The organism is Cellulomonas sp. Root137, assembly GCF_001426725.1.
Taxonomy (GTDB): Bacteria; Actinomycetota; Actinomycetes; order Actinomycetales; family Cellulomonadaceae; genus Cellulomonas.
In genome coordinates this window covers 2,259,211-2,314,907 of sequence record NZ_LMFG01000001.1, presented here as the reverse complement: position 1 = coordinate 2,314,907, position 55,697 = coordinate 2,259,211, and the positions used below count along the sequence as shown (strand labels likewise).

Below are 55,697 nucleotides of genomic sequence, written 5' to 3'. Positions count from 1 at the left end.
CTGGCGGCGTTCGACCGCATCGTGCCGTGCGGGATCGACGACGCCGACGTCACCTCCCTGTCCCTCGAGACGGGTCGGCGGGTGACCATCGCCGAGGTCGTCCCCGTGGTCCGCGGCCATCTGGTCGACGTGCTGACCCCGATCCTCGAGGCGAGCCCGGCCGCCGCCGCGGTGTGACGCGCGCCTCCCCCGCAGCCGTCGCCCGCACCGCGGGTTAGTCTGACCGGCGTGACGATCGCAGCCGATGGCCGACGCATGCTCCGTATCGAGGCGCGCAACGCCGAGACCCCCATCGAGCGCAAGCCGGAGTGGATCCGCACGCGCGCGACGATGGGCCCCGAGTACACCGAGCTCAAGGGCCTGGTGAAGCGCGAGGGCCTCAACACGGTGTGCGAGGAGGCCGGCTGCCCCAACATCTTCGAGTGCTGGGAAGACCGCGAGGCCACGTTCCTCATCGGCGGCGACCAGTGCACGCGCCGCTGCGACTTCTGCCAGATCGACACCGGCAAGCCCGCCGCGTTCGACGCCGACGAGCCCCGCCGCGTGGCCGCGTCCGTGCAGGCCATGGGCCTGAAGTACTCCACCGTCACCGGCGTGGCCCGCGACGACCTGCCGGACGGCGGCGCGTGGCTCTACGCGGAGACCGTCCGCCAGATCCACGCGGTCAACCCCGGCACCGGCGTCGAGCTGCTGATCCCCGACTTCAACGCGACCCCGGAGCTGCTCGACGAGGTCTTCTCCTCGCAGCCCGAGGTGCTCGCGCACAACCTGGAGACGGTCCCCCGCATCTTCAAGACGATCCGTCCCGGCTTCCGGTACGACCGGTCGCTCTCGGTGATCACCCGCGCGCACGAGCAGGGGCTCGTCACCAAGTCGAACCTCATCCTCGGCATGGGCGAGACGATCGAGGAGGTCGTCGAGGCGCTCGCCGAGCTGCACGAGGCCGGCTGCGACCTCATCACGATCACGCAGTACCTGCGTCCGTCGGTGCGGCACCACCCGGTGTCCCGGTGGGTGCGCCCGGAGGAGTTCGTCGAGCTGTCGGCCGAGGCCGAGCGCCTCGGGTTCCTCGGCGTGATGTCCGGCCCACTGGTGCGCTCGTCGTACCGTGCCGGCCGCCTCTGGGGCCAGGCCATGCGTCGCTACGGCCGGCCGATCCCGGAGGCTCTCGCGCACCTGTCGGAGCCGACGACGTCCCGCCAGGAGGCGGCCAGCCTGCTCGCTCGCTGACACCCGTCAGAAGGGCGTCGATCGGTCGGTAGACTTCGGGCCCATGGCCCGCGACAACACTCCCGACGCAACGACGCCCAAGGTGAAGAAGACCCGCTGGTACCACCAGGTGTGGCAGGCGTACCAGATGACGCGGAAGAACGACCCCGCGATCACGTGGATCCTCCTGGCGGTCTTCGTCGGGATCATCGCGCTCGGGCTCGTGATCGGGCTCCTGGTCAACGCGTGGCTGTACGTCCTGCTGCTGAGCATCCCGTTCGCCCTGCTCGGTGCGATGTTCATCCTCGCCCGCCGCGCGGAGACGGCCGCGTACACGCAGATCGAGGGCCAGCCGGGCGCCGCCTACGCCGCCCTGGGGACCATCCGCCGTGGCTGGACCTTCACGCAGGAGCCCGTCGCGGTCGATCCCCGCACCCAGGACCTGGTGTTCCGCGGTGTCGGCCGGCCGGGCGTCGTGCTCGTCGGCGAGGGCCCTGCCCCGCGGATCGGCAAGCTGCTGGAGTCGGAGCGCAAGCGCACCGCCCGCGTCATCTCGGGCGCACCGATCACGCTCATCCAGGTGGGCGACGGCGACGGCCAGGTGGCGCTGCGCAAGCTCCCGCGCGCGGTCCAGAGGCTCCGCCCGAAGCTGAGCAAGCAGGAGGTCGCCGAGGTGAACAAGCGCCTCACCGCGCTCGGCGGCGTCCGGCTCCCCGTGCCCAAGGGCGTCGACCCGATGCGCGCGCGCCCCGACCGCAAGGGCATGCGCGGCCGCTGACCGGCTCGTCCGTCAGCGGCGGACGATGGCCGTGCCGGCCACGCGGTCGTGCAGGCCGCGACCGTCGGAGTCCCACACCACGGCGGGGACGACCAGGCACAGGAGGGCGGTGCGCACGAGGGCGCTGAGGAAGCCCGGGGCCATCGTCGCCCACGCCGCGTCGTCCCGCGTCTGGCCGGGGAACACCCGACGCACCCGCAGCCCGAGCAGCCGGTGCCCGAGGGTGTGCCCGATCGAGCCCACCAGCAGCACGTTCTCCAGGGCGAAGATGCCCAGGGTCGCCATCGGGTTGCCCCGGCTCAGCAGGAACGCGTCAGGGTCGCCGGCGAAGAACGCGCCGGAGATCAGCAGGCAGGCCGTCCAGTCGATGACCAGCGCGCCAACCCGCCGCCCGAGCGGTGCGAGCGAGCCGGAGCCCGATGCCGGCAGCCCGAGCCGCCGACCGCGGTCGGTCGTCGCAGCGGCACCGGCCGGGTCGGACTCGTCGAACCCGCCACCGAGCCACGAGCTGATGTCCCGACGATTCGCCACCCGAGCAGGGTAGGCGACCGACGGAGCGAGACGGCAACGCGGCGGAAACACCCTCGGCACGACGCCCTCGTACCGTGGCGGCAGATGTGGTGAGACACCGCGACCCGTCCCCTCCCCCAGAGGACTATGGTCAACATTCGTTACACGAGGGGCGGGCCCGTAACGCCGTCGAAACACTTGGTACACGACGGAGAAATCACGCGCTCGTAGCCTCGCCTTGCCCGACCCCACGGGTACCACCGACCGAGGAGCAGCGGATGTTCAGCAAGCCAGAGGAAGTCCTGGCGTTCATCAAGAGCGAGGACGTGAAGTTCGTCGACGTCCGGTTCTGTGACCTGCCCGGCACGATGCAGCACTTCAACGTCCCCGCCTACTCCCTGGAGCTGGACTTCTTCACGGACGGCCAGATGTTCGACGGGTCCTCGATCCGCGGCTTCCAGGCCATCCACGAGTCGGACATGAAGCTGATCCCGGACATCAGCACGGCGTACATCGACCCGTTCCGGGTCGAGAAGACGCTGAACATCAACTTCCACATCGTGGACCCGTACACCGACGAGCCCTACAGCCGCGACCCGCGTCAGGTCGCCGCGAAGGCCGAGGCGTACCTGAAGTCGACCGGTATCGCGGACACGGCGTTCTTCGCCCCCGAGGCCGAGTTCTACATCTTCGACGACGTCCGCTTCCACACGAAGCAGAACGAGTCGTTCTACTCGATCGACTCCTTCGAGGCCGCGTGGAACACCGGCCGCGAGGAGGCCGGGGGCAACCTCGGCCACAAGATCCCCTACAAGGGCGGCTACTTCCCCGTCCCGCCGGTCGACGGCTTCTCGGACATCCGCGACCAGATCAGCCTGCAGCTGGACGCCCTCGGCCTCGGTGTCGAGCGCGCCCACCACGAGGTCGGCACCGCCGGCCAGCAGGAGATCAACTACCGCTTCGACAAGCTCGCCATCTCCGGCGACAAGGTCATGCTCTTCAAGTACGTCGTGAAGAACGTGGCCCACGAGAACGGCAAGACGGCGACCTTCATGCCGAAGCCGCTCTTCGGCGACAACGGCTCGGGCATGCACGTCCACCAGTCCCTCTGGAAGGACGGCGAGCCGCTGTTCTTCGACGAGAAGGGCTACGGCGGCCTGTCCGACATGGCGCGCTGGTACATCGGCGGCCTGCTCAAGCACGCGCCCTCGCTGCTGGCGTTCACCAACCCGACGGTGAACTCCTACCACCGCCTGGTCCCCGGCTTCGAGGCCCCGGTGAACCTGGTCTACTCGGCCCGCAACCGCTCCGCGTGCATCCGCATCCCGGTCACCGGTTCGAACCCGAAGGCCAAGCGCATCGAGTTCCGCGTGCCGGACCCGTCGTCCAACCCGTACCTGGCGTTCGCGGCCATGCTCATGGCCGGCATCGACGGCATCCAGAACCGGATCGAGCCGCCGGACCCGATCGACAAGGACCTGTACGAGCTGCCCCCCGAGGAGCACGCGCAGATCCAGCAGGTCCCGGGCTCGCTCGGCGAGGTCCTCGACCACCTCGAGGCCGACCACGACTTCCTCACGGCGGGCAACGTCTTCACGCCTGACCTGATCGCGACGTGGATCGACTACAAGCGCAACGCCGAGGTGGACCCGATCCGTCTGCGCCCGCACCCGCACGAGTTCGAGCTCTACTACGACGTGTGATCGTCCCGCCTCGCGGCTGCTCCCGTGAGGCGGTGACCTGCAGTGACGGCACCCCCGTCGCCCTCGTGGCGGCGGGGGTGCCGCACGTCCGGACCCGGAACGCTTGCCGGTGATCTCCTGCAGAGGTCTTGACTGCTGGATTGCACGCAATATATTGCATACCACCGATGTTGCACGAAGCGACCGCAGCACCACAAGCAGACACGAAAGGGCCAGACCCATGACCACCCTCCCCGTGAAGCAGACGATCGTGCTCGTCCACGGCGCCTACGCCGACTCCTCGAGCTGGAACGGCTCGATCCCTGCCCTGAGAGAAGCCGGACACCGCGTCATCGCGGCCGCGAACCCGCTGCGCGGGCTCGAGAGCGACGGCGAGTACCTCCGGAGCGTCCTCGACAGCATCGACGGCCCGATCGTCATCGCGGGCCACTCCTACGGCGGCGCCGTGATGAGCCACGCGGCCGACAGCAACCCGAACGTCACCGCGCTGGTCTACGTCGCGAGCTTCCTCGCCGAGCCGGGCGAGAGCCTGGTCGACCTCGTCGAGAAGTTCCCGGGCGCGCAGCTGGGCGGCGCGGCCCAGCCGGTCCCGTACTCCACCCCCGACGGAGGGACCGCCACCGAGCTCTACATCGACCAGGAGCAGTTCCCGGCGCTGTTCGCCGGCGACGTCGACCGGGCCGTCGCGCAGCAGATGGCGGTGACCCAGCGCCCGCTCGCCCTCGCGGCGTTCGAGGCACCGGCGACGCGTGCGGCGTGGAAGACGATCGAGTCGTGGGTGCTGCTCGCGGCGCAGGACCTCGCGGTGCCCGCCGAGCTGGTGCGGTTCATGTCGGAGCGGGCGGACGCCCACCTCGTCGAGGTCGACGCGTCGCACGCCGTCACCGTCTCGCAGCCCGGTGTCGTCGCCGACCTCATCCTCGAGGCAGCCGCGAAGACCGCGCGCTGACACAGCACGAGGAACAACCCGGTCGCCCCCTGTCGCGACCGGGTTGTCCTGCTGCCGCGGCGGCTCAGTACCAGCACCAGCCCGGGCCCCTGCACCACGGCGCCTGCGCGGCCGAAGGCGTCTGTGTCATGTCGGCGCGCGACGCCTGACTCGCGGCCGCACCGCCGGCGGTGAGCCCTGCGGCGATGGTCATGGCAGCCAGCAGGCTGAGGACGGTGTCGGCACCGTGGGGGCGCGTGCCGTCGAGCGACCACGCGGATGACGGGAGAGGGCGACCGGCTGACGATCGGCCAGCCGTCGACGTTGGACGTCGCACCGCCGCGCGAGGAGACTCGAGGAGAGCCCGGGACTCTCGACACCACCTGGGGAAGGGCGGCCGGCGATGGCCGAGCGCAGCGCGGCGATCCACGAGGCAGAACTCGAACGCCTGCGACGCGCGCGCGACGACGCCTCGGACCAGTTCACCGCAGCGAACGCCGTCCTCACAGCCCTCGGCCGGTCGGCCGTCGACCCCGATGCCGTCCTCAACACGATCGTCGACTCAGCCCGGCGCCTCTGCCGTGCGGACGCGGCGCAGGTGTACCTCATCGACGGTGACAGCTTCACGCTCGCGTCGTCGGTGGGGGTGACCGACGAGCTCCGGCGCTACCTCGCGACGCACCCGATCCGGGTGGACCGGGACACGATGGTCGGACGAGCGGCGACCGACCACAGCGTCCAGCAGATCGCCGACGCCCAGGAGGACCCCACCTACCGCCGACGAGACATCCAGGAGATCGCCGGGTTCCGCACCGTGATCGCGGCGCCGATGCTCCTGGACGACGAGGTGGTCGGCGCGCTGTCCTTGCTCCGGAGCGACGTCGAGCCGTTCGACGCGAGCGGATCCGCCCTCCTAGAGACGTTCGCCGCGCAGGCCGCGGTCGTCGTGCGTCACGTCCACCTGCTCAGGGCCCTCGACGCGCGGGGAGCCGAGCTCGGGCGCCGGGTCGACCAGCTCGAGGCGCTCAGCCAGGTCGGCGGGCTGGTGAGCTCGAGCCTGGTGCTGGACGAGGTGCTCGCCACGATCATCAAGAACGCCGTCCGGTTCTCGGGGTGCGACGGCGGCTCGGTGATGGAGTACGTCGAGGACGAGCACGCGTTCTCGGTCCGCAGCGCCTATGCCAGCAGCCCGGACCTTCTCACCCGGCTCCGTGACGTCCGGATCGAGCTGGAGCACACCCTCGTGGGCCGCGCGGCGCTCGAGCGGCACCCGCTCGCGGTCCCGGACCTCGACGAGGTCGACCTGGACCCCCACCTCCAGGTGCTGCACGACGACGGCTGGCGCTCCGTGCTCGCCGTCCCGGTCCTGCGGGGTGCGCGGATCATCGGCGCCCTCGTCGTGCGACGACGGACACCCGGGCCGTTCGCACCCGAGACCGTCGACTTCCTGGAGACCTTCGCGAGCCAGTCCGCACTGGCGGTGACGAACGCCCGGCTGTTCCGGGAGCTCGAGATCAAGACCGCCGAGCTGGAGGTGGCGAGCCAGCACAAGTCCGACTTCCTGGCGAGCATGTCGCACGAGCTGCGGACCCCGCTCAACGCCGTGATCGGCTTCTCCGAGGTCCTGCTCGAAAGACTCTTCGGCGACCTGAACGAGCGGCAGGAAGAGTACCTGCGAGACATCCTCAGCTCGGGTCAGCACCTCCTCGAGCTGCTCAACGAGATCCTCGACCTCTCGAAGGTCGAAGCCGGTCGCATGGAGCTCGAGCCGTCCACGTTCTCCGTGCCGGCCGCGCTGGACTACGGGATCGCGATGGTCCGAGGACGCGCGACCGTCCATGCCATCACGATCAGGCTCGAGGTCGATCCCGCGCTCGATCTGGTCGAGTCCGACGAGCTGAAGTTCAAGCAGGTGCTGGTGAACCTGCTCAGCAACGCCGTGAAGTTCACGCCGGACGGCGGGAACGTCTCCGTCGGCGCACAGCTGGTGGGCCGGGACGTGGAGGTCACCGTGCGCGACGACGGCCCGGGCATCGCGCCCGAGGACCGGGAACGCATCTTCGAGGCGTTCCAGCAAGGTCGACGCGGAGCACCGAAGGAGGAGGGGACGGGCCTCGGCCTGACCCTGTGCCGCCGCCTCGTCGCACTGCTGGGGGGTCGGATGTGGCTGGAGACCCAGGTCGGTGCCGGGAGCACGTTCGGCTTCGCCGTCCCCGCCGGTCGGGCGGCGGTCGACAAGGACGGCGCCCCTCCGCGCGTCGGGGCACCGGTGGTCGTCGTCGTCGACGACGACCGCGCCTCCCTCGACCTGCTCTCCGCGTACCTGGACGGTCTGGGCGTGCGCGTGGTGCGGGCACGTGACGGCCGGGCGGGGCTCGACGCCGTCCGAGCGACGAGCCCCGTCGCGGTGGTGCTCGACATCCGCCTGCCCGGCATGGACGGCTGGGAGGTGCTCGAGAGCCTGAAGAGCGACGCCACGACGCGGGACATCCCCGTCGTCGTCGCCTCGATCTTCGACGAACGCCCGCGCGGCCTCGCGCTGGGCGCCTCGGAGTACCTGGTCAAGCCGGTCGGCCGCGACGAGCTCGTGAACGCGCTGCGACGCGCCGACGCTCTGCCGGCCGACGCCGAGGCCGCGCCGAGGGACGGAGCGAGACGATGACCGGTGGCCGGATCCTCGTGGTCGAGGACAACGCGCTCAACCTCAAGCTGATCCGTGACGTGCTCCAGGTGGGCGGCTACGACGTCGTCGAGGCACGGTCGGGCGAGGAAGGGGTGGACCTCGCGCACGACTGCTCCCCCGACCTCGTCCTGATGGACCTCCAGCTCCCCGGCATCGACGGGGTCGAGGCGCTGCACCGGATCCGCCAGGACCCTGCCGTCGGCGACGTGCCGGTGGTCGCCGTCACCGCCTTCGCCATGGAGGAGGACCGCGAGCGCGCGTACGCGGACGGCTTCGACGGCTACCTGTCCAAGCCGATCAGCGTGCGGGCGCTCCCGTTCCAGGTCGACGCGTTCCTGGTCCGCGGTCACCCCCATGCCTGACCAGGTGACGATCCTCGCCGTCGACGACCTGCCGCAGAACCTGCGGCTGCTCCAGGCCGTCCTCGAGCCGCGCGGCTACCGGCTCGAGCTCGCGACGTCCGGTGAGGAGGCGCTGGCCTTCCTGGCCCGACCCGACCAGACGGTCGACCTCGTGCTCCTCGACATCGTGATGGCCGGCATCGACGGGTACGAGGTCTGCCGCCGGCTCAGGGCCGACCCGCGCACCGCGTACCTTCCCGTGGTGATGATCACCGCGAGCGGGGATCAGGAGAAGCTCCACGCCATCGAGGCCGGGGCGGACGACTTCGTCGCGAAGCCCTTCCACCACGGCGAGCTCGTCGCGCGGGTGGCGTCGCTGGCGCGGGTGAAGCGCTACCAGGACACCATCGCCCGGCAGGCCGCGGAGCTCGCGGAGTGGAACCGGGAGCTCGAGTCGCGCGTCCGCACGCAGGTGGACGAGCTGCAGCGCCTCCAGAGGCTCAGACGGTTCCTGCCGCCTCAGCTCGCGGACCTCGTGCTCGACTCCGGGGACGAGTCCCTCCTCGACAGCCACCGCCGCGAGATCGTCGTCGTGTTCTGCGACCTGCGCGGGTTCACGCCGTTCGCCGAGCGGTCCGAGCCGGAGGAGGTGATGTGGGTCCTGAACGAGTACCACCGGGAGCTCGGAGAGCTGATCGTCGAGTTCGAGGGGACGCTCGAGCGCTTCACCGGGGACGGCCTCATGGTCTTCTTCAACGACCCGATCCCGTGCGACGACCCGGCATGGCGCGCTGTCGCGATGGCGATGGCGATGCGTGACCGGGTGGCCCGGCTCGCGCAGGGCTGGGCGCGCCGGGGGCACGAGCTCGGCTTCGGCGTCGGCGTCGCGCAGGGGTTCGCCACGCTGGGGCGGATCGGCTTCGAGGGTCGCTCCGACTACGCCGCGATCGGCAGCGTGACCAACCTCGCCGCGCGGCTCTGCGCCGCAGCGGGCGCGGGGCAGGTCCTGGTGAGCGAACGCGTGTTCGCAGCCGTCGAGGAGCGCGCCGCGGGGCAGCCGGTCGGCGCCCTCGAGCTGCGCGGTTTCAGCCGACCGGTGAGCACCTACGTCATCGAGAGTGCCGGGGTGAGTCAGTCGTGACCACGCTGGACGAGCTCGACTCGGCGGCCCGCTGGGAGCGGTTCACGGCGCTCCAGCAGCGGATGAGGGCGGTCTGGGACGTGATGCGCCACGACCACGACGACGAGTCGGTCGTGATCGTCCCCTCGGTGGCGGTGGACCCCCTGGTGGCCAGCGCGGGACTCGTCCAGGCCTTCGAGGAACGGTTCCTCTTCCTCCTGCTCCTCCTGCGCCAGCCCGCGCTGCGGATGACGTATGTGACGTCGACGCCGATCAAGGACGGCATCATCGAGTACTACCTCGCGCTCCTGCCGGGGGTGATCCCGAGTCACGCGCGCGCCCGCCTCACGCTCGTGTCGGTCGACGACTCGACGCTGCGGCCGCTCAGCGAGAAGCTCCTCGACCGGCCGAGGCTGATCTCGACCATCGGCGCGGGCATCCCCAACCGCGACCGCTGCCACCTGATCGCCTACAGCACGACGGACCGCGAGCGGGACCTCGCCCTGACCCTCGGCATCCCGATGTACGGCTCGGACCCCCGGTTGTCCGATCTCGGCACCAAGTCCGGATGCCGTCGGCTCTTCGCCGAGGAGGGCGTCCGGCACCCGCTCGGCGCCGAGGGGCTCCGCGACCAGGAGGCGGTCGTCGACGCCATCACGTCGGTGCTGGCCCGGCGCCCGGGCACGGAGTCGATGATCGTCAAGCTGAACGACGGGGTGGCCGGCAACGGCAATGCCACGGTCGACCTGCGTGGTGTCGGCGTGGGACGTAAAGAGCTCGTCACCGCGCGTGTGTCCGAGCTCGAGCTCGAGTCGCCGACCCTCACGAGGGACGAGTACTGGGACCGCTTCGCCCGCGACGGCGGCATCGTCGAGGAACGCGTCACGGGAACCGCGCTGCGCAGCCCGAGCGTGCAGCTCCGGGTCCTGCCCGACGGGCGCGTCGAGCTCCTGTCCACCCACGACCAGCTGCTCGGCGGTCCCAGTGGCCAGCGCTACATCGGCTGCACGTTCCCGGCGGACCCCGCCTACTCGCGACTGATCAGTGAGCCGGCCGAGGTCATCGGCCGGCGGCTGGCCGCCGAGGGGGTCCTCGGCCGTTTCGCCGTCGACTTCGTCGTCGTGCGGGACGACGCCGGGTCGTGGGAGGCGCACGCGATCGAGCTGAACCTGCGCAAGGGCGGGACCACGCATCCCTTCCTGACCCTGCAGTTCCTCACCGACGGTCGCTACGACGGACCGTCGGGGCGCTTCCTCACGTCGGACGGCGTCGAGAAGCACCTCGTCGCCACGGACCACCTCGAGAGCCCTGCCCTGCGCGGCTTGCGGGTCGGCGACCTCTTCGACATCGTCGCCCGGCACGGGTTGCACTTCGACCAGTCGCGCGAGTCGGGCGTGGTGTTCCACATGATCAGCTGCTTGACCGAGCTGGGCCGCGTCGGCCTGACCGCGGTCGGGAACACGGCGGACGAGGCGATGGACCTCTACCGGCGCGCCGAGGACGTCCTGATGGACGAGGCGGCGGCCGCCGCTCGCGCACCGGAGCTCCCGGGATGACGTCGGTACCCGTCGAACGGCTCTGGTACGTCGCGTACGGCTCGAACCTGAGCGCCAGCCGATTCCGTCACTACCTGCGGGGTGGTCGCCCGCCGGGCAGCCGTCGCACCTACCCGGGGTGCCGGGACCGTCGGGAGCCTGAACGCATCGCGGCTCTCGTGATCCCCGGGCGCCTGTACTTCACCGGCTCCTCGTCGACCTGGGGCGGCGGCACCGCGGTCCTCGATCCGTCGGGGCCGGGACGGGTCCCCGCGATGGCCTACCTGATCCGACCGGGGCAGCTGGCCGACGTGCTCGCCCAGGAGATGAGGCGGGAACCGGGCACCGATCTCGACCTTCCTGAGCTGGCCCGTGCCGGACACCTGCGGCTGGGACCTGGTCGCTACGAGACGGTCGTCCGTCTCGGGAGCCTCGCCGGGATCCCGCTCCTGACGCTCACGACCCAGCGGTGCGACGAGGCGCCCCTGAACCGCCCGAGCGCGGCGTACCTGTCCACCATGGCCGCCGGGCTCCGGCAGGGCCACGGCTGGGATCCCGGACGCATCCGGTCCTACCTGGCGACGATCCCCGGGGGCGGCGGGACCGGACCTGCGTGACCCCTGGGCCGGCTCCCCTCCGGGGTGCGGAGGGGACCAAGGACCCCTCCGCAGAGAGCCCACGCGAGGGACGATGGTCGTGCCGGTCACCCCGGTCCTCGTCCGCGTGCACCCACAAGGAGCGCCTCATGTCCGCCATCCGTCCCGCAGTCCACCCCGCCGCCACGATCGACCAGCGTCTGCGGCAGCTGGGCACCACGATCCGGTGGGCGCCTGCGCCCCTGTGGGGCAGTTCGACGCGCGAGCACGCGCGGTACGCGGCCTACCTCGCGGGCAGCATCATCGGCTGGACCCTCGCGGGTCTGGCGATGGCCGCGATCGTCGGGCGCGCGCTCGGCCTCCTCGGCTGACAGCAGGTCCGCTCAGCGGACCCGGCCCAGGGCGATCGCGGCGTACATCAGCGCCGCGACGGTCTCGCCGTCCGAGATCGTCCCGTCGCCGACCAGCTCCAGCACGCGGGTCCACGCCACGGTGCGCACGGCCGAGATCCCCTCGACCGCCTGCTCGGTCGGCTCGCCCGACGGGCGCAGGTCGCGAGCGAGGAACACGTGCTCCGGCGCGTGGCAGATCCCGTTGAGCGCGAACATCGAGCCGACGAGCTCCCACGTGTCCGCCTCGAGACCGGTCTCCTCACGCAGCTCCCTGCGGGCGGCCAGCACCAGGTCCTCACCGTCGGAGCCGCCGGCGGGAACCTCGAGCGAGATGCCGGTCGTGTGCCGGTCGACCTCCACGAGCACCACCTCGTCGTCAGCGGTGAGGGGGACGACGAACACCGCGGGCTGGCGGACCTCGACCACGCCGTAGATGCCAGGCGTGCCGTCGGGGCGGTCGACGGCGTCCTCCCGGACGCGGATCCAGGAGTTCTCGTAGACGGTCGTCGAGTCGCGGGTGTGCCAGGGGCTCATGGCCGCAGCCTCTCAGACCGCCGGCAGGGATTGCGCTTACCGGACATTCTGTGACACGGTACGGAAACCGGTTTCTCACCCACCTGTCGGAGACAAGGACGTCTCATGAGAGCTCGTCGTACCCTCGTCGTCACCCTCGCCGCAGGAGCGCTCCTCCTCCCGCCGACGACCGCTCACGCCGCTCCCCCGCCACCCGCCGTCGACCTCGGCCGCGACGTCCTCCCGCCCGGGGACGGCTGGGCCTCCTACGAGGGACCGACCGTGCCCGACGGCAAGCCGGCCGTGGCCACCGGGACCACGGGCGGGGCCGACGCCTCCCCGTCGGAGGTCTACGTCGTCGACACCTGGCAGGAGCTGCGCGACGCCCTCGCCGGCAAGCCCGGCGGCAGCCAGACCGACGCCCGCCGCAACGTCGTCCCGCGCATCGTCTACGTCACCGGGACGATCACCGCCTTCGACCCCGCCACGTGCGACGCCTTCGCCGCGCAGGTGACCGTGTCGGACACCGGCCGGCCGTTCCGGATGGCCGACTACGTCGCCCACTTCGACCCCACCGGCCCGTGGGGACGCGCGAAGCCCAGCGGGCCGCTCGAGGACGCGCGCATCGCCGCAGCCGCCGTCCAGGCCGCAGCGACGCTCCAGCACGTCGGGTCGAACGTCACCCTGGTCGGCGTCGGCACGGACGCGAAGATCGTGGGCGCGAGCATGCGGATCCGCGACGCGCACAACGTCATCGTGCGGAACCTCACCCTCGCCGACGCCTACGACTGCTTCCCGGTCTGGGACCCCACGGACACGGCGGTCGGCAACTGGAACTCCGCCTACGACAACGTGTCGGTGTGGACCTCGACGAGCGTCTGGGTGGACCACAACACGTTCGACGACGGCGACCACCCCCACAGCGCGCTGCCGACCGTCTACGGTCGGCCGTTCGAGGTGCACGACGGGCTGCTCGACATCACGCACGGGTCCGACCTGGTGACGGTCTCCTGGAACCGGCTCGACGACCACGACAAGACCGAGCTCATCGGGTCGTCGGACTCCCGGCTCCAGGACCGCGGCCAGCACCGGGTCACGCTCCACCACAACCACTGGGTCGACATCGGCCAGCGCGCACCGCGCGTGCGGTTCGGCGACGTGCACCTCTACGACAACCTCTACACGCAGACGACCGAAGGGCTGTTCCAGTACTACTGGGGCGCCGGCATCGAGTCGAGCATCGTCGCGGAGAACAACGCGTTCGAGCTGGCGCCCGGCGTGGACCCCGCACGGATCATCACCCGGTGGGGCGGGACGCAGCTGCTCGAGACCGGCTCCACCGTGAACGGACAGGTGACGGACCTCGTCGCGGCGTTCAACGCCACGGCACCCGTGCCGCTCGCCCCGACGGCCCGGTGGAACCCGGCCGACGTGTACGACTACGCGCTCGACCCGGTGCAGGACGTGCCCAGGATCGTGCGCGCCGGGGCCGGCGCCGGGGTGCTCGCCTCCGGCACACCCGTGGCCACCGCGACGCCGGGCGTCGCCGTGCTCTCCGACGACAACGGCTGGGACACCGGCCTGCACGACGGCTCCTACACCGTGACGGCCACCCTGTGGTGGGGCCAGAACGCCACCGTCGCCCGGCTCTACGAGAACGGGGTGCTCGTGGGCGCCCAGTGGCTCACCGGGACGACCCCGCACCGGCAGACCGTCGCCTTCCCGGTCACCGGCAAGGTCGACGGGAGCTACACCTACGTGGTCGAGCTGCTCAACCCGTACGGGACGAGCACGTCGCGCCCTCGCACGGTCGTCGTCACCGACGCGGCCCCGGGTCGCGCGGTCCTGAGCGACGACAACCGCGACGGCGACGGGTCGTTCGCCGTCACCAGCACCCTGTGGTGGGGCACCAACGCGACGCACTACGCGCTCTACCGCGACGGGGTCCTCGTCGACGAGCAGTCGCTCACGGCAGCCTCGCCGCAGCGACAGACCGCCCGCACCGCCGTGACCGGGCTCGCCCCCGGCTCCTACGCGTTCGTCGCCGTGCTCAGCAACGCGGCAGGCAGCACGTCGACGGCCGAACGGGTGGTCACCGTGCGCCGCTGAGCCCCACCTGTGCGTCAGTTGTGCAGGCACGCCGATCCACTGCACACAACGTGCACGGGACCCCCGCGCAACTCTGTGACGTGCGCAGACGCCGGTGTCTAGCGTGTCGCTCATGACCGACTCCGGAGCCCCGACCCCGCCCGCACTGCCCGGCCCGCCGCCCTCCTGGGTGGCGGGCCGTGCTGTTCCCGTCCCGCGCGTGCCCGGACGGGTGGCGCAGGTGCTGGTGCCGTTCTGGGCGGAGCGACGACGACCGATCGAGACGCGCACCCTGGTCCTGTGCGGCGTGGTCGGCGTCATCGGCGCCGTGCTGCTGGTGGGCCACCGGCCCGGCCTCGGCGCCGCGCTGGTCGGGCTGCTCGTCTGGGCCGCGGCCGTGCCGGCCATGGTCCGGCGCCGCAACGCGAACGACATCATCACCGCGGTGCTGTCCGTCGCGCTGGTCGCGGTCGTGGCGGTGCGCGACGCGGGCTGGGTGGTCGTGCTCTGCGGGCTCGTGGCGGCCTGGGCCGGCGTCGTCGCGGTGACGTCGTCCCGGTCGGCGCCGGCCGCGGTGCTCGCCCCGCTGACGTGGGCGGCGGGCTCCGTCCGGGCGCTGCCGTGGGTGGCCAAGGGCCTCGAGACCCTGGCGGGTGCCCGCCGAGGTCAGCTGACGGTCGCACTGCGCAGCGGGGCGATCACCGTCGGGCTGCTGCTCGTGTTCGGTCTGCTGTTCGCGAGCGCCGACCGCGTCTTCGCCAGCCTGATGCCCCGCGTCGAGGCGGACCTGCTGCCGGGTCAGGTCGTCGTCGGCACCCTCGTGGCCCTCGTCGCGGCCGCGCTGGCGCATCTCGCCCTGGCACCGCCCAGCTGGTCCGACGCCCGCCTTGCGCCCCGTGCGTCGGCGGCGCGCGGTGAGTGGCTCGTGCCGGTGCTCGCGCTGGACGCGATGGTGCTGCTGTTCGTGATGGTGCAGGTCGGCGCGCTGCTCGGGGGGCACCGGCACGTGCTGGAGACCGCCGGCCTGTCCTACGCGCAGTACGCCCGGGAGGGGTTCGCACAGCTGGTGGTCGTCACTGCCCTCACGCTCGTCGTCGTGGCCGTCGCCGCGCGCCGGGCACCGCGGGCGACCCCGCGCGACCGGCTGCTGTCCCGGATCGCGCTCGGGGTCCTGTGCCTCGGCACGCTCGGGGTCGTCGCGTCCGCGCTACGCCGCATGGACCTGTACGTCGAGGCGTTCGGGCTCACGCGGCTGCGGGTGTTCGTCACCGTGGTCGAGATCGCCCTTGCCGCCGTCTTCGTGCTCGTCCTGGTCGCGGGGGTCCGGTGGCGCGGCCGGTGGCTGCCCCGGGCTGTCGTCCAGGTGGTCGCGGTCGCGATGCTCGGGCTCGCCCTGGTGAACCCCGACGCGCAGATCGTCCGCCACAACACGACGGCGGACCTCACGGGCACGCTCGACGCCGACTACCTCGCGGGGCTGTCCGCCGACGCGGTCCCCGCGTACGCCGAGGTCGACGACCCGGACCTGCGCGCGTGCCTGCTCGCCTCGGCAGCCGTGCCGCCGACGGTCGGTGTCGCGGACTGGAACCTCGGCCGCGAGCGCGCCACACGGGTCCTCGCGAGCGCGTCCGCCGACGAGAGCTGCGACCGCTGACCCCTAGACCAGGAGCGCGTCCGGCTCGGCGTCCTCACGCCGGGGCCGTGCTGCCAGGGTCGCGAGACCGAGCACCACCAGCGCGACCACGAACACCGTGACCACGTACGCGGGCGTGAGCCGGTCGGCCAGGACGAGCGCAAGAGCGGCGAGCGCGACGACCACGACCCGCACGAGGGTGCGCTGCTGGTCCAGCCAGACGCCGACCGGTCCGGTGCTGACGCCTCGGCGGTCGCCGGCGTCCCGCAGCCACGCGGCAGCCTGCGACGAGGAGGCGCGCAGCTGTCGAGCGGCCGTCGTCCCGCCGGCGACGAACGCGATGATCGCCAGCAGCAGCCCGAGCACGAGGCCGACGCGCAGCCCGACGCGCAGCAGCGAGACGAACTGGTCGTAGATCGAGACTGCGGTGTCGACCCGTTGCACCGTGGGTGGGAGCGAGCTCGCATAGAGCGACCTGCCGATCAGGAGCGCGAACCCCAGCAGCAGCATCGCGCCGGCGAGCGAGAGACCGGCGACGACGAGGGCGCGCGACCTGTGCTGTGCGGCGAGCACCCCGGCCGCGAGCAGGCCCAGCGACAGGTAGGGCAGCAGACCGCCGACGATGTCGATCAGCCGGTACGCGCTCTGCAGCCGCACCAGGTCGGCGCTGGAGGCGATCGGGAAGCTGACGTTGATCGTCGGGATACGGCTCACGATCGTGAACCCGGCCTGCTCGAGCGACGTCTTGACCTGCTCGATGATCGGCGTGATGTCCAGCGTCAGGGCGCCGCTCTCACTGATCTGTGCGAGGGCGTCCGGATCACCGCGCAGGGTGGCGACGATCTGCTCGTGCGCGGCCCGGTTCGCCTCCGCCCAGATGTTCTCGAACGCGTCGGAGCTGACGATCTTGGTGACGTTCTTGCGGATGAACCCGGTGATCGCCTCCTGCAGCGGGGCCTGGAGCGACTGCACCGCACCGGACACGACCGGCGGGAGGTCCAGGTTGGCCACCGCGTCCGTGGCCTGCGTGGTCAGCTCTTCCACGTTCAGCGCGTCGACGACGGCCACGGTGATCCGGTTCGACACGGCCGACTGGACCAGGGGGTCCTGCGCGATGGGTGCGACCGTGTCGACGTAGCGCTCCGTGTCCACCATCAGCCCGCGTGCCCAGCTGCCGACGACCGCCACGGGGGCCAGCAGAGCACCGATGAGGATGAGGATCACGGCTGCCGTCGAGCGACCGACCTTGCGCCGCTGGCGTGGCACCGCCTCGCTCGGCGCACCGGCTCGCAGGCGCGCGTTCTCGGTCTCCAGCAGCTGCAGCCGCGCGAGCAGGACCGCCCGGTCCTCCGTCGGCGACGACGCCGGCACGACCACCTCGATGCCGGCCGGGATCTCGAGGGTGTCCTGCTGCGAGCCGGCGGGCTCGTTCGGCTCGACCACCGCGTCGGCGGGGCCGGTGTCGAGCGGAGCCGTGTCGCCCCCCACCGACTCGCCGTCGGACGTGTCGGGTGTGTCGTCGGCGGGCGGCGTGCCCGGTGACGTCCCGGCGCTCCGTGCTCGCGGCGTCCGGCGTGACGACTTGTCCTCGGCCACGGTGCCCTCCCCGACATGTCCGACATGCGACGACGTGTCGAGCATGGCAGGTGCGCTGGTCAGCGCGCGAGAGCCACGGACCACGGGAACAGTGGGAGCGGGCGCGGGAGCGCAGCGTCACGCCGCGGAACCGGTACGGTGCGACGCGAGAGCAACGCCGCCCGCGAGCCCGCTCGCCTGCCCTCCGGGATGCCCGATGCCGAACCGACCCGCCAGCGGACCCGTGGTCCTGGCCCCCTCGGACCCGCGCAAGCCGCCACTCTGGTTGCCCCGCGCACTCGTCATGACCGCCGTGGCGGTGTTCATCGCCGTGGCGGTCTGGAAGGCGCTCGGCCTGCTCGGCAACGTGATCTTCATCGTCGTCATCTCGTGGTTCCTGTCGCTGGCGATGGAGCCCCTGATCCGCTGGCTCGTCGCGCACGGCGTCAGGCGCACGCGCGCCACCGGCCTGGTCATGGTCGGGGCACTCGTCGCGACCGGCGTGGTGATCGCCCTGTTCGGCGGCCTGTTCATCACCCAGGTCGTCGAGCTCGTCCAGTCGCTGCCCGAGTACTACGCCCGGCTGGCCATCTGGGTGGACGAGTCGTTCGGCTTCGACCTCCCGGAGGTGGACGAGCTCCTCATCAACCTCGGGAGCCACTGGCAGGAGCTCGCACCCGGGCTGCTCGGCATCGGCTCCTCCATCATCGGCGGCCTGTTCACGTTCACGTCCGTGCTCCTGGTCGTCTACTACATGGCCAGCGCTGGACCGCGGTTCCGCGCCGCCATCTGCCAGCTGCTGGCCCCCGCCAGGCAGCGCGAGATCCTGCGCATCTGGGAGGTCTCGCAGGAGAAGGTCGCCGACTTCATCAACTCGCGCATCGTGCTGGCGGCACTCTCGACGGCGTTCACCTTCATCTTCCTGAGCATCCTCGACATCCCGTACGCGCTGCCCCTCGCCGCCTTCACCGGGATCGTCTCGCAGTTCGTGCCCACGATCGGCACCTACATCGGTGGCGCGCTCCCGATCGCGGTCGCGCTCGCCGTCGACCCCGTCAAGGGTCTGCTGACGCTGGCGTTCATCGTCGGGTACCAGCAGGTCGAGAACCTGCTCTTCTCGCCCAAGGTCTCGGCCCACTCGCTCGAGATCAACCCCGCCGTGTCGTTCCTCGGGGTCATCGGCTTCGGCGCGGTGTTCGGCCCGATCGGAGCGTTCCTGGCCCTGCCGGTCGTCGCGACGATCCAGGCCGTCTCGTTCACCTACCTGCGGCGCCACGAGCTGGTGGACGACGAGCTGCTCAAGGAGGACGAGCGGGCGCTCCGGCGGCAGCGCGGCTGGGTCGACGTGCCCGACACCGAGAACGACGAGCCGGCGGACCGGCCGGCCGATCAGCCGTAGAAGACGCGCTCCACGACCGCTCGCGCCCGCCGGGCGGTGCGCAGGTAGTCCTGCTCCAGCTCGCCGCCGGAGCCTGCCGGGTAGCCGACGACCCGCGCCAGCCCCGCGAGCGCCTGCCGGTCGTGCGGCAGCACGTCGGCGTGCGCTCCCCCGCGACCGCTCCAGAGCACGTTGGCGTCCCGGAGACGGGAGGCCAGCAGCCACGCCTCGGCGAGCACGCGCCCGTCCTCGGCGTCGAGCAGGCCTGCGGCGGTCGCGGCGTCGAGCGCCTCGAGGGTGGCCGTGGTGCGCAGGGTCGGCACCTCGTGCGCGTGCTGGAGCTGGAGCAGCTGGGCGGTCCACTCGACGTCCGAGATGCCCCCGCGCCCCAGCTTCAGGTGCCGGGCAGGCTCCACCCCGCGCGGGAGCCGTTCGGCCTCGACGCGCGCCTTGATGCGGCGCACCTCGCGCTCGGCCGCGGGATCGATCCCGCCCGCCGGGTAGCGCATCGGGTCGATCAGCTGCACGAAGCGGTCACCCAGCTCGGGGTCGCCGGCCACCGGGCGTGCCCGGAGCAGCGCCTGGCTCTCCCAGGTGGCGGACCAGCGGCCGTAGTACTCGGCGTACGCGTCGAACGACCGGACCAGGGGCCCGTTGCGGCCCTCCGGCCGCAGGTCGGCGTCGACCTCCAGAGTCGGCTCCGGCCCGACCGTGCCGAGCAGGGTGCGCAGCCGCGTCGCCACCTGGAGCGCGAACTCCTGCGCCCGGACCGGGTCAGTACCCTCGAGCGGGTCGTGCACGAAGAGGACGTCGGCATCCGACGAGTACCCCATCTCCCCGCCACCCCAGCGACCCATGGCGACCACCAGCAGCCGGGTCGGGCTCGCGTCGAGGCCGCGCTCGGCGCGCACCACGGACTCGGCCACCCGCAACGCCCCGACCAGCACGACGTCGGCCGCGACGCTCAGGCTCTGCGACGCGCGCTGCCCGGTGACCACGCCCAGCACGTCGGCGGCGGCGGTGCGGGCCAGCTCGCGCCGACGCAGCCCGCGCAGGGCGGTCACCGCGGGCACCGCCTCGTCGGAGCGCGTGAGGATCGCGTCGGCCTCGGCGGTCAGCCGCGTGTGCGTCCGCGGCACCAGGTCGGCGTCGTCGGCGAGCCAGGTGACCGACTCGGGGCTCTTGGTCAGGGCGTCGGCGACGTACCGGGATGTGGACAGCACCGTCGCGAGCCGGCGGGCCGCCGTGCCCGAGTCCCGCAGCAGCTTGAGGTACCAGTGGGTGGCGCCCAGCTCGTCGGAGAGGCGGCGGAACGCCAGCAGGCCGCCGTCGGGGTCGGCGCCGTCCGCGAACCAGCCGAGCATGACCGGGAGCAGCTGCCGCTGGATCGACGCGCGCCGGGATACGCCCTCGGTGAGCGCGGCGATGTGCCGCATGGCGCCCGCCGGGTCGGTGTAGCCGATGGCGGCCAACCGGGCCTTGGCCGCCTCCGGGGCCAGGCTGGCCTCCGCGGTCGACAGCTGCGCGGTGGCAGGCAGGAGCGGCCGGTAGAACAGCTCCTCGTGCAGCCCGCGGACCTCGCGGCGTGTCGAGCGCCACCGCTCGAGCAGGCCGTCGGCGCCCTCCGCGCGCATCCCGACCGAGCGCGCCAGCCGGCGCAGGTCTGGCTCCGAGGTCGGCATGAGGTGCGTGCGGCGCAGCCGGTAGAGCTGGATCCGGTGCTCCAGGACGCGCAGCAGTCGGTAGCAGACGGCCAGCTGCGCGGCGTGCGACCGGCCGACGTACCCGCCCGCGGCCAGCGCGGCGAGCGCGGTCAGGGTGCTGGGGCTGCGGATCGAGTCGTCCGCGCGGCCGTGGACGAGCTGCAGGAGCTGGACCGTGAACTCGACGTCACGCAGTCCGCCGACCCCGAGCTTGAGCTGGCGGTCGGCCTCCGCGGCCGGCACGTGGCTCTCCACCCGTCGCCGCATCGCCTGCGAGTCCTCGACGAAGTGCTCGCGCGTCACCGCACCCCAGACGAACGGCTGCGTCATCTCCACGTACTCGCGCCCGAGCGCCTCGTCGCCGGCCAGCGGCCGCGCCTTGAGCAGCGCCTGGAACTCCCACGTCTTGGCCCAGCGCTCGTAGTACGCCTTGTGGCTGGCGATCGTGCGGACCAGCGGCCCGTCCTTGCCCTCCGGGCGCAGGGCGGCGTCGACGGGCCAGAGCGCGGGCTCGGCGGACGGCGTCGAGCACGCGCGAGCGAGCCCGGCGGCCAGCCGGGAGCCCGCGGCCAGCGCCTCGGCCTCGTCGACCCCGTCGACGGGCTCCGCCACGTAGATGACGTCGACGTCGCTCACGTAGTTGAGCTCGCGCCCGCCGCCCTTGCCCATGCCGATGACCGCGAGGCGGACGCCGCGACCCTGGTCGTCCAGGTCGGCCCGGGCCAGCGCGAGCGCCGCCTCCAGAGCGGCTCCGGCCAGGTCGGCCAGCGCGGCGGCCACCCCGGGCAGCCGGCTCAGCGGGTCCGGGCTGGTGAGGTCGGTCGCCGCGATGCGCAGCAGCCGCGTCCGGTAGGCGAGCCGCATCGCGTCCGTCCCCGCCGCACCCGCCACGGTGGCCACGGGGACGTCCGCGTCGGCATCGGCGCCCACTGCCTCGAGCAGCTCGGCACGCACCTCCGCGACGGGCACCCCCGTGCCCGGCGACTCGTCGACGAGCACGCGCAGGTTCTCCGGGTGAGCCACCAGCGAGTCCCCGAGCGCGACCGACGCGCCCGCGACCGCGAGCAGCCGCGCGCGAGCCGGTCCGTCGTCCTCGAGGACAGCGCGCAGCACCCCCAGGAGGTCCGGGTCGCCCACGACCGCGCCGGCGAGCTTGGCGAGCGTCAGCAGCGCCTGGTCGGGGTCGGCCACGTCCGCCAGCGGAGCGATGAGCACGTCCGCGGGGACGTCGAGGACGCGCAGCAGTGCCGCGTCACCCAGGAGCCGCTCCGCCCGTGCGGCATCGGACACCCCCGCCCGCGTGAGGCGGCCGGCGAGGGTCGACCCGCGTCCGTCCGGCGAGCTCACAGGACCGGCAGGAACCGCCGCAGCTCGTACGGCGTCACCTGGGAGCGGTACTCCTCCCACTCCTGGCGCTTGTTGCGCAGGAAGTAGTCGAAGACGTGCTCGCCCAGCGTCTCCGCGACGAGCTCGGACTTCTCCATGATCGAGATCGCCGCGTCGAGCGAGGTCGGCAACGGCTCGATGCCCAGCGCACGACGCTCGGCGTCGGTGAGCTCCCAGACGTCGTCCTCGGCGCCCTCGGGAAGCTCGTAGCCCTCCTCGACACCCTTGAGGCCGGCGGTGAGGAGCAGCGCGTACGCGAGGTACGGGTTGGTGGCGGAGTCGACCGCGCGGTACTCGATGCGGCTCGAGTTGCCCTTGCCGGGCTTGTACATGGGCACCCGCACCAGCGCGGACCGGTTGTTGTGGCCCCAGCAGATGTAGCTCGGCGCCTCGGCGCCGCCCCAGAGCCGCTTGTAGGAGTTCACGAACTGGTTGGTCACCGCGGTGATCTCAGCGGCGTGCTTGAGCAGGCCGGCGATGAACGAGCGTGCCGTCTTGGACAGCTCCAGGTGGCCGCCGGCCTCGTGGAACGCGTTGCGGTCGCCCTGGAACAGGGAGAGGTGGGTGTGCATGCCGGAGCCGGGCTGGTCGGCCAGCGGCTTGGGCATGAAGCTGGCGAAGACGCCCTGCTCGAGCGCCACCTCCTTGACCACGGTGCGGAACGTCATGATGTTGTCCGCGGTGGTGAGGGCGTCGGCGTAGCGCAGGTCGATCTCGTTCTGACCCGGCCCGGCCTCGTGGTGGGAGAACTCCACCGAGATGCCCATCGACTCGAGCATCGTGATCGCGGCGCGCCGGAAGTCGTGGGCGGTGCCGCGCGGCACGTGGTCGAAGTAGCCGCCCTGGTCCACCGGGACCAGCGGCAGGGCCGGGTCCGCGGGGGCGTCGAACAGGTAGAACTCGACCTCGGGGTGCGTGTAGAAGGTGAACCCCTGGTCGGCCGCCTTGGACAGCGCGCGCTTGAGCACCGTGCGGGAGTCCGCCAGCGACGGCTCGCCGTCGGGCGTCAGCAGGTCGCAGAACATCCGGGCAGTGCCGTGCCGCTCGCCCCGCCAGGGCAGGATCTGGAACGTGGACGGGTCCGGCTTGGCGATCATGTCCGCCTCGTAGACCCGGGTCAGGCCCTCGATGGCGCTGCCGTCGAAGCCGATCCCCTCCGAGAAGGCGGCCTCGAGCTCGGCGGGGGCTACCGCCACCGACTTCAGGATCCCGAGCACGTCGGTGAACCAGAGACGGATGAAGCGGATGTCCCGCTCCTCGACCGTGCGGAGCACGAACTCCTGCTGCCTGTCCATGCGGTACATCCTGCCTGATGAACGGCCCTGCGCAGCGTCAGTGTCCGGGGTGGGTCGGCGCCCGCGTGCCGGAACACGTGGTTAGGCTCGGCCCATGCCTCATCCCCGCATCGCCCTCGCGCAGATCGACACGCGCGTGGGGGACGTCGACGCCAACGCCCGGACCGTCCTCGACTGGTCCCGGACGGCCGCGCAGGCCGGCGCCCACCTGGTCGTCTTCCCCGAGATGACGCTCACCGGGTACCCCATCGAGGACCTGGCGCTGCGCGCCTCGTTCCGCCGCGGGGCCGAGGCGGCGCTGCAGCGCACGGCGACCGCGCTGGCGGACGAGGGACTCGGTGACCTGGCGGTCCTCGTCGGCACCGTCGGGGAGAAGCTGGTGACGCCGGTGCACGAGCCCGGTGCGCCCGAGGGGCCCCGGCGCCCCACCAACCAGGCCGTCCTGCTGCAGCACGGCAAGGTCCAGGTCCGGTACGACAAGCACCACCTGCCCAACTACGGCGTGTTCGACGAGTACCGGATCTTCGCGTCCGGCGACGACGTGTGCGTCATCGACGTGCTGGGCCGCCGGGTCGGGGTCGTCATCTGCGAGGACATCTGGCAGGACGGCGGACCCGTCTCGCAGATGGACGAGAACGAGGTCTCCCTCCTGGTCGTGCTCAACGCGTCCCCGTACGAGGAGGGCAAGGGGTACCAGCGCGTCGAGCTGGCCGCGCGACGGGCCCACGAGGTCGAGGCGCCGGTCGCGTACGTGAACCTCGTCGGCGCGCAGGACGACCTCGTGTTCGACGGCGGCTCGTTCGTCATCGCGACCGACGGCACCGTGCTGGCGCGCGCCCCGCAGTTCGTGGAGAACCTGCTGGTGTGGGACCTGCTCGGGGACGACGACGCCCCGTCGCGAGGCACGGTCGCACCGCCGCTGTCGCCCGACGAGGAGGTCTACCGCGCGCTGGTCACCGGTCTGCGCGGCTACGTCACCAAGAACGGGTTCCGCTCGGTCGTCTTCGGGATGTCCGGCGGCATCGACTCCGCCCTGGTCGCGGCGATCTCCGCCGACGCGATCGGCGGCGAGAACGTGGTCGGCGTCTCCATGCCGTCGGTGTACTCCTCCGAGCACAGCAAGGACGACGCGGCGGACCTGGCCAAGCGGATCGGCGCCGACTACCGCGTGCAGCCGATCTCCCCGATGGTCGACGCCTTCGAGAACGAGCTGTCCCTGGACGGCCTCGCCGCCGAGAACCTGCAGGCCCGCGTCCGGGGCGTGATCCTCATGGCGCTCTCGAACTCCGAGGGCCACCTGGTGCTCGCGCCCGGCAACAAGACGGAGCTCGCGGTCGGGTACTCGACGATCTACGGCGACGCCGTCGGCGGTTTCGCCCCCATCAAGGACATCGACAAGTCGCGCGTCTGGGCACTCGCGCGCTGGCGCAACAACGCCGCCCGCGACGGCGTCTTCGGCCCCGACGAGCTGCCGCCGATCCCCGAGTCGTCGATCACCAAGCCGCCGTCGGCCGAGCTGCGTCCGGGCCAGGTGGACCAGGACTCGCTCCCGCCCTACGAGATCCTCGACGAGGTCCTCGACGCGTACGTGGAGAACGCCGAGGGCCGTGCGGAGCTCCTCGCCCGCGGGTTCGACCCCGCCGTCGTCGACAAGGTCCTCGCCCTGGTGGACCGCGCGGAGTGGAAGCGTCGGCAGTACCCGCCGGGCACCAAGGTGACCGCGCTGGCGTTCGGCCGCGACCGTCGCCTCCCGATCACCACCCGCTGGCGCGAGCCGTGACCACCCCGACAGGAGCACCACGAATGACTCAGACCCCGAAGCGCGTCCGCGTGCACCACCTGCGCGAGGCCAAGGAGCGCGGCGAGCGGCTGACGATGCTCACGGCGTACGACGCCGTGACCGCGCACATCTTCGACGAGGCCGGCATCGACATGCTGCTGGTCGGCGACTCGATCGGGAACACCATGCACGGCCACACGACGACCCTGCCGGTGACCGTCGACGACCTGATCCCCCCGGCGCGCGCCGTCGCGCGGGCAGCCAAGCGCGCGTTCGTCGTCGCCGACCTGCCCTTCGGCTCGTACGAGGCCGGACCCGCACAGGCGCTGGAGACCGCCGTGCGGATGATGAAGGAGACTGGCGTCGCCGCCGTGAAGTTCGAGGGTGGCAAGCGGGTCGTCCCGCAGGTCAAGGCCCTCACGGACGCCGGCATCCCGGTGGTCGCGCACCTCGGCTACACGCCGCAGTCGGAGAACCTGCTGGGCGGACCGCGCGTGCAGGGCCGGGGCGACCTCGCCGCCGAGCTGCTGTGCGAGGACGCGGTGGCGATCGCCGAGGCCGGCGCCGTCGCGGTGGTCCTGGAGATGGTGCCGGCACCGGTGGCCGCGCGGGTCACCGAGATCCTGCAGATCCCGACCATCGGCATCGGCGCCGGCACGGAGTGCGACGGGCAGGTGCTCGTGTGGGTCGACATGGCCGGCATGACGGACTGGTCCCCGCGCTTCGCCAAGCGGTTCGGTGAGGTCGGGGCGGCCCTCAAGGCCGCGGCGGTCGCGTACGCCGACGAGGTGCGCGGCGGAACCTTCCCGGACGCGGACCACCAGTTCGACGCGTGACGACGGCGGCCCGGGCCGTCGTCTGGGCCTTCGCAGCCGCGGTGCTCGGCGTGCTCGTGGCGCTCGCGGTGCCCGTGGCGTCCGGCGCGTACGTCGTCGCACAGCTGGTCTCGTTCCGGGCACTGCTCTGCCTCGGGGCCCTCGTGGTCGCCGTCGTCCTGCTCGCCGTGCCGTGGACCCGGCGACGGCTCCTCCCCGTGGCGCTGGCGTTCCTGGTCGGTGCGGCCGCGCAGGGGGCCGTGCTCCTCGCGCGATCGGTCCCGCCCCCGGCCACCGCGACGGGCTCGGCCGAGCAGGTGGTCGTGCTCGCGTTCAACACCCTGGACACGGTGGGGCCGACCTGCTCGCCGACCTCGCGCTCGCGCACGGTGCGGACGTGCTCGTGCTGCCCGAGACCTCCCTCGATACCGCCCGGGCGACCGCCACGCAGCTGGCCGCCGCCGGCCGACCGATGCAGGTGCTCACCGCCGAGGGGCACCACCCGGCGATCGCCGGCACCGCCCTGCTGGTCTCGGACCGCGTCGGCACCTACCCGACCTCCGAGCCGCTCGCGACGCAACTCGGCTCCCTGCGCGCCGACCCACGGGAGCCCGCCGGGTCACCGGTGATCGTCGCGGCTCACCCGCTCGCGCCGATCAGCCGGGGCTCGATGGCGACGTGGCGCACGGAGACGCGCCTGATCGCGGGCACCTGCGCCGGCACACCGGGCGCGATCGTCGCGGGTGACCTCAACTCGACGCTCGACCATCCGGGGCTGCGGGACCTCGGTCCGTGCGTCGACGCCGCGCGAGCGTCCGGCGCCGCGGCGCTCGGCACCTGGCCCGCGTCGGTCCCGGCACTGCTGGCCGCCCCGATCGACCACGTGCTCGTCGACGGCCGCGCCTGGCGGGTGGTCGGCTTCGACGTCCTCCCGCGGACCGGCGGCAGCGATCACCGACCGGTCCTGGCCACCCTCGAGCCGCGCTGACCGCTCAGGACTGCTGCTCCTCGTCCTCATGGTCCCAGTCCTCGGTGCGCGTCCGCGCCTTCTCCAGCGCGTGAGTGGCTTCGTCCCGCGTGGCGTACGGACCCATCAGCTTGGTCCAGTCGCTCTGCCGGCCCTCCTCGACCTCGTGGGTGTCGATGTTGAACCAGAAGTTGCCCGCCATGCCGTTCTCCCTTCGCCCGGGGGCGGGACCGGCCGCTGACCGGCCCCGATGCCCTCCTGTCCGTAGACTGCCAGGTATGTCGCCCGTGCACGCGCCAAGATCCGCCCTGGTCCCGGGCACGGTGAGCCCACGTCGAGCCGTCCCGTCGTCCATCGCGCGGCCCGAGTACGTCGGCAGGCCCGGACCTGCGCACTGGACCGGCAGCAACGTCCTGGAGCCGGAGATGATCGAGCGCGTCCGGGTGGCCGCACGCCTCGCGGCGCAGGCTCTGGAGCTCGTCGGCCGCCACGTGGCACCGGGAGTCACCACCGACGAGCTGGACGCGATCGGGCACGAGTTCCTCGTCGACCACGGCGCCTACCCGTCGACGCTGGGCTACCGCGGCTTTCCCAAGTCGCTGTGCACCTCGGTCAACGAGGTCATCTGCCACGGCATCCCCGACTCGACGGTCGTCGAGGACGGCGACATCGTGAACATCGACGTCACGGCGTTCATCGGCGGAGTCCACGGCGACAACAACGCGACGTTCCTCGCGGGCGGCGTCGACGAGGAGTCGCGGCTCCTCGTCGAGCGCACCCAGGAGGCGCTGGCGCGGGCGATCAAGGCCGTGGTGCCGGGCCGGGAGATCAACGTCGTCGGCCGGGTGATCGAGAAGTACGCGGCACGCTTCGGGTACGGGGTGGTCCGTGACTACACGGGCCACGGCGTCGGTCCCGCGTTCCACACCGGTCTGGTGGTCCCGCACTACGACGCCGCACCGGCCTACGACACGCTCATCGAGCCGGGCATGGTGTTCACCATCGAGCCGATGCTCAACCTCGGCACTCCCGACTGGGTCATGTGGGACGACGACTGGACCGTCCTCACGGCCGACGGACGGCGCAGCGCGCAGTTCGAGCACACCCTGCTGGTCACCGACACCGGAGCGGAGATCCTGACCCTGCCATGAGCGACCACAAGCACAAGAAGTCCCCCGAGACCGCGTTCGGCGTCGACATCGGCGGGAGCGGGATCAAGGGCGCCCCCGTCTCACTGTCGGACGGCGAGTTCGCCGCCGACCGCAAGCGCATCCCGACGCCGCAGCCCTCGACCCCCGACGCGGTCGCCGCGACGGTGGCCAAGGTCGTCGACTCCTTCGACCTGGCCAAGGACGTGCCGATCGGCGTGACGTTCCCGGCCGTGATCCTGCACGGCGTCGCGCAGTCCGCGGCGAACGTCGACAAGTCGTGGATCGGCACCAACGTCGAGAAGGCGGTGCAGCACGCCACCGGGCGCAAGGTGCTGGCGGTCAACGACGCGGACGCCGCCGGCTACGCGGAGGTCCTCTACGGCGCCGCGAAGAACGTCGACGGGGTCGTCCTCGTCGTCACCCTCGGCACCGGCATCGGGTCCGCGCTGATCGTCGACGGCCACCTCGTGCCGAACACCGAGCTCGGGCACCTGGAGATCGACGGGTTCGACGCCGAGTCCCGCGCGGCCGAGAGCGTGCGCGACCGCGAGGACCTCGACTGGGAGCAGTGGGCGGAGCGCCTGCAGCGGTACTTCACCGTGGTGGAGAACTTGTTCTGGCCCGACCTCATCGTGGTCGGCGGCGGCGTGAGCAAGCACCACTCCGACTTCCTGCCGCTGCTCGACCTGCGCACCAAGATCGTGCCCGCCCAGCTGCGCAACGCGGCCGGGATCGTCGGCGCGGCGGCGCTGGCGGCCGAGTCGCGCGGCTGACCGTGCGCGACCTCGTCGAGGTCGCACCGGGCGTCCACGTGGCGACGAGCGCCGTCTACACGACGACCTCGACGCTCGTCGTCGGTGACGACGGCACGTGCCTCGTGGTCGATCCCGCGGTCACCGCGCCCGAGGTCGACGGGCTCGCGGCCGCGATCCACGCCCGCGGCTGGACACCGGTCGCCGTGTGGTCGACGCACCCGCACTGGGACCACGTCCTGGACGGTCAGGGCCTCGCGCACCTGCCCCGCTGGGCGGACGGGGCGGGAGCCACGGACCGCGAGACGCTCGCCGCGGAGCGCGACGCCGACGACGAGCTGGCGCGCGTCGGCGAGGCGCCGGCACCGATCGCCGCGCCGGCCGCCGCCTACCCCCGTCGGTCACCGGGAGTGCTCGACTGGTCGGGCCGGACGGTCCACGTCATCACTCACTGTGCGCACGCCCGCGGGCACACCGCCCTGTTCGTCCCCGACGTCGGCGTGCTGGTGGCCGGTGACCTGCTCTCGGACGTCGAGATCCCGCTCCTGGACCTGTCCGCGGACGATCCGGTCGGCGACTACCTCGCCGCCCTCGACCTGCTGGGGTCTCTCGGTGCGCAGGCCGTCGTCCCGGGGCACGGCAGGGTCGGAGGTGCCGACGAGCTCCGACGACGGCTCGCGGCCGATCGTGCCTACCTGTCGGCCCTGGTGGACGGCAACGAGACCGACGACGACCGGCGCGCGCTCCCCTGGGCGGCCGCCGCCCACACCGCACAGCGGTCGGCGGTGGGACGATGAGCACCATGGAGTGGCTGATCGCCGGGGGCGTCATCGCCCTCGTCCTCGTGCTCGTGGCGGTCGACCGGATGGTGGCCCGCGGCTGGTTCGACCGGCGCCGACCTCGAGAGCGCCGGACCACGGGCGGGGTCGCGGGCAGCGGCGCCTTCGGGGCGCTGGTCGACGTGTTCCAGCCGAACCGCGAGCACCTCACGGCCGAGCAGGACCGTCAGCAGCTCGACATCAAGCAGACCGGTGACGCCGCCGGACGGCTCGACCTCGACTCCGGCGTGGTGCGCCTCGACCCGGATCTGCGGCGCGACTAGGTCTCGCGGGATGTCCGTGGCGCCCTCTACTCTCCCGGGCATGGCACCTGTGGTCTCCCAGCTCACGATCGACTCCGCCGACCCGCACGCCCTGGCCCGTTGGTGGCTCGAGGTGCTCGACTGGTCGTACGCCTGGCAGCCGGCGGACGACGACGACGAGATCGAGATCGCCCCGCCCGACGGCGGCGCGACCAACTGGCTGTTCCTCAAGGTCTCCGAGGTGAAGACGGGCAAGAACCGTCTGCACGTGGACCTGCGCCCGCCGAACGGGTCGGACCAGTCCGCCGAGCTCGACCGGTTGCTCGGTCTGGGCGCCACCCGCGTCGACATCGGCCAGGGTGACGTGCCGTGGCACGTGCTCGCCGACCCGGAGGGCAACGAGTTCTGCCTCCTGCGCGGTACCCCGGACCAGGCGGCCGCCGCGCTCGCTGCGGAGGCGTCCGGTACCTGATCGCTCCCCCGCACGGGTGACAGTTGCGTGTCAGGGTCGAAATCGGACGAATCGGTCGGTACCTTCCGGGGATGATCAGTGCCGTACTTCCGGTCCTGGGCGATGTCGCATGGGCGGACTGGGAGCAGTGGGCCCCCCTCGCTCTCTCCGCCCTGACGCTCGTCGCCGCTCTCGGCGCCTGGATCGTGGCGGGCCGAGCCGCCCGCAGGTCCAAGCGGCTGACTGAGGCGACGCACAAGCAGACGAAGGTGTTCGACGAGCAGGTCTCGATCGCGCGGGAGGCGCTCGAGCTCGCCCGGCAGGAGGCGCAGAACGCGCGCGCCGACGCCGACCGGCAGCGCGTGGACGCCGACCGCATGCGCCGGATGCTCGAGGAGGCGCGGCTCGACGAGCTCGCCCCGACGATCGTGGCGCGGGCCTTCCCCGAGGGTCCCGGCACCCCCGGCCGGCCCGCCCTCGAGTTCTGCCAGCTCACCGCGGGCGGTCAGGACCGGTGGCGCCTGCTCACCGAACAGCTCCAGGTGGGGCGCGACGAGACCTACGCGTTCCGCACCGCCCTGACCATCTGGTTCGAGAACGTGTCCGACGGCGTCGCCCAGGTCAACATCGTCGAACCCGCGGGCGGTGAGCTGGACCTGCTGCCCGGGCACCCCTTGGTGGTCCCCGCGCGGGAGTCGCGCAGCGTCACCTGGATGCGGCTGTGGACGTCGCGGGACCTCGACAGCGACGCGCGGATCCAGGACCCCGCCGCGTGGCTGTTCAACCTGACGTTCACCGTCACCGACCTCGGCGTGCACGTGCGTGACACCTACGCGTTCGACGGCGACCTGCGATTCTTCGACCGGGACGGCTCGTGGCTCGTCGTCATGCCCGAGCCGCCCCTGCCGTGGACCTCCGACGTGGCGTCGATGCTGTCGGGCCGCGCGTACGAGTCCCTGCCCGCGTCGGTCAGCTGAGCGCGGCGCGGACCAGCGTCGACAGCTTCTTGCCGTCCGCCGACGCACCGGCGCGCGCGGACGCCTATTTCATGACCGCACCCATGTCGCGGACCGACGTCGCGCCGACGTCCGCGACCACGGCGGTGACCAGCGCCTGGAGCTCGTCGTCGGACAGCTGCGCGGGCAGGTACGTCTCGATGAGGTCCGCCTCGGCAGTCTCCGTGGCGGCCCGCTCGGGGGCGTTGGCGTCGGCGTAGATCTGCGCAGAGTCGCGGCGCTTCTTCACCTCGCGGGCGAGGATCTTGAGCACCTCGTCGTCCGACAGCTCCTTCTCGACGCTTCCGGCCTTGGCCTCGAACCGCACGGCACCGATGATCTGGCGCAGGATGCCTGTGCGCTCGGTGTCGCGAGCCTTCATGGCGGTGGTCAGGTCGGACGTCAGCTGGTCGAGGGTGCTCATGGGGGCCATCGTGCCCTGCCTGTCCGGATGCGCGCAGCGGGAATCCCCGCGCGGCCCGCCAGGTCGACGCCTCGCATGTCCCTGCCGAGGGACGTTGCACGGCTCCGAGGTGCCGCCTCCTGGGCGGGTACTCTCCGGACCGTGGCACTCGCGTACGGATGGACTGCCGACCCGGACCCCTGCCGGTGCCGGGTGTGCGGCTGGGATCTCGGCGAGCCCGGGTGGGACCCCTCGCCGACCTACATCATCTGCTCTGCGTGTTCTGCCGAGGCGGGTGTGGACGATCTCGACGAGAGGCGCGCCGGCCGCTATCTCGCCCGATGGATCGGTGAGGGCGCGGCGTGGGGAGTGCCGTCCGAACAGCCGGCCGAGTGGTCGCCGAGCGGGCACCTCGCCGCGGCTGGCATCGTGGTCCGACGCCGAGACGTGCGCTGATCCGCCGCTGATCAGCGGCCGAAGTACGGATGAGTCAGTCGATACGCCGGGTTTGATTATCGGGTGTCTCCGACCTGCGGCGACGTCGCCGAATCTGGCTCTGACCTGCGGAAACGTCTCACGTCGTCTCACGCGACCTCACTCGATTTCACGCCAACTGTCGGACTGTTTTCGGACTGCAGGCCGGTCGAGTTTTTCTGACAGGTGCTCGCGACGCTGTCGCCGCTCCCCCGTACCGTCCGCCGAATGGATTTCGCGACTCACATTCGCACGCACGCCGAGCCGCGCGGGATGACGACGCTCGTGCCGATGCGGTTCGGCATCGTCACGGCCGAGACGTACGGCGGCCAGGTCGTCACGGTGCCTGTCGCGGTCGTCTCGCGAGCTCCTGCGCCGCCAGCGTCGGCGGCCTGGTTGTGCGTGCGGCAGGCGGTCGGTCCTGATCGTCACTGGCTGGCTTGGCTGCCTGCCGATCGGGTGCGGTCGAGCTGATGGCGGGTCGCCGCAGTGTCCGACACGAGCGCGCGACGAACGTCTGCGGTCGGCACCGACGCTGGCGCGAGCCTCGGAGAGCCGCCGCTCAAGTCAAGCCGCCACTCTGCCGATCCAGAGACCATGTCGGGGTGGAACAGCCTGAGTCCGGAAGAGCAGCGCCGCCTCAAGGCCTTTCACTGGAGGTATCGCTACCCGCGGCTGTACGCCTGGAGTCTTGCGGTGTCGGACTGGAGCGAGCGATTCGAGTATGTCGCGTTCGATGTGTGGGAGCGCCTGCGCCCTGGACCGAGGGACATCCTCGTGCGGCGCGAATGGTCACGCGGCCTGCAGCCGACGATCTGGTTCGAGGACTACCTCGCGCACTGGGACGACGACCTCGTCGCAGGCTGTGCGCAGTATCTCGAACACTCACCGGGCGTGCACGCCGCTGTGCACGTCGACCGTGAGGTCATCGAGTTGACGGCGTACCTCGTGCCGGTGTGGGTGCTGCGTCGCCGCGCTCGACGGTGGATCCGCGCCTACCAGCTGTCTGACCCGAGCCAACTCCCATAGATGAGCGACGACGAGCGCCGCGACTACCACAAGTCGCACCCGCCGACCGACGCCTCCTAGACGCTTCCCTCCTGCGGGTCCCGTCGCACGCACCCGCTCCGCAGGCATCCGTGCAGCCTGGCGCGCAACGCCACTCGAATGGCGCGCGAGGAAGAGGCTGCCAGGACGGCAGCGAGGCGCACACGAGCTCACAGACGCTGACGACCGAGCGAGCTCGTCGGCGACCTAGACGTGCGCGAGCAGCCAGAAGCGTCGACGTAGCCGCGCGATCATGCGCTTGTTCATCGGCCTCTGCAGTGCTCGGTGAGACAGGGTGCCGGTCACCGGGCGCAACTGTCCCTCGCTCTCGATGATCGCCTGCAAACCGAGCCGTTTCCGCATCTCGGTATGCAAGTCGCCGCCCATCGGTGTCACGTCGCCGCGCGGCGCGACGAGCGCCGCCTGCACGTAGTACCTGCCGAAGATCGAGCGAGTCGCGGCAAGCGCGGCCGTCGAGACGCTCGACACGTACTCGCACCTCTGGCCGGATTCTGACGACCGGACCCGCGAAGCCGTCGATGCGGCGATGAGACGAAACGGCGTGCGGACTGTGGCCGGACTGGCGCAGTAGTCGCGGAACGTTTCCGCAGGTCAGCCAGCTAAAAGCGGATGAGTCAGTCGATACGCCGGGTTCTGTCCTCGCGCGCGGTTGCCCGCACTGCGCGAGTGGCGGCCATCCCTCTACGACGTACGTTGCCGCACGCCTCCAGCGGCCTACCCGGGAGCTCGGGCGAGCAGCCCTCGAACGCTCCCTGTCTGACCTTGCTCCGGGTGGGGTTTACCTAGCCGCACCGGTCGCCCGGCACGCTGGTGGTCTCTTACACCACCGTTTCACCCTTACCCGACCGGCGGACCGGTCGGGCGGTCTGTTCTCTGTGGCACTGTCCCGCGGGTCACCCCGGGTGGGTGTTACCCACCACCCTGCTCTGCGGAGCCCGGACGTTCCTCGGCGAGCCCGAGGGCTCGACGCGGCCGCCTGACTGACTCATCCGCGCCCACAGCCTAGCCGTCTCAGCTCCCCACCCATCCGCCGGGCGTGCGGCACCGAACACGGAGCATGGAGACCATCACCGGACTGACCCGCCGCGAGCGCGTGATCCTCGCCCACCTGGCCCTGCCGCTGACGCTCAGCGAGATCGCGGCCGCACTCTTCGTCACCCGCAACACGGTGAAGTCGCAGGTGCGCTCGATCTACCTGAAGCTCGGCGTCGCCGACCGCGAGTCGGCCTTGTCGGCCGGTCGGGCACGCGGCCTCGTCCCGGAGGACATGGGCGGTCTCGAGCCGCGCCGCCAGCTGTTCGGAGTCCCGGCTCAGACGTCGACGCGGTAGGTCAGCGACAGCTCGTCGCCTGAGGCGCCTCGGATCCCCCAGTTCTCCGGCGGGCTCTCGATGATGATCACCTCGAGGTCGTCGGCGGCGATCCCGAGCGTGGGGGCGACGTCGTCGTAGAACGCCGCGATCAGGGCGCGCCGTGCCGCACGGGAACGGCCCGTGAAGCAGAGGATCTCGACGACCAGGTACTCCTTGCTGCGAGGGGCCACCAGGTCGTCGGCGTCCAGCAGGAGGAAGCGGTGGAAGCGCTTGTCCTCGGGCAGCCCCCAGGTCCCGACGACGGCACGGTGCACCGCGTCGGACACCGAGCCGCGGCGGTCCTGCCACACGTCGCGCCGACCGTAGATCTTCACGTGCGCCATCGGTCCTCCTCCGCGGGTCCTCCGTAGCGCGGGAGCCTACAGTTCACGGGTGCTCGTGCTCCTGCCGCCCTCCGAGGGCAAGACGCCGCCGCGCGCCCGCGGCCCCCTGCTCGACCTCGACGCCCTCGGCGCGCCCGGGCTCACCCCCGTGCGCGAGAAGGTGCTGGACGCGCTGATCGAGGTCAGCGCGTCGGCTGACGGGATGCGGGTGCTCGGTGTCGGCGCCAGCCTGGCCGACGAGGTGGCGCGCAACGTGCGGCTGCGCACGGCGGCGACGGCACCGGCCAAGAACGTCTACTCCGGCGTCCTGTACGCCGCGGCAGGACTGGATCGGCTCACGCCGACCGGCCGGGCACGAGCAGCGCAGAGCGTGCGGATCGTGTCCGGCCTGTGGGGGCTGGTCGCGCCCGACGACCCCATCCCCGCGTACCGCCTCTCCATGGCCACGCACCTGCCGGGCATCGGGCACCTGCCCGGTGCATGGCGCGAGGTGATCGGGGTCGAGCTCCAGGCGCGTGCCGAAGGCGAGCTGGTGGTGGACTGCCGGTCCGCGACGTACCTCGCCGCCTGGCACCCGCCACGGTCGGCCGACTGGGTGTCGGTGCGGGTCCTGCGCGAGCTGGACGGGAGGCGGTCCGTGGTGTCGCACAACGCCAAGCACACCCGCGGGGTGCTCACCCGGCACCTGCTCACCCGTCGCGGACGTACCCCGCACGACGCCGTGTCGTTGGCCCGGGTGGCCGGCGAGCTCGTCGGGTCCGCGCTGCTCGCGGTCGAGCTCGGTCCTCCGACCCGGGCCGCCCGCACGCTCGAGCTGGTCGTCGCCTGAGTGGCACGCGGACGGCACGTGCCGTGGTGGCTCCTCGCGGTCGTGGTGACCGCGGTCGTGGTGCTGACGGGACTGCTTCCCGCGCAGGATGCCCGTGACCTGGCCGAGCGGACCCTCCCGATCCTGGTCTTCGTCGCGGCCCTGACCGTCGTGGCCGAGATGTGCGCCGGCGCTGGGCTGTTCGACACCGCGGCGGGACTGGCGTCGCGCGTGGCCGCCGGCCGGCGCTGGGCGCTGTGGGCGCTCGTGGTCGTCCTGGCGACCGTGAGCACGGCGGTCCTGTCGCTGGACACCACCGCGGTGCTGCTCACGCCGGTGGTCATCGCCCTCGCACGCCGCACGCGCACGCCGCCGCTGCCGTTCGCCCTGGCCGTGCTCGCCCTCGCCAACACCGCGTCCCTCGTCCTGCCGGTCTCCAACCTCACCAACCTGCTGGCGGACCACACGTTGCGCGCGGCGGGCGTCGGCTACCTCGGCCTGATGTGGGCGCCCGCGCTCGCAGCGATCCTGGTCACCGTCGTCGTGCTCGCGGTCCGCGACAGGCGGGCCCTGCTCGGCCGCTACGTGCCACCGGTGCCGCACCCGGTGCGTGACCGGGGGTTGCTCGCGTGGTGCGCAGCCACCGTCGGCGCGCTCGCCGTCGCGTTCGTCGTCGGAGCACCGACGGCGCCGACGGCGGTCGTGGCGGCAGTGGTGCTCCTCGCCGTCACGCTGCTCCGGCACCAGAAGCTCCCGGTGCCGGTGGGCGACCTCGTCCCGTGGCGGACGCTCCTGGTCGTGCTGGGCCTGTTCGTCGTCGTCGCCACGGCGCACGCACACGGGCTCGGAGAGGCGCTCGCGCGGGCCGCGGGCACCGGGAACGGCGCCGGCGAGCTGGTGCGCGTGGCGGCGGTGGGGGCGCTCGCGTCGAACGGGCTGAACAACCTGCCCGCGTACCTGGCGCTCGAGCCCGCCGCCGGCCCCGACCCGCTGCGGGTGGCCGCGCTGCTCATCGGCACGGGCGTCGGTCCGCTGATCACGCCCTGGGGGTCGCTGGCGACTGTGCTGTGGTGGCAGCGGTGCCGCACGGTGATGCTCGCGGTCCCCGCCGCCACGATCGTGCGTCAGGGCCTGCTGCTCGCCCCGCTCGCCGTCGTGGCGGCCACCCTGGCGCTCGTGGCGACGAGCTGACCGGTCAGGCCGACCAGCCCTCGCTCGGCACCCCGACGACGGCGATCTCGTCGCGCTTGTCCGCGAAGAGCCGCACGATGCTCACCGACGCGGGCGCCACACGCAGCTGGCTCCACGACGACGGCTGCGCGCCCATGGTGACGCCCAGGGCCGCGCGGATCGACACGGCGTGGCTCACGACGACGACCGTGCGGTCGACCCCCTCGGCGAGCAGCCCGTCCAGCCCGCGCTGCAGCCGCCGACCGACGTCCTCGATGGACTCCCCGCCGGGCGGCCGCAGGTCGGCCTTCGTGTGCCACGGCTCCAGCTGGCCGGGCCACCGCTCCTCGATCTCCTCGGCGGTCAACCCCTGCCACTCGCCGAAGTTCGCCTCCTGGAACGTCGCATCCGTGCGGACCGGCAGCCCCAGCCTCTCGGCGATGATCGCGCTGGTCTGCTGCGTGCGGACCATCGGCGACGCGATGACCTGGCTCGGGTACGGGATGTCGCCCCAGAGGTCCCGGCCGACGCGGTCGACCAGGTCGGCGGCGTCGCGGGCCTGCCGCAGACCGGTCTCGTCGAGCGGTGGGCCAGGCTCGCCCGACCCCGAGTAGCCGCGCGAGACGGTCATCGTCGTCTGGCCGTGCCGGACGAGGACCACCGTGACGGGCTGCTCCTGGTCGAACCGGACTCCGGCACCCGACGGCCGGGGCGCCCGAGCGGTCGATGACTCCAACGGCTGCGCTACGTCGCTCACGCTGGCAGTCTGGTGCTCCCGCGCCGGACGCGCGACCCGCGGCTCAGCCCTTGGCGGGCTCCGGCAGCCGGACGAGGATGCGTCCGCACTCCTCGCAGCGTGTCACCTGGTCCTCGGGAGCCTTGACGATCGCCTCGACGTCGAGCGGGTTGAGCTCGAGCCGGCAGCTCTCGCAGCGTCGGCCGCGCAGCGCCCCGGCGCCCTTGCCGCCCAGCTGGCCGCGCAGGCGCTCGTAGAGCGTCACGAGCCCGGCGTCGAGGCCCTCGACCGCCTTGGCGCGCTCGGCGCGCACCGACTCGGCGTCCACGTCCAGCGCAGCGAACGCGGCGTCGCGCTCGGCCTCGACCGCCGCGCGCTTCTCCGCGAGCGACTCGTGGGCGGTGGTGACCTCGGCGAGCGCAGTCTCGTGCGCCTCGAGACGCTCCATCACGTCGAGCTCGACCTCCTCGAGCTCGGCCTGCCGACGCCCCAGCGTGCCCAGCTCGCTCTGCAGCGCCTGCAGGTCCTTCGGGCTGCCCTGCCCGGAGTCCAGCCGCGACTGGTCCCGCGCCGCGCGCACGCGCACCTGCTCGACGTCGGCCTCGGCCTTGCGCAGCTCGCGCCGCAGGTCGCTCACCGCGGTCTGGGACGTGACCAACGCGGTGTGCAGGTCCGTGACCTGCGAGTCGAGCTCGACCAGCCGCGCCAGCTCCGGCAGCGTGCGCTTCTTGTGGGCGATCTGGTCCAGGCGGGTGTCGAGAGCCTGGACGTCGAGCAGTCGGCGCTGGTCCGCTGCGGGTGCAGTCGTCACGGGTGTCCTTCCGGCGGTTCACGAAATGCTGGGGCTTCAGGCGCTTCCGGGCTCGCGACGCGGCCCGTCCACGGGTCGGTGCTCACCGTGCTGACGCGGGTCTCCACCGTAGTCCCCGCGGCGGCGGCATCCTGCGCGAGGGTGCGCGCCGCGAGCGCGAGCCACGGCCACTCGGAGGCGAAGTGGGCGACGTCGACGAGGTAGGGGGCGCTCGAGCCCTCGTGCTCCGCCCGCTCGCGCAGCTCGGACGTCGGATGGTGCCGCAGGTCCGCGGTCACGTAGGCATCGACACCCGCGGCGCGGACGGCGTCGAAGAACGAGTCGCCCGACCCGCCGACCACGGCGACGCGCTCGACACGTCCGTCGGGGTCGCCGGCGAACCGCACCCCCTGGGCGGTCGCGGGCAGCGCGGCGGCGACCGCGGCCGCGAACTCCCGCAGCGTGGTGGGTGCGCGCAGGGTCCCGACGCGGCCTGTGCCGGTGGCGCCCGGCCACGAGGCCAGCTCGAGCACGTCGAACGCGGGCTCCTCGTAGGGGTGCGCGCCCCGCATCGCGGCGACGACCGCCGCGCGCAGCCGCCGGGGAGCCACCATCTCGACGCGGGCCTCGACCACCCGCGATGCCTGCCCGGCGGACCCGATGGCCGGCGACGCCGCGTCCGAGGGCGTGAAGGTCCCCTCCCCGGTGGATGTCCAGGCGCAGCGCGTGTACTCCCCGATCGCGCCCGCGCCCGCGGCGGCGAGCGCATCGACGAGGCGCTCCGCCTCCGCGACCGGGACGAACACCACGTGCTTGTCGAGCGGCTCGGCGGGTGCCGGGTCCAGGGGGTCGGTGCCGACGAGACCCAGCGCCTCCGCCAGCGCGTCGTTGACTCCACCGGCCGCGGCGTCGGCGTTCGTGTGCGCGGTGTAGAGCGCGGTCCCGGACCGCACCAGCCGGTGCAGCAGAGCCCCCTTGAAGGTCGTCGCGGCGATCGAGTGCACCGGACGCAGCAGCAGCGGGTGGTGCGTCACGACGAGGTCGGCATCCCACCCCACGGCCTCGTCGACGACCACCGCGACGGGGTCGACCGCGAAGAGCACCCGACGCACCGGCTGCTCCGGGTCACCGGTGACCAGTCCGACCGCGTCCCACGACTCGGCGGTGCCCGGTGGATACCGGCGCTCGAGCAGCCGCACGACGTCGGCCAGGGAGGGGGCTGTCACGTCCCGCACGCTACCGGCCCGTCGTCTCGACCCGGTCGCCGACGCGGACGGTCCCGCCGCGCACCGGCACCATCTGGATCCCGAACCACACCTCGCCGTCCCGGCGGCGGTGCCGGGCGAGCGCCCGCAGCGGCTCCTTGCCCTTGACCTGCGTGTCCGGGTCGATCGTCGTGAGCACGCACCGTCCGCACCAGTCGGCGAACCGGAGCTCGACGTCGCCGACGACCAGACGACCCCAGCCGTCCTCCGCGAAGGGTTCGAGGTCGCCGTCGACCACGAGGTTCGGCCGGAACCGGCGCATGTCGAGCGGGTGCCGGGGCTCCGGTGCCGGCTCCCCCGCGTCGAGTGCGCGCTGCACGCGCTCGTCGTGGATCTCGGCGGCCCACGCGTCGAGCCGGCGCAGGGACGCGGTCGTCGTGACGTGCACCGGACCGGTGTCCGTCAGGGCGAGAGGGTCGTCGAGCGTTCCTCCGTGGTCCTCCGACATGCCCCGGCGGGCGGGGTCGTCGAGCCACACGAGCCGGACCGGACGACCGATGAGCTCGGAGCACCACGCGTCCGCCGCGTCGCCCGCCCGCGTGGCGGTGTCGAGGCGGCTGAGGCGCACGGCGACGTCGGGCGGTCCCGCAGGAGGCTCGACGCGAAGGCTCGGCAGCCCGTCGGCTGACAGCCGGACTCCACCGCGGTCGGGCGTGGCGAGGGCCGCGAGCATCCGGGGGTGCTTGCGCGCGGTGATCGTCACGCCGTCCTGGTCCACCACCATCCACCGGCGGTCGCCCAGCGGACCGGCCACGTCGAACGTCATCGTGTCCACGGGGGTCCCCGCGAACGACTTCACCGGGTACACGGTGAGCCCGGAGACGAACGGCGTGGTCGCGAGCATGGCTGGACACTAACAACCGTGCACCGCGGAGAGGGGTGGGCCCGGCCGGTTTCGAACCGGCGACCTCCGCGGTGTAAGCGCGGCGCTCTGACCAGCTGAGCTACAGGCCCCGAGAGCCCCCGACCTGCGGGCGGCTCGTCGGGCGCACAGCCTACCGGCGGTCAGGCGGCGAGGGCCGCCAGCGCCTGCCGGTAGGACGAGAAGTCACGGGCCCGTCCGGGCGGGTTGACGACGCTCCACCGCAGCACGCCCTCGGCGTCGACCAGGAAGCTGCCGCGGACCGCGAAGCCCCGGGACTCGTCGAACACGCCGTACGCCTTCGCTACCTCGCCGTGCGGCCAGAAGTCGGAGAGCAGGTCGAACCCGAAGCCCTCGCTCGCCGCCCACGCACGCAGCGAGTGACCGGGGTCGCAGGAGACGACGAGGACGTGGACGCCGGCCTCCTCGAACTCCGCGATGTTGTCCCGCAGCTGGCACAGCTCACCGGTGCACGTGCCGGAGAAGGCGAAGGGGACGAACACGATGACCACCGGACCGCCGCCCAGACCGCTCAGGGTCACGGGCGTGCCGTGCGTGTCCGGGAGCGAGAAGTCGGGAGCCGGGGCGCCGAGCGCGGGCGTGGACCGGGCGATGTCTTCCATGGCGCGGACTGTAACAACGAGCGCCAGGTCCCGCCGTCGGAGCCGACAGCGGCAGGTGCTCAGCGGCCGCGGCCGCGCGTCCCGAGGCGGGTGGCGGACCAGTCCGCGGCGATCGGGAACGTGCTCATCGCGTGCAGGCCGGACGTCGTCGCGGCCTCCTCGATGTCGCTGTGCGAGACGTGCCCGGCGCGACCCGCCTTGGGCGTCAGGAGCCAGATCGGTCCCCCGTCGTCCAGCACGGTCATGGCGTCCACGAGCAGGTCCGTGAGGTCACCGTCGCCGTCGCGGAACCAGATGACGGCGCCGTCGGTGACGTCGTCGTACTCCTCGTCGACCAGCTCCGTCGTCGTCACAGCTTCGATCCCGGCGCGCAGGTCGGCGTCGACGTCGTCGTCGTAGCCGAACTCCTGGATCACCTGTCCCGAGCTCAAGCCCAAGCGGGCGGCCGCCTGCGACGCGCCTTCGTCCGCGGTGGATGACACGTCCGGACCGCTCCCTTCCGTCTCGGCGGTCCCGTCGGGGGCCGCCTTCTCATTGCCGCACACGCTAGCCCACCGCACCCGGACGGGCGCACGCAAGACCTGCGCAGACGCACGTGTCGATCACCGCGGGACAGACCCGACGGGCACGTCGCGGCGCACTGTCACGGACGTCACGTCGGGGTTCTTGGTACTCGGTGTGACTTTCGGGCCTCCGGGGTCCGAGAATGGGGCGAACACCCGCACCCGTCGAGCCGCCTACCAGGGCGTGCCCAGCACGGGCCGGGCCAGATGCGCCGCCGATGCCGACCGGGCTCGTGCGCGCGGACGAGACGCAAGGAGCGCTGGTGGCTTCGATCGACGAGACGGGACCGCTCATCGGCGGCCTGCTCAGCCAGGTGCCGGACATCGACCCGGACGAGACCGGCGAGTGGGTGGAGTCCCTCGACGGACTCATCGACGAGAAGGGCGGCCCTCGCGCGCGCTATGTGCTGCTGAGCATGCTGCGGCACGCGCGCCAGCGGAACGTGGCCATCCCGGCCTCGCTCAACACGCCCTACGTGAACACCATCGCGGTGCACGACGAGCCGTACTTCCCCGGCGACGAGGTGCTGGAGCGCCGCTACCGCTCGTGGATCCGCTGGAACGCCGCCGTCATGGTGACGCGCGCCCAGCGCCCCGGGATCGGAGTCGGCGGGCACATCTCCTCGTACGCGTCGGTCGCGACGCTGACCGAGGTGGGCCTCAACCACTTCTTCCGCGGCAAGGACCACCCGGGCGGCGGTGACCAGGTCTACTTCCAGGGTCACGCCTCCCCCGGCGTCTACGCCCGCGCCTACCTCGAGGGCCGCCTGTCCGCCCATCAGCTGGACGGGTTCCGCCAGGAGCTGTCGCACCCCGGCGGCGGCCTGCCGTCGTACCCGCACCCCCGCCTGGCGCCCGACCTGTGGGAGTTCCCGACCGTCTCGATGGGCCTCGGCCCGGCGTCGGCCATCTACCAGGCCTGGACCAACCGCTACCTGCACCTGCGGGGCATCAAGGACACCAGCCAGCAGGACGTCTGGGCGTTCCTGGGCGACGGCGAGATGGACGAGCCCGAGTCCCGCGGCATGCTCCAGCTGGCCGGACAGCAGGGCCTGGACAACCTCACGTTCGTCGTCAACTGCAACCTGCAGCGGCTCGACGGCCCCGTCCGTGGCAACGGCAAGATCATCCAGGAGCTCGAGGCGCAGTTCCGTGGCGCCGGCTGGAACGTCATCAAGGTGATCTGGGGCCGCGAGTGGGACACGCTGCTCAACGCCGACAAGGACCGCGCGCTGGTCAACCTGATGAACACGACGCCCGACGGTGACTTCCAGACGTACCGCGCGGAGAACGGCGCGTTCATCCGGGAGAACTTCTTCGGGCGCGACCCGCGCACCAAGCAGCTGGTCGAGAAGATGACCGACGACGAGATCTGGGCGCTCAAGCGCGGCGGGCACGACTACCGCAAGATCTACGCCGCCTACAAGGCCGCGCGCGAGCACACCGGCACGCCGACGGTCATCCTGGCGCACACCATCAAGGGCTACGGCCTGGGCTCCGGCTTCGCGGGCCGCAACGCCACGCACCAGATGAAGAAGCTCAAGTCGGACGACCTCAAGACGCTGCGCGACTCGCTGCACATCCCGATCACGGACGAGCAGATCGACGAGAACCCGTACGTCCCGCCGTACTTCCACCCCGGCGCTGAGGACGAGGGCATCCAGTACATGCTGGAGCGCCGCCGCCAGCTGGGCGGGTTCGTGCCCGAGCGCCGCACCACGCACAAGCCGCTGACCCTGCCGGACCCGAAGGTGTACGACGGCCTGGCGAAGGGTTCGGGGCAGCAGGAGGTCGCCACGACGATGGCGCTCGTGCGCCTGTTCAAGGACCTGGTGCGGGACAAGGAGTTCGGCCACCGTCTGGTGCCGATCATCCCCGACGAGGCGCGCACGTTCGGTCTCGACTCGATCTTCCCGAGCGCCAAGATCTTCAACACGAACGGCCAGAACTACATGGCCGTGGACCGCGAGCTCATGCTCTCCTACAAGGAGTCCGAGTCCGGCCAGATCATGCACACGGGGATCAACGAGGCCGGTTCGGCGTCGGCGTTCCAGGCCGTCGGGACGTCGTACGCGACGCACGGTGAGCCGCTGATCCCGTTCTACTTCTACTACTCGATGTTCGGGTTCCAGCGCACCGGCGACCAGTTCTGGGCCGCCGGCGACCAGATGACGCGCGGGTTCCTCATCGGCGCCACCGCCGGCCGCACCACGCTGACCGGCGAGGGCCTCCAGCACGCGGACGGTCACTCGCCGCTGCTGGCCGGCACCATGTCGCACGTCGTGCACTACGACCCGGCGTACGGGTACGAGATCCGGCACATCGTCCGGGACGGCATCGAGCGGATGTACGGCGAGGGCCACGACCGTGACCGCGACGTCATCTACTACCTCACCGTCTACAACGAGCCCATGCAGCAGCCGGCGGAGCCCGAGGGCGTCGACGTCGAGGGCATCCTGCGCGGCATCCACCTGATCGCACCGGCCGAGGGTGACGGGCCGCGCGCCCAGATCCTGGCGTCGGGCGTGGCGGTGCCGTGGGCGCTCGAGGCCAAGAAGCTGCTCGCCGAGGACTGGGGCGTCCAGGCTGCGGTGTGGTCGGTGACCAGCTGGAACGAGCTGCGCCGCGACGGTCTCGCCGCGGACCAGCAGGCCTACCTCCACCCCGGCGAGGAGGAGCGGGTCCCGTACCTCACGCAGAAGCTGCAGGGTGCCGAGGGGCCGTTCGTCGCGACGACGGACTTCGACCACCTCGTCTCCGACCAGGTGCGCGCGTGGATCCCCGGCACCTACGCCACGCTGGGCGCCGACGGCTTCGGCTTCTCGGACACCCGGGCGGCGGCTCGTCGGCACTTCAAGATCGACGGTCCGTCGACGGTCGTGCGGGTGCTGCAGCAGCTCGCCCGCACGGGCGCGGTGAGCCACGAGGCGCCGGCGCAGGCGATCGAGCGCTACCGCCTGTACGACGTGACCGCCGGCACCTCCGGCAACACGGGCGGCGACAGCTGAGCCGAGCACGCACGACGAAGGCCCGGGCTCCGAGGAGCCCGGGCCTTCGTCGTGCGCGGCTAGGTGCCGGGGATGGTCTGCTGCGCGTGCGCGACGTCGCGGGCGAGCTCGCGCTTGAGGTCGGCGACCGCGTTCTGGTCGGGGTAGAGGTCGAGCGCCGCGATGTGCTGCTTGGCCTCGAGGGGCCGGCCGGCCTCGATGGAGGCGAGCACCAGCTGGCGGGCAGCCTCCGGGTCGTGCTCCCGCGGCCGCCAGTGGCCGACGCCCAGCCCGAGCGCGTCCACGGGCAGACCGGCTTCACGCAGCAGGCCGAGAGCCTCGACCAGCGCCCGGCCGGACGGGTCCCGCTCCACGGCGGTGGTCAGGCGACGGACCGTGCCCTCGTGGTCGTCGTGCACCGACAGGCGGGCGACCTCGATCAGCGGGTACCACGCGCGAGGGTTGCCGGCGAGCTCCTCACCGAGCGCCCAGACCGCCAGGTCGGCGGCGCGCTGGAGCTCCGTCTCGTCGGCCGGGGCGGCGAGCGGATCGGGGTCCGTGCTCGCCTCGGCGGCCCGGCGACGGACGATCTCCGCGAGGGCGACGAACGCCCGCTCGTTGTTGGGGTCGTCGCTGAGCATGGAGCGCAGCGCGTCCTCGTGGAGCGTGTCGCCGCGTCGTGACGCCTTGGTCGGTCGGCGCGCGCCGACCCGCGAGGCCGAGGTCGGCCGTCGCATGAGCTGTCGCAAACGGGGCAGAAGAGCCATGACGCGACCTTATCGGCTGGGGGCGAGCCACACCCGGTCGACGACGTACCTCACACTCGGGCGACCGCCCCAGGCCTACGCCCTTTGTCGACTTCCCACAAGGGCGGACCCTATGCTCGCCCCATGTCCAGCCCTCTGCGCGGGACGGGCTCCACCCCCGTCGCCCCACCCGACACGCCGCCGGACGCACCCACGGCCGGCGCCCGTGCCCGCCGCCCGGTGACGGGTCGCGCGCGGACGCCCGTGCTCGAGGCCCGCGGCGGCCCCGAGACGCAGCGCCGGGTGCGCGACAGCGCAGGGCTGCTGGCGGGCGCCGCCATGCGACGGCTCGACGAGGACCTCGAGTGGTACCGCGCGCTGCCCGCGGAGGACCGGTCGTGGGTGGGGCTGGTCGCCCAGGCGGGAATCACCGCGTTCGTCACCTGGTTCGCCGAGCCCACCCGACCCCCGCACGGTGTGGGTGACATCTTCGCCGCGGCCCCGCCCGAGCTCACCCGGTCCATCTCGCTGCAGCACACCCTCCAGCTCGTGCGGGTCGTGGTCGACGTGGTCGAGACCCACAGCGACCGCCTGGCCGCCCCGGGCGACGAGCGCGAGGTGCGCGAGGCCGTGCTCCGGTACTCCCGGGAGGTCGCGTTCTCCGCGGCCGAGGTCTACGCGCGCGCCGCCGAGGTCCGCGGCGCCTGGGACGCCCGTCTCGAGGCTCTCGTGGTCGACGCCCTCGTGCGCGGGGACGTGGACGACGCGCTGCGGTCACGGATCGCCGCGCTCGGCTGGAGCGGGCGGGGATCGACGCTGGTCATGGTGGGCACGACGACGTCCGCGCTGGACGACGTGCGCGCCGCCGAGCTGCGGCGGGCCACCCGACGCGCCGCCGACGACGCCCTCGTGGGCATCCAGGGCGATCGCCTCGTCGTCTTCCTCGGCGGCGAGGGCGACCTGCGCGCCGCGGCGAGCACGCTCCTGCCGCGGTTCGGACCGGGGCCGGTGGTGATCGGCCCGGTGGTCGGCGAGCTCACCGACTCCGCGCGTTCCGCCCGGGCCGCGCTCTCCGGTCTTCTCGCCGCCCCGGCGTGGGAGCAGGCGCCCCGGCCCGTGCTGGCCGACGAGCTCCTGCCCGAGCGCGTGCTGATCGGCGACGTCACCGCTCGCCGCACGCTCGTCGCGCAGGCGTACGCACCGCTCGCGGCCAGCCCGGGCTCTCTGCTCGAGACCCTGTCCGCCTACCTGGGCACGGGCCGCTCGCTCGAGGCGGCCGCGCGGACCCTGTTCGTGCACCCCAACACCGTCCGGTACCGCCTGCGCCGGGTCTCCGACGTCACCGGGTGGGACCCGCTGGACGCCCGCGAGTCCTACGTCCTGCAGACCGCGCTCGCGCTCGGTCGTCTGGACGCCGCCGACAGCGCACCGGCCGGCACCGCCCGCTGACGTCGTTGTAGGAGTCGCACAAGGGCGTCCGACAAGGTTGGTGCACGCCGTGAGCCGGACGGGCACCCTCGGGAAGGCAGAGTGGTCGCGTGCTCGCTGTCGTCTGCCCCGGTCAGGGCGCCCAGTCCCCCGGCATGCTCGCCCCGTGGCTCGAGCTGCCGTCCGTCGCCGACTCGATCGCGCGGGCCTCCCGCACGACCGGGCTGGACCTCGTCGCCCACGGCACCACGTCGGACGCCGACACCATCCGGGACACCGCTGTGGCGCAGCCGCTCCTCGTGGCCTCCGCCCTGGCGAGCCTGCGCGCGGTGCTCGAGCTCGGTGCCGACGACGCCCTCGACATCGCCGCCCACCGCGTCGCCGGCGTGACCGCGGGCCACTCGGTCGGCGAGCTGGCGGCCGCCGCGATCGCCGGCGTGCTGACCGACGACGAGGCGCTGCGCCTGGTGACCGTGCGCGGCTCCGCCATGGCCCGGGCCGCGGCGGCTACCCCCACCGGCATGAGCGCGGTGCTGGGCGGCGACCCGGACGAGGTGCTCGCCGCGCTCGCCGAGCACGGTCTGGTCCCCGCGAACGTCAACGGCGGCGGCCAGGTCGTCGCCGCCGGCACGCTCGAGGCCCTCGCGGCGTTCGCGGCCGCTCCCCCGGCCAAGGCACGCGTGATCGCCCTGCAGGTGGCCGGCGCGTTCCACACCGAGCACATGGCGCCCGCGGTCGCCGAGCTGCGCGCCGCGGCCGACGCCGTCACGCCCGGCGAGCCGATGATCTCGCTGCTCACCAACTCCGACGGCACGGTCGCGGCCTCCGGCGCGCGGGCGCTCGAGCTGATCGTCGCGCAGGTGGCCAACCCCGTCCGGTGGGACCTGTGCCAGGCCACACTCCTCGAGCTCGGCGTGACCGGGCTGCTCGAGGTGGCCCCGGGAGGCGTGCTCACTGGGCTGGCCCGGCGTACGCTGCCCGGGGTCGAGACGGTCGCCGTCAAGACCCCTGCCGACCTCGATGCCGCGCGCGACCTGGTCCGTCGGCACGCCGGAACCCCCCAGAGCACCCAGGAGTCGTCGTGACCCGTCCCACTCTCACGCAGGCCACCGGACCGGCGCACTCGCGCATCCTGGGCCTCGGCGGCGTCCGCGGAGAGCGCACGGTCCCCAACGACGAGCTGGTCGGTCCCATCGACTCCTCGGACGAGTGGATCCGCCAGCGCACCGGCATCATCACGCGCCGCCGCGCCGAGCCGGGCACCGACGTGCTCGACCTCGCCGAGGCCGCGGCGCTCCAGGCCATCGCCAACGCGGGCCTGACCGGCGCGGACATCGATGTGGTGATCCTCTCGACGGTCACCTACTTCCACCAGACCCCGGCGGGCGCCGCGATCATCGCGGACCGCATCGGCGCCACCCCGGCGGCGGCGTTCGACATCTCGGCCGCCTGCGCCGGCTACTGCTACGGGATCGGCCAGGCCGACGCGCTCGTCCGCGCCGGCAGCGCCCGGCACGTGCTGGTGATCGGCGCCGAGAAGATGAGCGAGTTCGTCGACCCGACCGACCGCTCCATCTCGTTCCTGCTCGGCGACGGTGCCGGCGCGGTCGTCATCGGCCCCTCGGACACGCCCGGGATCGGCCCGACCATCTGGGGCTCCGACGGCAGCCAGGCGCAGGCGATCCGCCAGACGCACTCGTGGCTGGCCACCCGCGACGAGGGCGCTGGCTGGCCGACGCTCCGTCAGGAGGGCCCCAGCGTCTACAAGTGGGCGGTCTGGCAGATGGCTCCCGTCGCGCAGAAGGCCATGGACGCGGCCGGAGTCACGGCCGACGAGATCGACGCCTTCATCCCGCACCAGGCGAACATGCGGATCATCGACCAGATGATCAAGACGCTGAAGCTCCCGGACACGGTCGTCGTCGGCCGCGACATCGCGGACACCGGCAACACCTCCGCCGCGTCGATCCCGCTCGCGACCGAGCGGCTGCTGCGCGAGGGTCAGGTGTCGAGCGGTGCGCTGGCCCTGCAGATCGGCTTCGGCGCCGGCCTGGTCTACGCGGCGCAGGTCGTCGTCCTGCCGTAGCAGAGATCCTCGGTACGACCCCGGTTGTACCGTTCGTCCGACCCCAGTGCTTCGACCACGAAGCAGCAGCACCCGACAGAGGAGACACCGATGGCGTACAGCGAGCAGGAGATCCTGGCCGGCCTGGCCGAGATCGTCAGCGAGGAGACCGGTCTGCCCACGGACTCCGTCCTGCCCGAGAAGTCCTTCACCGACGACCTCGACATCGACTCCCTGTCGATGATGACGATCGTCACGCTCGCCGAGGAGAAGTTCGACGTGCGCATCCCCGACGACGAGGTCAAGAACCTCGCGACCGTGGGCGACGCCGTCTCCTTCATCACGGGCGCGCAGGCCTGAGCCTGCGCCGCCGGGGTCGGTCCCGGGTGCACCACCCGGGACCGACCACCCTCACGACCGCCGACCTGGAGCACCGATGAGCCACGTACCCGACGTCGTCGTCACCGGACTGGGAGCCACCACGCCTCTCGGCGGGGACATCCCCAGCACCTGGGCCGCCGCCCTCGCCGGTGAGTCCGGGGCTCGGCCCTTCGACAACGACTGGGTGGAGACCTACGGCCTCCCCGTCACCTTCGCGGCGACCATCAAGGTCAAGCCCGAGGACGTGCTCCCCCGGCCGGAGCTCAAGAAGATGGACCCGTCCGCGCAGTACGCGATCATCGCGGCGCGCGAGGCCTGGGCCGACGCCGGCTCCCCCGAGGTCGACGGCGACCGGCTCGGCGCCGTCGTCTCGTCGGGCATCGGTGGCATCTGGACCACCCTGGACGCCTGGGACACGCTCAAGGAGAAGGGTGCCCGCCGCATCCTGCCCATGACCGTCCCCATGCTCATGCCCAACTCCCCGACCGCGTACGTCTCGCTCGAGCTCGGTGCCCGCGCCGGCGCGCACGCCCTGGTGTCCGCCTGCGCGTCGGGCGCCGAGGCCATCGGCTACGGCGTGGAGATGATCCGCACGGGTCGCGCCGACATCGTCGTGGCCGGTGGCACCGAGGCCACCATCCACCCGATGCCCATCGCCGCGTTCGCCGCATCCCGCACCCTCTCGCTGCGCAACGACGACCCCGAGGGCGCGTCGCGTCCCTACGACGTCGACCGGGACGGCTTCGTCATCGGCGAGGGCGCCGGTGTCGTCGTCCTGGAGAGCGCGGCGTACGCTGCCGCCCGCGGCGCGCGGGTCTATGCCCGGATCGCCGGCGTCGGGCTGTCCGCCGACGGCTACCACATCACCTCCCCCGAGCCGTCGGGCGACGGCCAGATCCGCGCCATGCGCGCCGCCCTGGACGAGTCGGAGATCGCACGGATCGACGTCGTGCACGTCAACGCGCACGCCACGTCGACCGTCGTCGGCGACCTCATCGAGGCGCGGTCCATCCGTGGCCTGCTGGGCGACGAGGCCGACCACGTCGCGCTCTCGGCCACCAAGTCGATGACCGGGCACCTGCTCGGCGGCGCCGGCGCCCTGGAGACGATCTTCACCGTCCTCGCGCTGCACGACCGGCAGGCTCCGCCGACGATCAACGTGGAGAACCCCGATCCCGAGCTGGTCCTCGACCTGGTCCGCGACAAGCCGCGTCCCCTGCGCGACGGCGACATCGCGGCAGTGAACAACTCGTTCGGCTTCGGCGGCCACAACGTCGCCCTCGTGGTGGCGTCGGTCTGACGGCGGTGAGCACGCCCTGAGTGACGCGTCGCTCAGGGCGTGCTCGAACCTCGCCTGACCGTCAGTAGCCGCTGAACGCGTCCGTCCGCACGCGGCGGACACCCGCTCGGCGCAGCACCCGGCGCGTGTGGTCGACCATGCCCGGCGACCCCGACACGTAGGCGGTCCGTCGTGCGGCGTCCGGGACGGTCGCGTGCAGCGCGACGGCGTCGAGCGTGGGGGCCTCGGCGAACGCCCACGCCTCCGGCAGGGTCGCCGGCCGCTGCGGGCTCACGACGACGACCCGCGCACCCGACGCCTCGAGGACGTCGGTGTACGCCGGCTCGTCGCCGGGTGCGACCAGCAGGACCACCACGACGTCCCGGGTCTGCCCCGACCTCGCGAGGTCCGCCAGCTGGCTCACGAACGGCGTGATCCCGATGCCCCCCGCGACGAGCAGCAGCAGGACGGTCGCGTCCTTCGGGAGCAGGAAGTCGCCGCCGACGCCGGTCGCACGCACCAGACCTCCCTCGGGGAGCGCGCTCAGCGCCTGCTTGAACGAGCTGGGCGCGTCGGTGAGCCGGAACGCGACCGCGACGCCGTCCGCGTGGTCGGGCGGTGTGGCCAGCGAGAAGACGCGCCGCGAGCCGCGGGCGTCGGTGGCGGTGTGCGGCACGTGGAGCTCGATCCACTGCCCGGGCCGGAACCGGACGGCGGCGTCGGAGGCGAACGCGACCTCGCGGATCCCCGGCGTCACCATCCGGTGCGCGCGCACCCGCAGGTGCACCCCCCGCCGCTGGCCCACGGTGAACGCCAGGACGTTGCCGACGACGAGCGCGAGCTCCGGCGACGCGTAGAGCACCGTGCCCAGGCTGAACGGCAGGACCGTCAGCGCACCGACGAGGGCCGCCACCGTGAGCTGCTGCCACCGGCGCGGCGGCAGGGTGAGGGGCTCGGTGAGCATGAAGCCCGCCGCGAAGACGAGCGGGTAGGACTGCAGCGCGGTGACCAGGGCGTCCAGCGGAGCGGCTCCACCTGCCACCAGCCGAGGCAGGAGCAGGGCGAGCGCGATCGCCAGGTAGGTCAGGACGAGAGCGCCTCGGCGCGTCCGGAGCACGACCGCCAGCGCCGCGATCGCGACGACGGGCAGCAGCGCCGGCGTCGCGACCCACCACGCCGCAGGGAAGCCCCCGAACGGGGCGGCGACCAGCCCCGCGACGAGCGCGCCGGCGGCGGCCGGGTTGAGCACGTGCCGGGACCGCACCGCGACGACGAACTTCGACAGGGCGCCCAGCAGCGCGGCCAGGGCGACCACCGCGAGGCTCCCGACCGTCAGCTGGGGCCAGAACAGCAGCGCGAGGATCAGCCCGGTGATCACGGCCGACTCGGTGTGCACGCGGGTCCGCCACAGGGCGCCGCACCCCCGCCCGGCGAGCACGCTGGTCCCGACGGCCACCGCAGCGGTCACGACGATCGCCAGGGGGTCCTGCTGCACCGGACCGAGCACCGCCAGGGCCACCGCCGCCAGCAGCACCGCGGAGAGCGTGAGCGTGACCAGCCGGTACATCGTGACGCGGCCCAGCAGGCGGTCGACGGCGCTCACGAGAACAGCTCCCCGGGCAGGCCCAGCGAGTAGCGGACGCCCCCGTCCGCCGCGATCCGCACGTAGGTGTGGTCGAACGCGGCCTCGAGCCGGTCCGGGTCAGCGAAGAAGTGCGCGGTGGCGAGCCCGTCGGCGAGCATCGCGCTCTCGGCCACCACCCACGTGGCGGTCACGTCGCGCGTGGGCAGCCCGGTGCGGGCGTCGACCACGTGGTGCAGCCCGTCGCCCCACGCCCGGCGGTCCACCGCGGAGCCGCACAGTGCCGCGGCCTCGAGCTCGACCACCCCGATGGCCCGCGTCGGGTCCCCGGGCTCCTGCAGTGCGACCCGGAACGGCTCCTCGCCGCGATGCACCAGGTCTCCGCCCGCGTCGACCACGTACTGCTCGATCCCGCAGTCCCGCAGCTCCGCCGCGACGAGGTCCACCAGCTGCCCCTTGCCGGCGGCCCCCACGTCGAGCAGGACGGGCTCACGGACGACGAGCGTGTCGCCGTCCCGCTCGAGCACGTCGTCCCAGACCGGGGCGGCCTGCGCGTCCCCCGCCGGCCGCAGCGCGTAGTCGGCGCCGTACCCGAGCCGGACGAGGCTGCGGCCGACGAGGGGCGACACGGCGCCGTCGGTGCACCGCGCGAGCGTGGCGTAGAGGTCCAGCAGGGGTCCGGCCTCGGCGGGCAACCGGTAGGTGCCCGGCTCGCGCGAGATCTGCGCGACTAGCGAGTCCTCGCGGAACCGGGACCAGACGGCGTCGTAGGCCGCGATCCTCGACCGCACGCGTGCCAGGGTCACCACGTCGAGCGGCCCGTCCACGTGGATGGACCAGCGGGTGCCGATCGCGTCGAACGAGGCCTCAGGCCTGCGCATCGGCGACGATCTGGGCCAGCGCGTCGTTGAAGCCCTCCGGGGTGAGCGACGATCCCGAGACCGCGTCCACCGAGAGGCCGTCGACCGGCTGCCCGACCACCACGTCCGCGACGCCCGACGCGAACTTGGTCTGGAACTGCTTCGACGTCGGGTTGGTGGCCTCCGGGGTGACCTCGACCGCCGTCACCACACCGTCCGCCAGCGTGAGCGAGACCGCCACGGTCTCCTGCCCTGCGGGCGACTCGTAGCTGCCCGTCGCGGAGTAGGTGCCGTCCGTGAGCCCGGACTGCACCGGGGTGTCCTCCGAGGCCGTCGCCTCGTCGGACGGCTGGCTCACCGTCTCGTCCGCGGTGTCGGCGGTCGCGGCGCCGCTGCTGCTGCACGAGGCCAGCGCAGCGACGGCCGACACCCCCGAGACGAGCGCGATCGTGGTCCTGCGAGGCGTCCTCATGCGTGCGATCCCTTCGTCGAGTCCCCCTGGGCCGACCTGCGCGGTCGTACCGCAACAGGTCAGGACGCTAGGGTCCCCGGCTGGACGCACGCTGTGAACGTCCGGTGGGCGGGCGAAGCGATTCGGGTGAGCCCTCAGCCGACGCGGTGCAGCCAGCGGACCGGGGCACCGGCGCCCGCGTAGCGGAACGGCTCGAGCTCGTCGTCCCAGGCCTGCCCGAGGGCGAGATCCAGCTCCGTGCGCAGCCGCACGAGGTCGGCGCCGTGCTCCAGGGCGGCGCGGATGCGGTCCTCGGGCACGACGATGTTGCCGTGCACGTCGGTCGCGGCGTGGAAGATGCCGAGCTCGGGCGTGTGGCTCCACCGGGAGCCGTCGACGCCGTGACTGGCCTCCTCGGTGATCTCGTAGCGCAGGTGCGCCCAGCCGCGCAGGGCGGACGCCAGACGCGCGCCGGTGCCCTGCGGCCCCTGCCAGGAGTGCTCGGCGCGGTAGAAGCCCGGGCCGGCCGGCTGCGCGGTCCAGTCGAACGTGGTGCGGGAGCCCAGCAGGTTGCCTGCGGCCCACTCCACGTGGGGGCACAGCGCACGCGGCGCAGAGTGCACGAAAAGTACACCGCGGGTGATCGCACCTGCCATGTCGTCCTCCTGAACGGGCTCGAGGTTCGCCTTCCCCAACGACCTCAGTCACCACTCAGGAGTTCACACGGTCTCGCGGCGTGCTGGGGACAGCATGCCGGAGGAACGGGACGAGCGCCAGCGACTAGAGCGTGTCGCGGATGGCCCGCATGGCCTTCTTGCGGACGGAACGCTCCAGGCGGTCCAGGTAGAGCATCCCGTCGAGGTGGTCGACCTCGTGCTGCAGGCAGCGGGCCATGAGCTCGACGCCCTCGACGACGACCTCCTTGCCGTCCAGGTCCGTGCCCACCACCCGCGCGTACCAGGACCGGTGCGTGGGGTACCAGAGGCCGGGGACCGACAGGCAGCCCTCGTCGCCGTCCTGGTACTCGTCCTCGGACAGCTCGACGATGACCGGGTTGAGCACGTAGCCCACCTCGTCGTCGATGTTCCAGGAGAACGCCCGCAGGCTGACGCCGATCTGGTTCGCGGCCAGCCCGGCGCGCCCCTCGGTGTCCACGGTCTCGAGCAGGTCCTCGACGAGTCCGCGCACGCGGTCGTCGATCGTCGTGATCGGGTCGCAGGGGGTGCGCAGGACGGGGTCTCCGACAGTCCGGATCTCTCGCATCGCCATGGGCCGATCCTCGCACGACCAGCCCGACCACGAGGCGGACCAACGCCCTGGTGACCCTCCTGATCGGCGCCGTGTGAGCAGAACGACATCCGCCCGTCTCGCCCGCCGCAGAAACCCGACCTATTCTTTTGTACTGACCGGTCAGTCAAGAAGGAGTCGCCCCGTGCCCCCGATCGCAGCCCCAGCCCACCCCCCAGCGGTGACCGCGCGCTCGCTGCAGCTCCGAGGCGACCGCGGCACGGTCTACGGACCGGTCGACCTCGACGTCGCTCCCGGCGCGCTCACGCTCGTCCAGGGACCCCAGGGCGCCGGCCGCACGAGCCTTCTCCTCACGCTCGCCGGCCGCATGGTGCCAGACAGGTCGTCCGAGCTCGTCGTGCTGGGCCGTCGCCTCCCCGCGCAGCGGTCGCTCGTGCAGCGGGAGGTCGCGCTGGCCGGGTTCGCCGGCATCGACGAGCTCGACGACTCCGTGACCGTCGGCTCGCACGTGCGGGAGCGGCTGGCGTGGCTGGCGCCCTGGTACCGCCGCTCGCGCCGCGCCGACCAGCCCGCGGTCGACCGTGCGCTCGCCCCGGTCTTCGGTGACCTGCCCGTCCCGGACGCGCAGACCGTCGTCTGGCACCTCGACGAGGTCGAGTCGCTGCTGCTGCGCATCGCGCTGGCGATGGCGCAGCGCCCCGGGATGCTCGTCGTCGACGACGTGGACCAGGTGCACGACCCGGCGCGACGGCGCCTCGTCTGGTCGCGTCTCGAGGCCCTGGCCGCGTCCGGGACCACGGTGATCGCGTCCTGCGCCGACCCCGACGAGGCCACCGGCACCGCCTGGACCGTCCT

The 55,697-nt window shown here is 72.5% G+C and carries 57 protein-coding genes, 1 tRNA gene and 1 other RNA gene (2 of these 59 only partly in view); 36 read left to right on the top strand and 23 right to left on the bottom strand.

Annotation, left to right across the window (positions count from 1 at the left end):
- The 3 genes in view from lipB to ASD18_RS10895 are tightly spaced (at most 51 nt apart) and all read left to right on the top strand, a layout consistent with a single transcriptional unit that may run on beyond the window.
- Nucleotides 1-177, top strand: partial view of a lipoyl(octanoyl) transferase LipB gene (gene lipB, locus ASD18_RS10905; RefSeq protein WP_056090522.1) — the end only. Its footprint begins 489 nt before the window's first position; only the last 177 of its 666 coding nucleotides appear in the window; its start codon lies beyond the left edge, outside the window; its stop codon occupies nt 175-177.
- A gap of 51 nt (nt 178-228) precedes the next feature.
- A complete protein-coding gene (gene lipA / locus ASD18_RS10900) occupies nt 229-1,230 on the top strand; it encodes a lipoyl synthase (RefSeq protein WP_056090519.1) in 1,002 nt (333 codons plus the stop codon).
- Between the two features lie 43 nt (nt 1,231-1,273).
- On the top strand, nt 1,274-1,987 hold the full coding sequence (locus tag ASD18_RS10895; protein ID WP_056090517.1) for a DUF4191 domain-containing protein: 714 nt from the start codon (nt 1,274-1,276) through the stop codon (nt 1,985-1,987).
- A 12-nt stretch (nt 1,988-1,999) separates the two neighbouring features.
- On the opposite strand, the gene ASD18_RS10890 is transcribed toward ASD18_RS10895, so the two are convergent.
- Nucleotides 2,000-2,518, bottom strand: a complete 519-nt coding sequence (locus tag ASD18_RS10890) for an RDD family protein (RefSeq protein ID WP_082573766.1) — start codon at nt 2,516-2,518, stop codon at nt 2,000-2,002.
- Between the two features lie 257 nt (nt 2,519-2,775).
- Here ASD18_RS10890 and glnA (ASD18_RS10885) point away from each other — a divergent pair, with 257 nt between their 5' ends.
- The 8 genes from glnA (ASD18_RS10885) to ASD18_RS10850 all read left to right on the top strand — a co-directional run bounded on the left by glnA (ASD18_RS10885) (nt 2,776) and on the right by ASD18_RS10850 (nt 11,774).
- Nucleotides 2,776-4,200 carry a type I glutamate--ammonia ligase gene (gene glnA, locus ASD18_RS10885; protein WP_056090514.1) on the top strand — a complete coding sequence of 475 codons (1,425 nt, stop codon included), beginning with the start codon at nt 2,776-2,778 and terminating at the stop codon, nt 4,198-4,200.
- A 220-nt stretch (nt 4,201-4,420) separates the two neighbouring features.
- Nucleotides 4,421-5,149 carry an alpha/beta fold hydrolase gene (locus ASD18_RS10880; protein WP_056090512.1) on the top strand — a complete coding sequence of 243 codons (729 nt, stop codon included), beginning with the start codon at nt 4,421-4,423 and terminating at the stop codon, nt 5,147-5,149.
- Nucleotides 5,150-5,531: 382 nt separating this feature from the next.
- Nucleotides 5,532-7,790: a GAF domain-containing protein gene (locus ASD18_RS10875; RefSeq protein ID WP_056090509.1), complete on the top strand. Its 2,259-nt coding sequence runs from the start codon at nt 5,532-5,534 to the stop codon at nt 7,788-7,790.
- Nucleotides 7,787-8,173, top strand: a complete 387-nt coding sequence (locus ASD18_RS10870) for a response regulator (RefSeq protein WP_056090506.1) — start codon at nt 7,787-7,789, stop codon at nt 8,171-8,173. The genes ASD18_RS10875 and ASD18_RS10870 overlap by 4 nt, the downstream gene beginning before the upstream one ends.
- Entirely contained in the window at nt 8,166-9,293 is a 1,128-nt protein-coding gene (locus ASD18_RS10865; protein ID WP_056090501.1) for a response regulator, read from the top strand. Before ASD18_RS10870 ends, ASD18_RS10865 begins: the two co-directional genes overlap by 8 nt.
- Nucleotides 9,290-10,828 carry a peptide ligase PGM1-related protein gene (locus ASD18_RS10860; RefSeq protein WP_056090499.1) on the top strand — a complete coding sequence of 513 codons (1,539 nt, stop codon included), beginning with the start codon at nt 9,290-9,292 and terminating at the stop codon, nt 10,826-10,828. The genes ASD18_RS10865 and ASD18_RS10860 overlap by 4 nt, the downstream gene beginning before the upstream one ends.
- On the top strand, nt 10,825-11,424 hold the full coding sequence (locus ASD18_RS10855) for a hypothetical protein (protein WP_056090496.1): 600 nt from the start codon (nt 10,825-10,827) through the stop codon (nt 11,422-11,424). Before ASD18_RS10860 ends, ASD18_RS10855 begins: the two co-directional genes overlap by 4 nt.
- A gap of 128 nt (nt 11,425-11,552) precedes the next feature.
- Nucleotides 11,553-11,774, top strand: coding sequence for a hypothetical protein (locus tag ASD18_RS10850; protein WP_056090492.1), 222 nt, complete (start codon nt 11,553-11,555; stop codon nt 11,772-11,774).
- 12 nt (nt 11,775-11,786) lie between these two features.
- Here the strand turns inward: ASD18_RS10850 and ASD18_RS10845 are convergent, their stop codons facing one another.
- Entirely contained in the window at nt 11,787-12,329 is a 543-nt protein-coding gene (locus tag ASD18_RS10845) for an NUDIX hydrolase (protein ID WP_056090490.1), read from the bottom strand.
- Between the two features lie 105 nt (nt 12,330-12,434).
- Between ASD18_RS10845 and ASD18_RS10840 the strand changes: the two genes are divergently transcribed.
- Together ASD18_RS10840 and ASD18_RS10835 are read left to right on the top strand one after the other, a co-directional pair.
- Nucleotides 12,435-14,417 carry a hypothetical protein gene (locus ASD18_RS10840; RefSeq protein ID WP_056090486.1) on the top strand — a complete coding sequence of 661 codons (1,983 nt, stop codon included), beginning with the start codon at nt 12,435-12,437 and terminating at the stop codon, nt 14,415-14,417.
- A gap of 112 nt (nt 14,418-14,529) precedes the next feature.
- Nucleotides 14,530-16,050 (top strand): DUF4173 domain-containing protein, encoded by a 1,521-nt coding sequence (locus tag ASD18_RS10835; protein WP_082573978.1) that lies wholly within the window; start codon nt 14,530-14,532, stop codon nt 16,048-16,050.
- Nucleotides 16,051-16,053: 3 nt separating this feature from the next.
- On the opposite strand, the gene ASD18_RS10830 is transcribed toward ASD18_RS10835, so the two are convergent.
- On the bottom strand, nt 16,054-17,625 hold the full coding sequence (locus ASD18_RS10830; RefSeq protein WP_235522323.1) for a hypothetical protein: 1,572 nt from the start codon (nt 17,623-17,625) through the stop codon (nt 16,054-16,056).
- A 196-nt stretch (nt 17,626-17,821) separates the two neighbouring features.
- Between ASD18_RS10830 and ASD18_RS10825 the strand changes: the two genes are divergently transcribed.
- Nucleotides 17,822-19,003: an AI-2E family transporter gene (locus tag ASD18_RS10825; RefSeq protein ID WP_056090478.1), complete on the top strand. Its 1,182-nt coding sequence runs from the start codon at nt 17,822-17,824 to the stop codon at nt 19,001-19,003.
- Here ASD18_RS10825 and ASD18_RS10820 read toward each other — a convergent pair.
- Together ASD18_RS10820 and glnA (ASD18_RS10815) are read right to left on the bottom strand one after the other, a co-directional pair.
- Nucleotides 18,994-21,975 carry a bifunctional [glutamine synthetase] adenylyltransferase/[glutamine synthetase]-adenylyl-L-tyrosine phosphorylase gene (locus ASD18_RS10820; protein WP_235522322.1) on the bottom strand — a complete coding sequence of 994 codons (2,982 nt, stop codon included), beginning with the start codon at nt 21,973-21,975 and terminating at the stop codon, nt 18,994-18,996. The genes ASD18_RS10825 and ASD18_RS10820 overlap by 10 nt on opposite strands.
- A 53-nt stretch (nt 21,976-22,028) precedes the next feature.
- Complete coding sequence (gene glnA, locus ASD18_RS10815; protein WP_056090473.1) at nt 22,029-23,366, bottom strand: type I glutamate--ammonia ligase; 1,338 nt, start codon at nt 23,364-23,366, stop codon at nt 22,029-22,031.
- A gap of 94 nt (nt 23,367-23,460) precedes the next feature.
- Between glnA (ASD18_RS10815) and ASD18_RS10810 the strand changes: the two genes are divergently transcribed.
- The 3 genes from ASD18_RS10810 to ASD18_RS21540 all read left to right on the top strand — a co-directional run bounded on the left by ASD18_RS10810 (nt 23,461) and on the right by ASD18_RS21540 (nt 26,949).
- Nucleotides 23,461-25,146, top strand: a complete 1,686-nt coding sequence (locus ASD18_RS10810; protein ID WP_056090470.1) for an NAD+ synthase — start codon at nt 23,461-23,463, stop codon at nt 25,144-25,146.
- 23 nt (nt 25,147-25,169) lie between these two features.
- On the top strand, nt 25,170-25,982 hold the full coding sequence (gene panB, locus ASD18_RS10805) for a 3-methyl-2-oxobutanoate hydroxymethyltransferase (RefSeq protein ID WP_056090466.1): 813 nt from the start codon (nt 25,170-25,172) through the stop codon (nt 25,980-25,982).
- Between the two features lie 376 nt (nt 25,983-26,358).
- Nucleotides 26,359-26,949 carry an endonuclease/exonuclease/phosphatase family protein gene (locus ASD18_RS21540; RefSeq protein WP_056090462.1) on the top strand — a complete coding sequence of 197 codons (591 nt, stop codon included), beginning with the start codon at nt 26,359-26,361 and terminating at the stop codon, nt 26,947-26,949.
- A 4-nt stretch (nt 26,950-26,953) separates the two neighbouring features.
- On the opposite strand, the gene ASD18_RS21045 is transcribed toward ASD18_RS21540, so the two are convergent.
- Entirely contained in the window at nt 26,954-27,130 is a 177-nt protein-coding gene (locus ASD18_RS21045; RefSeq protein WP_156387939.1) for an SPOR domain-containing protein, read from the bottom strand.
- Between the two features lie 76 nt (nt 27,131-27,206).
- On the opposite strand from ASD18_RS21045, the gene map reads away from it, so the two are divergent.
- The 6 genes from map to ASD18_RS10770 all read left to right on the top strand — a co-directional run bounded on the left by map (nt 27,207) and on the right by ASD18_RS10770 (nt 31,340).
- Nucleotides 27,207-28,079 carry a type I methionyl aminopeptidase gene (gene map, locus ASD18_RS10795; RefSeq protein WP_200938525.1) on the top strand — a complete coding sequence of 291 codons (873 nt, stop codon included), beginning with the start codon at nt 27,207-27,209 and terminating at the stop codon, nt 28,077-28,079.
- A complete protein-coding gene (gene ppgK / locus ASD18_RS10790) occupies nt 28,076-28,852 on the top strand; it encodes a polyphosphate--glucose phosphotransferase (protein WP_056090460.1) in 777 nt (258 codons plus the stop codon). Before map ends, ppgK begins: the two co-directional genes overlap by 4 nt.
- Nucleotides 28,853-28,854: 2 nt before the next feature.
- A complete protein-coding gene (locus ASD18_RS10785; protein ID WP_056090456.1) occupies nt 28,855-29,628 on the top strand; it encodes an MBL fold metallo-hydrolase in 774 nt (257 codons plus the stop codon).
- The gene (locus ASD18_RS10780; RefSeq protein WP_235522321.1) at nt 29,625-29,933 is read left to right on the top strand and encodes a DUF6191 domain-containing protein; all 309 of its coding nucleotides are present in this window, start codon (nt 29,625-29,627) and stop codon (nt 29,931-29,933) included. Before ASD18_RS10785 ends, ASD18_RS10780 begins: the two co-directional genes overlap by 4 nt.
- Before the next feature lie 40 nt (nt 29,934-29,973).
- Nucleotides 29,974-30,384, top strand: coding sequence for a VOC family protein (locus ASD18_RS10775; RefSeq protein ID WP_056090450.1), 411 nt, complete (start codon nt 29,974-29,976; stop codon nt 30,382-30,384).
- Nucleotides 30,385-30,455: 71 nt separating this feature from the next.
- On the top strand, nt 30,456-31,340 hold the full coding sequence (locus ASD18_RS10770) for a hypothetical protein (RefSeq protein WP_056090447.1): 885 nt from the start codon (nt 30,456-30,458) through the stop codon (nt 31,338-31,340).
- 64 nt (nt 31,341-31,404) lie between these two features.
- Here the strand turns inward: ASD18_RS10770 and ASD18_RS10765 are convergent, their stop codons facing one another.
- Nucleotides 31,405-31,782, bottom strand: a complete 378-nt coding sequence (locus tag ASD18_RS10765; RefSeq protein WP_235522320.1) for a GatB/YqeY domain-containing protein — start codon at nt 31,780-31,782, stop codon at nt 31,405-31,407.
- A gap of 141 nt (nt 31,783-31,923) precedes the next feature.
- Between ASD18_RS10765 and ASD18_RS10760 the strand changes: the two genes are divergently transcribed.
- The 3 genes from ASD18_RS10760 to ASD18_RS10750 all read left to right on the top strand — a co-directional run bounded on the left by ASD18_RS10760 (nt 31,924) and on the right by ASD18_RS10750 (nt 33,264).
- A complete protein-coding gene (locus tag ASD18_RS10760) occupies nt 31,924-32,217 on the top strand; it encodes a hypothetical protein (protein ID WP_156387938.1) in 294 nt (97 codons plus the stop codon).
- A gap of 246 nt (nt 32,218-32,463) precedes the next feature.
- The gene (locus ASD18_RS10755; protein ID WP_156387937.1) at nt 32,464-32,709 is read left to right on the top strand and encodes a hypothetical protein; all 246 of its coding nucleotides are present in this window, start codon (nt 32,464-32,466) and stop codon (nt 32,707-32,709) included.
- A gap of 15 nt (nt 32,710-32,724) precedes the next feature.
- On the top strand, nt 32,725-33,264 hold the full coding sequence (locus ASD18_RS10750; protein WP_156387936.1) for a hypothetical protein: 540 nt from the start codon (nt 32,725-32,727) through the stop codon (nt 33,262-33,264).
- A gap of 225 nt (nt 33,265-33,489) precedes the next feature.
- On the opposite strand, the gene ASD18_RS10745 is transcribed toward ASD18_RS10750, so the two are convergent.
- Nucleotides 33,490-33,771 carry a hypothetical protein gene (locus tag ASD18_RS10745; RefSeq protein WP_056090434.1) on the bottom strand — a complete coding sequence of 94 codons (282 nt, stop codon included), beginning with the start codon at nt 33,769-33,771 and terminating at the stop codon, nt 33,490-33,492.
- Nucleotides 33,772-33,909: 138 nt separating this feature from the next.
- Nucleotides 33,910-34,291: RNase P RNA component class A (rnpB, locus tag ASD18_RS12385), an RNA gene on the bottom strand.
- 69 nt (nt 34,292-34,360) lie between these two features.
- Between rnpB and ASD18_RS10740 the strand changes: the two genes are divergently transcribed.
- On the top strand, nt 34,361-34,633 hold the full coding sequence (locus ASD18_RS10740; RefSeq protein ID WP_082573761.1) for a LuxR C-terminal-related transcriptional regulator: 273 nt from the start codon (nt 34,361-34,363) through the stop codon (nt 34,631-34,633).
- Here ASD18_RS10740 and ASD18_RS10735 read toward each other — a convergent pair.
- The gene (locus ASD18_RS10735) at nt 34,615-34,998 is read right to left on the bottom strand and encodes a tautomerase family protein (protein WP_056090430.1); all 384 of its coding nucleotides are present in this window, start codon (nt 34,996-34,998) and stop codon (nt 34,615-34,617) included. The genes ASD18_RS10740 and ASD18_RS10735 overlap by 19 nt on opposite strands.
- Nucleotides 34,999-35,047: 49 nt before the next feature.
- Between ASD18_RS10735 and ASD18_RS10730 the strand changes: the two genes are divergently transcribed.
- Entirely contained in the window at nt 35,048-35,827 is a 780-nt protein-coding gene (locus ASD18_RS10730; protein ID WP_056090427.1) for a YaaA family protein, read from the top strand.
- A gap of 18 nt (nt 35,828-35,845) precedes the next feature.
- Complete coding sequence (locus ASD18_RS10725) at nt 35,846-36,997, top strand: SLC13 family permease (protein ID WP_235522319.1); 1,152 nt, start codon at nt 35,846-35,848, stop codon at nt 36,995-36,997.
- A 4-nt stretch (nt 36,998-37,001) separates the two neighbouring features.
- Here ASD18_RS10725 and ASD18_RS10720 read toward each other — a convergent pair whose 3' ends face one another.
- The 7 genes from ASD18_RS10720 to ASD18_RS10690 all read right to left on the bottom strand — a co-directional run bounded on the left by ASD18_RS10720 (nt 37,002) and on the right by ASD18_RS10690 (nt 41,734).
- Nucleotides 37,002-37,733 (bottom strand): histidine phosphatase family protein, encoded by a 732-nt coding sequence (locus ASD18_RS10720; RefSeq protein WP_056090421.1) that lies wholly within the window; start codon nt 37,731-37,733, stop codon nt 37,002-37,004.
- A gap of 43 nt (nt 37,734-37,776) precedes the next feature.
- Nucleotides 37,777-38,523 (bottom strand): zinc ribbon domain-containing protein, encoded by a 747-nt coding sequence (locus tag ASD18_RS10715; RefSeq protein WP_056090418.1) that lies wholly within the window; start codon nt 38,521-38,523, stop codon nt 37,777-37,779.
- Nucleotides 38,520-39,728, bottom strand: coding sequence for a Nif3-like dinuclear metal center hexameric protein (locus ASD18_RS10710; RefSeq protein WP_056092052.1), 1,209 nt, complete (start codon nt 39,726-39,728; stop codon nt 38,520-38,522). The genes ASD18_RS10715 and ASD18_RS10710 overlap by 4 nt, the downstream gene beginning before the upstream one ends.
- A gap of 10 nt (nt 39,729-39,738) precedes the next feature.
- Nucleotides 39,739-40,611: an MOSC domain-containing protein gene (locus ASD18_RS10705; protein WP_056090415.1), complete on the bottom strand. Its 873-nt coding sequence runs from the start codon at nt 40,609-40,611 to the stop codon at nt 39,739-39,741.
- Between the two features lie 36 nt (nt 40,612-40,647).
- Nucleotides 40,648-40,721: transfer RNA gene (locus ASD18_RS10700), tRNA-Val, on the bottom strand.
- A gap of 51 nt (nt 40,722-40,772) precedes the next feature.
- Nucleotides 40,773-41,252, bottom strand: coding sequence for a peroxiredoxin (locus ASD18_RS10695; RefSeq protein WP_056090412.1), 480 nt, complete (start codon nt 41,250-41,252; stop codon nt 40,773-40,775).
- A 59-nt stretch (nt 41,253-41,311) separates the two neighbouring features.
- Nucleotides 41,312-41,734, bottom strand: coding sequence for a DUF3052 domain-containing protein (locus tag ASD18_RS10690; protein ID WP_056092048.1), 423 nt, complete (start codon nt 41,732-41,734; stop codon nt 41,312-41,314).
- A 344-nt stretch (nt 41,735-42,078) separates the two neighbouring features.
- Here ASD18_RS10690 and aceE point away from each other — a divergent pair, with 344 nt between their 5' ends.
- Nucleotides 42,079-44,823: a pyruvate dehydrogenase (acetyl-transferring), homodimeric type gene (aceE, locus tag ASD18_RS10685; RefSeq protein WP_056092045.1), complete on the top strand. Its 2,745-nt coding sequence runs from the start codon at nt 42,079-42,081 to the stop codon at nt 44,821-44,823.
- A 59-nt stretch (nt 44,824-44,882) separates the two neighbouring features.
- Here aceE and ASD18_RS10680 read toward each other — a convergent pair whose 3' ends face one another.
- On the bottom strand, nt 44,883-45,569 hold the full coding sequence (locus ASD18_RS10680) for a hypothetical protein (protein ID WP_056090409.1): 687 nt from the start codon (nt 45,567-45,569) through the stop codon (nt 44,883-44,885).
- Nucleotides 45,570-45,692: 123 nt separating this feature from the next.
- On the opposite strand from ASD18_RS10680, the gene ASD18_RS10675 reads away from it, so the two are divergent.
- The 5 genes from ASD18_RS10675 to ASD18_RS10655 all read left to right on the top strand — a co-directional run bounded on the left by ASD18_RS10675 (nt 45,693) and on the right by ASD18_RS10655 (nt 50,722).
- Nucleotides 45,693-46,997, top strand: coding sequence for a CdaR family transcriptional regulator (locus ASD18_RS10675; RefSeq protein WP_082573759.1), 1,305 nt, complete (start codon nt 45,693-45,695; stop codon nt 46,995-46,997).
- An 89-nt stretch (nt 46,998-47,086) separates the two neighbouring features.
- Entirely contained in the window at nt 47,087-48,061 is a 975-nt protein-coding gene (locus ASD18_RS10670) for an ACP S-malonyltransferase (protein ID WP_056090405.1), read from the top strand.
- A complete protein-coding gene (locus ASD18_RS10665) occupies nt 48,058-49,062 on the top strand; it encodes a beta-ketoacyl-ACP synthase III (protein WP_056090402.1) in 1,005 nt (334 codons plus the stop codon). The genes ASD18_RS10670 and ASD18_RS10665 overlap by 4 nt, the downstream gene beginning before the upstream one ends.
- Nucleotides 49,063-49,152: 90 nt before the next feature.
- Nucleotides 49,153-49,401, top strand: a complete 249-nt coding sequence (locus ASD18_RS10660; RefSeq protein WP_056090400.1) for an acyl carrier protein — start codon at nt 49,153-49,155, stop codon at nt 49,399-49,401.
- A 76-nt stretch (nt 49,402-49,477) separates the two neighbouring features.
- The gene (locus ASD18_RS10655; RefSeq protein WP_056090397.1) at nt 49,478-50,722 is read left to right on the top strand and encodes a beta-ketoacyl synthase; all 1,245 of its coding nucleotides are present in this window, start codon (nt 49,478-49,480) and stop codon (nt 50,720-50,722) included.
- 61 nt (nt 50,723-50,783) lie between these two features.
- Here the strand turns inward: ASD18_RS10655 and ASD18_RS10650 are convergent, their stop codons facing one another.
- The 5 genes from ASD18_RS10650 to def all read right to left on the bottom strand — a co-directional run bounded on the left by ASD18_RS10650 (nt 50,784) and on the right by def (nt 54,863).
- Entirely contained in the window at nt 50,784-52,304 is a 1,521-nt protein-coding gene (locus ASD18_RS10650; RefSeq protein ID WP_056090395.1) for an FAD-dependent oxidoreductase, read from the bottom strand.
- Nucleotides 52,301-53,164, bottom strand: coding sequence for an FAD:protein FMN transferase (locus tag ASD18_RS10645; RefSeq protein WP_056090389.1), 864 nt, complete (start codon nt 53,162-53,164; stop codon nt 52,301-52,303). The genes ASD18_RS10650 and ASD18_RS10645 overlap by 4 nt, the downstream gene beginning before the upstream one ends.
- The gene (locus ASD18_RS10640) at nt 53,151-53,615 is read right to left on the bottom strand and encodes an FMN-binding protein (RefSeq protein ID WP_056090386.1); all 465 of its coding nucleotides are present in this window, start codon (nt 53,613-53,615) and stop codon (nt 53,151-53,153) included. Before ASD18_RS10640 ends, ASD18_RS10645 begins: the two co-directional genes overlap by 14 nt.
- A gap of 134 nt (nt 53,616-53,749) precedes the next feature.
- Nucleotides 53,750-54,250: a DUF3145 domain-containing protein gene (locus ASD18_RS10635; protein ID WP_056090382.1), complete on the bottom strand. Its 501-nt coding sequence runs from the start codon at nt 54,248-54,250 to the stop codon at nt 53,750-53,752.
- A gap of 124 nt (nt 54,251-54,374) precedes the next feature.
- Entirely contained in the window at nt 54,375-54,863 is a 489-nt protein-coding gene (def, locus tag ASD18_RS10630; protein WP_056090379.1) for a peptide deformylase, read from the bottom strand.
- Nucleotides 54,864-55,026: 163 nt separating this feature from the next.
- Here def and ASD18_RS10625 point away from each other — a divergent pair, with 163 nt between their 5' ends.
- Nucleotides 55,027-55,697, top strand: the 5' portion of a protein-coding gene (locus ASD18_RS10625; RefSeq protein WP_156387935.1) for an ATP-binding cassette domain-containing protein. It continues 25 nt past the right edge of the window; only the first 671 of its 696 coding nucleotides appear in the window; the start codon lies at nt 55,027-55,029; the stop codon falls past the right edge of the window.

Coding starts and splice junctions, on each gene's coding strand:
- ASD18_RS10635 (WP_056090382.1), bottom strand. CDS start 54,250: ATGGCAGGTGCGATCACCCGCGGTGTACTTTTCGTGCACTCTGCGCCG.
- ASD18_RS10705 (WP_056090415.1), bottom strand. CDS start 40,611: ATGCTCGCGACCACGCCGTTCGTCTCCGGGCTCACCGTGTACCCGGTG.
- ASD18_RS10845 (WP_056090490.1), bottom strand. CDS start 12,329: ATGAGCCCCTGGCACACCCGCGACTCGACGACCGTCTACGAGAACTCC.
- panB (WP_056090466.1), top strand. CDS start 25,170: ATGACTCAGACCCCGAAGCGCGTCCGCGTGCACCACCTGCGCGAGGCC.
- ASD18_RS10680 (WP_056090409.1), bottom strand. CDS start 45,569: ATGGCTCTTCTGCCCCGTTTGCGACAGCTCATGCGACGGCCGACCTCG.
- def (WP_056090379.1), bottom strand. CDS start 54,863: ATGGCGATGCGAGAGATCCGGACTGTCGGAGACCCCGTCCTGCGCACC.
- ASD18_RS10675 (WP_082573759.1), top strand. CDS start 45,693: ATGTCCAGCCCTCTGCGCGGGACGGGCTCCACCCCCGTCGCCCCACCC.
- ASD18_RS10865 (WP_056090501.1), top strand. CDS start 8,166: ATGCCTGACCAGGTGACGATCCTCGCCGTCGACGACCTGCCGCAGAAC.
- ASD18_RS10655 (WP_056090397.1), top strand. CDS start 49,478: ATGAGCCACGTACCCGACGTCGTCGTCACCGGACTGGGAGCCACCACG.
- ASD18_RS10825 (WP_056090478.1), top strand. CDS start 17,822: ATGCCGAACCGACCCGCCAGCGGACCCGTGGTCCTGGCCCCCTCGGAC.
- ASD18_RS10770 (WP_056090447.1), top strand. CDS start 30,456: ATGATCAGTGCCGTACTTCCGGTCCTGGGCGATGTCGCATGGGCGGAC.
- ASD18_RS10855 (WP_056090496.1), top strand. CDS start 10,825: ATGACGTCGGTACCCGTCGAACGGCTCTGGTACGTCGCGTACGGCTCG.
- ASD18_RS10840 (WP_056090486.1), top strand. CDS start 12,435: ATGAGAGCTCGTCGTACCCTCGTCGTCACCCTCGCCGCAGGAGCGCTC.
- ASD18_RS21045 (WP_156387939.1), bottom strand. CDS start 27,130: ATGGCGGGCAACTTCTGGTTCAACATCGACACCCACGAGGTCGAGGAG.
- ASD18_RS10735 (WP_056090430.1), bottom strand. CDS start 34,998: ATGGCGCACGTGAAGATCTACGGTCGGCGCGACGTGTGGCAGGACCGC.
- ASD18_RS10640 (WP_056090386.1), bottom strand. CDS start 53,615: ATGAGGACGCCTCGCAGGACCACGATCGCGCTCGTCTCGGGGGTGTCG.
- ASD18_RS10850 (WP_056090492.1), top strand. CDS start 11,553: ATGTCCGCCATCCGTCCCGCAGTCCACCCCGCCGCCACGATCGACCAG.
- ASD18_RS10765 (WP_235522320.1), bottom strand. CDS start 31,782: ATGAGCACCCTCGACCAGCTGACGTCCGACCTGACCACCGCCATGAAG.
- ASD18_RS10875 (WP_056090509.1), top strand. CDS start 5,532: ATGGCCGAGCGCAGCGCGGCGATCCACGAGGCAGAACTCGAACGCCTG.
- ASD18_RS10780 (WP_235522321.1), top strand. CDS start 29,625: ATGAGCACCATGGAGTGGCTGATCGCCGGGGGCGTCATCGCCCTCGTC.
- glnA (WP_056090514.1), top strand. CDS start 2,776: ATGTTCAGCAAGCCAGAGGAAGTCCTGGCGTTCATCAAGAGCGAGGAC.
- ASD18_RS10895 (WP_056090517.1), top strand. CDS start 1,274: ATGGCCCGCGACAACACTCCCGACGCAACGACGCCCAAGGTGAAGAAG.
- glnA (WP_056090473.1), bottom strand. CDS start 23,366: ATGGACAGGCAGCAGGAGTTCGTGCTCCGCACGGTCGAGGAGCGGGAC.
- ASD18_RS10695 (WP_056090412.1), bottom strand. CDS start 41,252: ATGGAAGACATCGCCCGGTCCACGCCCGCGCTCGGCGCCCCGGCTCCC.
- ppgK (WP_056090460.1), top strand. CDS start 28,076: ATGAGCGACCACAAGCACAAGAAGTCCCCCGAGACCGCGTTCGGCGTC.
- ASD18_RS10645 (WP_056090389.1), bottom strand. CDS start 53,164: ATGCGCAGGCCTGAGGCCTCGTTCGACGCGATCGGCACCCGCTGGTCC.
- ASD18_RS10870 (WP_056090506.1), top strand. CDS start 7,787: ATGACCGGTGGCCGGATCCTCGTGGTCGAGGACAACGCGCTCAACCTC.
- ASD18_RS10740 (WP_082573761.1), top strand. CDS start 34,361: ATGGAGACCATCACCGGACTGACCCGCCGCGAGCGCGTGATCCTCGCC.
- map (WP_200938525.1), top strand. CDS start 27,207: ATGTCGCCCGTGCACGCGCCAAGATCCGCCCTGGTCCCGGGCACGGTG.
- ASD18_RS10775 (WP_056090450.1), top strand. CDS start 29,974: ATGGCACCTGTGGTCTCCCAGCTCACGATCGACTCCGCCGACCCGCAC.
- ASD18_RS10660 (WP_056090400.1), top strand. CDS start 49,153: ATGGCGTACAGCGAGCAGGAGATCCTGGCCGGCCTGGCCGAGATCGTC.
- ASD18_RS10755 (WP_156387937.1), top strand. CDS start 32,464: ATGGATTTCGCGACTCACATTCGCACGCACGCCGAGCCGCGCGGGATG.
- ASD18_RS10810 (WP_056090470.1), top strand. CDS start 23,461: ATGCCTCATCCCCGCATCGCCCTCGCGCAGATCGACACGCGCGTGGGG.
- ASD18_RS10835 (WP_082573978.1), top strand. CDS start 14,530: ATGACCGACTCCGGAGCCCCGACCCCGCCCGCACTGCCCGGCCCGCCG.
- ASD18_RS10880 (WP_056090512.1), top strand. CDS start 4,421: ATGACCACCCTCCCCGTGAAGCAGACGATCGTGCTCGTCCACGGCGCC.